We start from the raw sequence: 54,814 nt of genomic DNA, 5'->3' as shown, positions 1-54,814 counted from the left end.
CGCGCCGCACGCGCACGCGTTCCGCTACCCGATCGCGCAGCTGCTGCTGGACCTGGACGAACTGCCGCGCCTGTTCGAGCGGCGCTGGCTGTGGTCGGTGGGCCGTCGCAACGTGGTCGAGTTCCGCCGCAGCGACTATCTCGGCGCGCCGGATCAACCGCTGGCCGATGCCGTGCGCGCACGCATCACCGAGGCCTTGGGCCGCGCGCCCGCCGGGCCGATCCGCCTGCTGACGCATCCGCGTTATGCCGGCCATGTCTTCAACCCCGTGAGCTTCTATTACTGCTACGCCGCCGATGGCACCACGCTGGACAGCATCGTGGCGGAGATCACCAACACGCCCTGGAAGGAGCGCCACGCCTACGTGCTGCCGGTGGCCCAGGCCGATGCCCAGGGCCGCGCGCTGTGCTGGTCCTTCGACAAGCAGTTCCACGTTTCTCCCTTCATGCAGATGGACTGCGAGTACCGCTGGCGCTTCACCGCGCCGGGCGATGACCTGCACGTGCACATGCAGGTGTGGCGCGAGGGCGTGTGCCAGTTCGATGCCGACCTGGTGATGCAGCGCCATCCGCTCACCGGTCGTGGCCTGGCCGGCGTGCTGCTGCGTTACCCGCTGATGACCCTCAAGGTCGTTGCCGCGATCCACTGGCAGGCGCTGCGCCTGTGGCTCAAGCGCAACCCCGTTCACGACCATCCTTCTCTTGCTGGAAAATCCCCATGAACGACATGACACGCGCGGTGGCCGTGCCGCAACCGTCCGCCCTTGAAGGGTTCCTGCGCGGGCGCCTGCTGGCGCAGCTGGCACCGCTGCGCGGCGGGCAGCTGCGGCTGCGCGATGCCGTGGGCGATGTGGTGATCGGCGATCCGGACGCCACGCCCCAGGTGACGGTCTGGGTGGACGATCCCGGTTTCTACCGCGCGGTGGCCGCGCAGGGCAGCGTGGGTGCAGGCGAGGCCTACATCCGCGGCGACTGGCGCTGCGATGACCTGGTCGCGCTGGTCCAGCTGCTGGTGCGCAACCGGGATCTGCTCGATGGCATGGAGGGTGGCCCGGCGCGCATCGGCGGCTGGCTGCTGAAAGGCTGGAACCGGCTGCGCCGCAACACGCGCGAAGGCAGCCGCCGCAACATCGCCGCGCACTATGACCTTGGCAATCCGTTCTTCTCGCTGTTCCTGTCGCCGGACCTGATGTATTCCTCGGCGCTGTATGCCCGCCCGGACGACACGCTGAAGGCTGCGTCCGAGCGCAAGCTGGCCCGCATCTGCGAGCAGCTGCAGCTCACTGCGGCCGATCGCGTGGTCGAGATCGGCACCGGCTGGGGCGGCTTCGCGCTGTACGCGGCCCGCCATATCGGCTGCCACGTCACCACCACCACCATCTCGGTGGAGCAGTACACGCTGGCCAAGCAGCGGGTGGAGGCGGCCGGGCTGCAGGACAAGGTCACCCTGCTGCTCAAGGATTACCGCGATCTGGACGGCCAGTACGACAAGCTGGTGTCCATCGAGATGATCGAGGCGATCGGCGCGCAGTACCTGGACACCTACTTCGCCACGCTGACCCGCCTGCTCAAGGATGACGGCCTGGCGCTGCTGCAGGCCATCACCATCGAAGACCAGCGTTACGAGCAGGCGCGGCGAAGCGTCGATTACATCAAGCGCTTCGTGTTCCCCGGCAGCTTCATCCCCTCGATCAACGCCATCGTCGCCGCCAAGACCCGCAGCAGCGATCTGCAGCTGATCGGCCAGCATGATTTCGGCCCGTCCTATGCCCTCACCCTCCGCGCGTGGCGCCAGCGCTTCCTGGCCCAGCTGCCGGCGGTGCGTGCACAGGGCTTCGATGCGGGCTTCATCCGCATGTGGGAGTTCTACCTGGCCTACTGCGAAGGTGGCTTCCGGGAGCGCTCCATCGGTGTCTCGCACCTGCTGATGGCGCGTCCGGGCTACCGGCCCGCATTGATAGCGGGGGAGGCCTGAGGTGCCACGTTTCTGGGCCAACGTGATCGGCAACCAGCTGGTATGGCTGTGCGCGGTGATCGGGGCCGGCCATGGGCTGCGCTGGCCCGCGCTGTTGGCGGCGGCGGTTTACGTGGGCACTCAGTTGGTCTGGTCCGCGCAGCCGTCAGTGGAGATCAGATTGATGCTGGTGGCGATCGCCTGCGGGTTGGTCGTAGACGGGCTGGCCGGCGCCTCCGGGTGGGTGCTGTACGCAGCCGGCAATGAGCCCGCGTGGATCGCCCCGGTCTGGATCCTCGCGCTGTGGGCCGCGTTCGCGATGACGCTCACGGTGTCATTCGCGGTGCTGCAGCGGCATCTGGTTGCGGCAGCACTGGTTGGCCTGCTGCTGGCCCCGCTGGCGTATCTATCCGCCGCGCGCGGCTGGTCGTCGGTGGTGTTCGCCGCACCGCAGTGGCACGGCGTGCTGCTGCTCGGCCTGGGCTGGGCAATCGCATTGCCGGTACTTGCGGCGTGCGCCCGTCATTGGCACACCCGTGCGGTACCCCTCGCCACACTTGCTCCAGGAGACACACGATGAAGATGCTGTGGGTGGTGTGGCTGTACGCCGCCGTGATCATGACCTGGGGGTGGTGGTGGCAGCGCCGGCACCAGAACATCGGCGTGGTCGATGTGCTCTGGGCCAAGGGTGTGGGCGCGTCTGCGCTGTTGCTCGCACTGCTCGGCGATGGCGCGGCGATGCCGAGGATCGCGCTGGCGGTGCTGGGCGGGCTGTGGGGTTCACGACTGGCGCTGCACCTGTGGCACCGCGTGCGCAGCGAGCCCGAGGATGGTCGCTACCAGCATCTACGTAAGCATTGGAACGGCCACCAGGGAAAGATCTTCGGCTTCTTCCAGTTCCAGGCACTGCTGATCGTGCTGTTCGCGTTGCCCTTCGTGGCGGTGTCGGTGAATCCGGAACCACATGGCTGGGGTTGGGTGATCGCGGCCGTGGCGATGTGGCTGCTGAGCGTGGGTGGCGAATCGCTGGCGGATCGTCAGCTGGCGCGCTTCCGCGCCGATCCGGCCAACAAGGGCAAGACCTGCCGCGATGGGTTGTGGCGCTACTCGCGGCATCCCAACTATTTCTTCGAATGGCTGCACTGGTTCACCTACGTGCTGCTGGCCGTGCAGTCGCCGTTGTGGTGGCTGGCCTGGTCCGGCCCGCTGGTGATGTACGTGTTCCTGCGCTGGGTCAGCGGCATTCCCTTCACCGAGGCGCAGGCGCTGCGCTCGCGCGGTGAAGATTACCGCGAGTACCAACGCACCACGCCGATGCTGTTTCCGTGGTTCCCCTCCCGTTCGTCGTCTGCCCGCAAGGAATCTTCCCCATGAATGTCGCCAGTGACCGTCTTCCGCTGCCGGACTACGCACCGGGCCTGACCGGCCTGGCCGAGCGCGGGCTGCTGCCCGATACGCTGTTGCGGCTGGGCATCCGCCGCCAGTGCGAGCAGCGCCTGCGCGAAGAGCTTGCCGGTGGCCAGCAGGTCCAGTCGCAGCGCTTTGCCGCGCGCATCGCCGGGCTGGCCAGCAGCGCGGTCGCGCTGCATGTGGATGCGGCCAATCGGCAGCATTACGAAGTGCCGGCCGAATTCTTCCATCGCTGCCTGGGCAAGCGCCTGAAGTACAGCAGCTGCTACTACGCCACCGGCACTGAAACGCTGGACGAAGCCGAAGAGGCGATGCTCGCGCTGTACGGCGAGCGCGCACAGCTGGCCGATGGGCAACACATCCTGGAGCTGGGCTGCGGCTGGGGGTCGCTGACGCTGTGGATGGCCGAGCGCTACCCGAACGCGCAGATCACCGCCGTCTCCAACTCCAACAGCCAGCGCGAGTACATCCTGGGCCAGTGCCGTGCACGTGGCCTGATCAACGTCACCGTACTGACCCGTGACGTGAATCATCTGATGCTGGATGCGGAGACCTTCGATCGCTGCGTCTCGATCGAGATGTTCGAGCACATGCGCAACTACCCGCAGCTGCTGCAGCGCATCCACCGCTGGCTGCGGCCGGAGGGCAAGCTGTTCGTGCATATTTTCGTGCACCGCACGCTGATGTACCCGTTCGAGACCGAGGGCGAGGACAACTGGATGGGCCGCCACTTCTTCACCGGTGGCCTGATGCCCGCGGCCGATACGCTGCTGTTCTTCCAGCAGCACCTGCAGCTGCAGCAGCGCTGGCTGCTGGATGGCACCCACTACGAGCGCACCGCCAACCACTGGCTGGCCAACCAGGACCGCGAGAAAGAAGCCGTGATGGCTGTGCTGCGCCAGACCTACGGCGATGCCTCGGCTGCGTTGTGGCACCAGCGCTGGCGCATGTTCTGGATGGCCTGTGCAGAGTTGTTCGGCTACCAGCAGGGCCAGCAGTGGCAGGTCGCCCACTACCTGTTCAACCGCCCGTGATCACCCCACGTTACTGGAGGAAGCCGTCATGTCGATCCGTGCTCTCGTTCCTCTGCTGGTTGTCGGCATGATGCTCGGCGGCTGCAGCGGCAACACCCGCCCGATCCCGCCCGTGGCGCATGTCGATGTGCCGCGTTTCATGGGCGACTGGTATGTGATCGCGCATATCCCCAGCCGGCCCGAGCGGGAGGCGTTCGACGCGGTGGAATCCTACGCACTGCGTCCGGATGGCCGCATCCAGACCACCTTCCGTTATCGCAAGGGCAGCTTCCAGGCTCCGATCAAGACCATGCACCCGGTCGGAACAGTCAAGGACGGCACCGGCGGAGCGATCTGGGGCATGCAGTTCATCTGGCCGATCCAGGCCGAGTACGTGATCGTGGATCTGGATCCGGACTACAAGCAGACCATCGTGGGCCGCAGCAAGCGCGACTACATGTGGCTGATGGCGCGCACCCCGACCATCTCCGATGCCGACTACCAAGCGGCCATGACCCGCATCGCCGCGCTCGGTTACGACCTGTCCCAGGTGCGGCGCGTGCCGCAGTCCGGCAACGCCGAATAAGCCGTTCCGTGCCGCGCTTCTCAGGCCCTGAGAAGCGCGCAGGCGATACTGTCGTCATCGACCTCCCCGGCCCGGGCATCGTTGCAGGGACAGCGGGGGAGAGTGTGCGGATCGGCCGCGCACGGGCGGACAGAGGACGGCAACGTGGCGGACAAGTACTGCGATCTGGTCATGAAGGGCGGCATCACCAGCGGCATCGTGTATCCCAACGCGGTGCTGTCGCTGGCGCGCGAGTACCGCTTCAAGAGCATCGGCGGCACCTCGGCCGGCGCCATTGCCGCCGCCGTGGCAGCGGCGGCCGCGCTGGGCGACCGGCGCCGCCAGGCCGGTGAGCCGGTCGCGGCGGCGGTGGGCTTTCCGGGGTTGGCCGAGGTCTCGGCGCAGCTGTCCCGGCAGGGCTTCATCCACAGTCTGTTCCAGCCGGCATATGGCGCGCGTACCGCGTATCGCCTGCTGGTGATGCTCACCGGCAAGGCCGGCCTGCTGCGCAAGATCGCCTGTCTGCTCGCGGCGGTATTCGCGATCGCGCCGCTGGAGGTGCTGGTGTCGCTGGCCGGCCTGCTGGGCATCGGTTACCTGGCCGGTGGCATTGATGGCATCTGGGCGACGTTGCTGCCCTCGCTGCTGTGCGCCTACGGGGCCGGCGTGCTGGCCTCGGCGCTGCGCGTTGCCCGCGTCGCCCGCCGCAACCTGCTGGGCCTGTGCACTGGCAGCACCCAGCCGAACGCCTCCGCGCCGGCGCTGACGGATTGGCTGCATACCCAGCTGCAGGCCTTGGCCGGCAAGCCGCATGACCAGCCATTGACCTTCGGCGATCTGCATACGGCCCCACGCTATCCCGGCGAGCCCAGCGGTGCGCACGCGATCACGCTGCAAATGATCACCACCTGCGTGTCGCACAGCGAGCCGCGCACGCTGCCGTTCAACGCGGCGCACTTCTGGTTCCTCCGCGAGGAGTTCGCGCAGCTGTTCCCGGCCAGCGTGGTCGCGTGGCTGGTTGCACGGGCCGGCGCACCAGAGCGGGTCGATGGGCGCGATTACTACCGTCTGGTCGATGGCGAGGAACTGCCAGTACTGGTCGCCACGCGCATGAGCCTGAGCTTCCCGCTGCTGATCAGTGCGGTGCCGCTGCACGAGCCGGCCCGTCGCGAACGCCGCTGTGAGCCGGTGGCCGATGCCGAGCCCCCGCGCGACAACACCAACGTGGCCGACAGCATGGAAGGGCTCACCAGTGGTGGCCAGAGCTGTGGTCCGGTGATCACCGCCTTCCGCGTGTGCTGGTTCTCCGATGGCGGGATCAGCAGCAACTTCCCGATCCATCTGTTCGACGCCGCGCTGCCGCGCTGGCCGACCTTCGGCATCAATCTGGTGTATCCGCGCCACGCCGATGCGGTCAGCGTGCTGGCCCACGGCGATGCGCATGCGCGGGCGGAGCAGGCGGTCTTCCTGCCGACCGAGAACCGCCATGGCTGGCAGCGTACCTACCATTCCATCGCGCAGCCGCTGGCCGCCGCGGAGATGTCCGGCTTTCTGTTCTCGATCGTCTCGACCATGCAGAACTGGCGCGATGTGCTGCAGGCCCGCGCGCCGGGCTACCGTGACCGCATCGTGCATGTGGCGCTGGAGGGCGACGAAGGCGGCATGAACCTGGACATGCCACAGGCCGTGCTCAGCCGCATCGCCGACAAGGGCAGCATTGCCGGCGAGCGCTTCTGCGATTTCTCGTTCGCCAATCACTACTGGATCCGGTGGCGCAACCTGGCCTCGGCCTACCAGCGCTACACGCTGGATGTGGCGCGCACCGACGACCCCGCGCAGCGGGTGGCGGCATACCAAGCGGCGTATCAAAGTGTGGCCACCGGCACGCCGGTGCCGCCGTCCTACCGCCTGAGCTCGGAAGACAAACGCCGCGAATCACAGCAGTTGTGGCGGCACATGGTCGAGCAGGGCCAGACCTGGGAAGACCTCGGGCCGGACCTCACCGACGGTGCGCCACGGCCGCTGCCGCAGATGAAGGTGACGCCGATCTACTGAGGGTTTCCGCCACCGGGCCGCATCATCCCCGCCCCGGCAGCTGCGGGAACGCGCGCTGCATGCAATCCTCGCGCGGGCATACCCGGCAGCCCGGGCCGATCGAGACCGAGTTGCCCGGGCTCTGGATATCCAGCCCGCGCGTGTAGATCAACCGCTCGGCGTGCTGCAGATCGCAGCCCAGCGCCACCGCGAAGGTCTTGCGCGGCTGGCCATGCCCGATCGGGCCGCTGCTCACCTGCCGCGCCAGCCAGAAGTGGCGGCGTCCGTCAGGCATCCGCGCGGTCTGGGTCAGTACGCGCCCAGGTTGGTTGAAGGCTTCGTACACGATCCACAATGGGCATGAGCCGCCCACCTGTGAGAAGTGGAAATCGGTGGCCGAATGCCGTTTGGAGACATTGCCGGCGCGGTCCACGCGGATGAAGAAGAACGGCAGGCCGGGCGCGCTGCGTCGCGCCAGCGTGCTCAAGCGGTGGCAGACCGCCTCGAAGCCCACGCCGAAGCGATGGGCCAGGGCATCGATGTCGTACGCGCTGTGCTCGGCGGCGCGCAGGAACTGCGCATACGGCATCACCAGCGCGCCGGCGAAGTAGTTGGACATGCCGATCCGCGCCTGCGCGATCTGCTCCGCTTCGCGGAAGCCGGCGCGTGCGATCACCGCATCGATCTGCGCCGCGTAGCCGAGCAGGGCCAGCTCGGCGGCCATCTGGAACGCCTGCTGGCCCGGCTCCAGGTAGTCGGGCAGCCACAAGGTGCGGCTGCCGCCGTCGTAGACGCGCTTCTCGCGCCCGGCCTGCAGCGGCCCCACTTCCACCAGCACGCCGTGGCGGTCGGCCAGCAGCTGGCGCAGGCGCGGCGCCACATGCCCGGCCACCAGCCCCCATTCGCCGAACAACTGCTCGGCCAGGTCATCCAGCTCGGGGATGTGGTTGTGCATGCGGTTGAAGAAATCGCGGACCTGGTCGCCCGCGGGCAGCGCCTGCCCGGCGTGCACATCGCCCAGCTGGAACTCCAGCGCGGCGGCATGCTCGCGCAGCATCAGGTGGCGGCGGTGCAGGTCGAGCAGGGCACGGCTGATCTGCGGCAGGTTGCCCGCCATCGCGCGCAGCTCGGTGCTGCTGACATCGGCCAGGCCCAGGTCGCGCAGAGTCTCGCCCAGCGATTCCTGCAGCGCGCCGGGGTCATCGACCTCGAACAGCTCGCTGACGTCGCCCAGTACGTCGCGCAGCTTGCCCTGCACCGCCGGGGTCAGCGGCCGCTTGTTGCGCTCGATCTGGTTCAGGTAGCTGGCCGACAGCCCCAGTGCCTTGGCCAGCGCCAGCTGGCTGTAGCCGCGCTGCTCGCGCAGCTTGAGCAGGCGCAGGCCGATCTGGCGTTGGACGGGCTGGCTATTCACAGAATTCACAAAAATCGTAGCGGGCATTGGCCAGATTAAGCGCATACAGCCCGGAAATCGAGGATGGCACTGTGAATAATGCAAACAACTTTCAACCCGCCGGGATTGTCCATGACTGTTGCAGCGCCCCGTATCCGCATGTTGATCGATGGCCAGTTCATCGAATCGGCCAGCTCGCAGTGGCAGAACGTGGTCAATCCGGCCACCCAGGACGTCCTGGCCCAGGTTCCGTTTGCCACCCCCGGTGAAGTCGACGCGGCCGTCGCCTCGGCCAAGGAAGCCTTCAAGACCTGGCGCAAGACCCCGATCGGCACCCGCGCGCGCATCTTCCTGAAGTACCAGCAGCTGATCCGCGAGAACATGAGCGAGCTGGCCCACATCCTCAGCGCCGAGCAGGGCAAGACCGTGCCGGATGCCGAGGGCGATGTGTTCCGTGGCCTGGAAGTGGTCGAGCACGCTGCCGCGATCGGCAACCTGCAGCTCGGCGAGCTGGCCAACAACGTGGCCAACGGCGTGGACACCTACACCCTGCTGCAGCCGCTCGGCGTCTGCGCGGGCATCACCCCGTTCAACTTCCCGGCGATGATTCCGCTGTGGATGTTCCCGATGGCCATCGCCACCGGCAATACCTTCATCCTCAAGCCGTCCGAACAGGACCCGATGGTCACCATGCGCCTGGTCGAACTGGCGCTGGAAGCCGGCATTCCCAAGGGCGTGCTGAACGTCGTGCACGGTGGCGAAGACGTGGTCAACGCGATCTGCGACCACCCGGACATCAAGGCCGTTTCGTTCGTGGGTTCCACCCGCGTCGGCACCCACGTGTACAACCGCGCCTCGCTGGCCGGCAAGCGCGTGCAGTGCATGATGGGCGCCAAGAACCACGCCGTGGTGCTGCCGGACGCCAACAAGGAACAGAGCCTCAACGCGATGGTCGGTGCCGCCTTCGGTGCGGCCGGCCAGCGCTGCATGGCCGCCTCCACCCTGGTGCTGGTCGGCGAAGCGCGCGAGTGGGTACCGGACCTGGTGGCCAAGGCCAAGACGTTGAAGGTCAGCGGCGGCAGTGTCGCCGGGACCGATGTCGGCCCGGTGATCTCCTGCGCCGCGCGTGAGCGTGTCGAAGGCCTGATCGCCTCGGGCGTGGAGCAGGGCGCCAAGCTGGTGCTCGATGGCCGCAACCCGCAGGTCGATGGCTTCGAGAAGGGCAACTTCGTTGGCCCGACCATCTTCGCCGGCGTCAAGCCGGGCATGCGCGTGTACGACGAGGAAATCTTCGGGCCGGTGCTGGTGATCCTCGAAGCGGACACGCTCGAAGACGCCATCGCACTGATCAACGCCAACCCGAACGGCAACGGCACTGCACTGTTCACCCAGTCCGGTGCGGCCGCCCGCAAGTTCCAGGAAGACATCGACGTCGGCCAGGTCGGCATCAACGTGCCGATCCCGGTGCCGGTGCCGCTGTTCTCGTTCACCGGCTCGCGTGCCTCCAAGCTCGGCGACCTGGGCCCGTACGGCAAGCAGGTGGTGATGTTCTACACCCAGACCAAGACGATCACCTCGCGCTGGTTCGATGACGAGACGCTGGGTCATGGCGTCAACACCACCATCAGCCTGAAGTAAGCAACAACGGAGTTCGACCATGAGCCACTCGATGACGACGGAACTCGACGAAGCGCAGCAGGCCTATAGAGAGGCAGCGCGTGACTTCGCCCAGGCCGAACTGGCGCCGCACGCCGCGCGATGGGATGCGGAGGGCATCTTTCCGCGCGAGGCGATCGCCAAGGCAGGGGAACTCGGGTTCTGTGGGTTGTACATGGATCCCGAGGTCGGTGGCAGCGGCTTGAGCCGTCTGGACGCCGCCGTCGTCATCGAGGAGCTCGCCAATGTGGATCCGTCCACGGCGGCCTATGTCAGCATCCACAACATGGCGTCGTGGATGGTGGCCAAGTGGGGCCAGCAGAGCCTGCGTGCCGCGTGGGGCGCAGACCTCTCCTCCGGCACCAAGCTGGCCTCGTACTGCCTGACCGAGCCGGGTGCCGGCTCGGACGCGGCCTCGCTGAAAACCAGCGCGGTGCGTGACGGCGACGATTACGTACTCAATGGCTCCAAGGCCTTCATCTCCGGCGCAGGTGCCACCGAACTGCTGGTGGTGATGGCGCGTACGGGTGGCCCGGGCGCGGGCGGCATCAGCGCGATCGCGGTGCCGGCCGATCTGCCGGGCATCAGCTACGGCCGCAAGGAAGAGAAGATGGGCTGGAACAGCCAGCCGACCCGTGGCATCACGTTCGAGAACGTGCGCGTGCCGGTCAGCCATCTGCTCGGCGAGGAAGGCAGCGGTTTCAAGCTGGCCATGAAGGGCCTGGACGGCGGCCGCATCAACATCGCCGCCTGTTCGCTGGGCGCTGCCCAGGGTGCACTGGATGCCGCCCGCCGTTACATGGGCGAGCGCCGCCAGTTCGGCAAGGCGTTGTCCGAGTTCCAGGCGCTGCAGTTCAAGCTGGCCGACATGGCCACCCAACTGGTCGCCGCCCGGCAGATGGTGCACACCGCCGCGCGCAAGCTCGACGCGGGTGCCAGCGATGCCAACGTGTGGTGCGCGATGGCCAAGCGCTTCGCCACCGATGCCGGTTTCAACATCTGCAACGATGCGCTGCAGATCCACGGCGGCTACGGCTACATCCGTGAATACCCGATTGAACGGCTGCTGCGCGATTCGCGCGTGCACCAGATTCTGGAGGGCACCAACGAGATCATGCGTGTGATCGTGGCCCGCCACCTGCTCAACACTGAAGAGGAACTGCGATGATGGAGTGGCGCCAGCATGATCATGTGGGCCTGAAGGTCGAGGCCGATGGCCACGTCGCGGTCATCACCCTCAACAATCCGCCGGCGCATACCTGGACCGTGCACAGCCTGTCCGCGCTGCGCGATCTGGTCGGCGCACTCAATGCAGACCGCGATATCTACGCGCTGGTGATCACCGGCGATGGCGAGAAATTCTTCTCTGCCGGCGCCGACCTGAAGCAGTTCGCCTCCGGCGACAAGGCCGCCGCACGCGAAGCTGCACGTCGCTTCGGCGAGGCGTTCGAAGCCCTGTCCGGGTTCCGTGGTGTCTCCATCGCGGCAATCAACGGCTACGCGATGGGCGGCGGCCTGGAATGCGCGCTGGCCTGCGACCTGCGCATCATCGAAGAACACGCCCAGGTGGCGCTGCCGGAGGCCACCGTCGGCCTGCTGCCGTGCGCCGGCGGCACCCAGAACCTGCCGCGTCTGGTCGGCGAAGGCTGGGCCAAGCGCATGATCCTGCTGGGCGAGCGCATCGATGCGGATACCGCACTGCGTATCGGCCTGGTCGAAGAAAAGGTCGCCAAGGGCGAAGCCAAGGCACTGGCGCTGGCCTGGGCGCACAAGGCCGGCAAGCAGAGCCCGACCAGCATCGCCGCGTGCAAGACGCTGGTGCAGGCCACCCGCAGCGGCACCCATGCTTCGGCACTGGTCGCCGAGCGCGAGGCCTTCGTCGATCTGTTCGACAGCGCCGACCAGGCCGAGGGCGTGAACGCCTTCCTGGAAAAGCGCACTGCGCAATGGAAAAACGCATGAGCACCGCCGTCGCTCATGACGAGGCGCCGGTGCTGTTCGAAGAACGCGCTGCCGGTAATGGCACGCGCATCGGCATCGCCACGCTCAACGCCGCGCGCACCCTCAACGGGTTCTCGCTGCCGATGGCGCACCTGCTGCGTGAGCGGCTGGAGGCCTGGGCCGTTGATGACGGCATCGCGCTGGTCGTGCTGCAGGGCGCGGGCGAAAAAGCCTTCTGCGCCGGCGGCGACCTGCACAGCCTGTACCGCAGCATGGTCGACTACCGCGAGAGCGGAAAGACCGACATCCGCGACAACGCCTACGCCGCTGAATTCTTCGACGTCGAGTACCGCGTCGACTACGCGATCCACACCTATCCCAAGCCGATCCTGTGCTGGGGCCATGGCATCGTCATGGGCGGTGGCATCGGCCTGATGTCCGGCGCCAGCCACCGCGTGGTCAGCGAGCGCTCCAAGCTGGCGTTCCCGGAGATCACCGTCGGCCTGTTCCCGGACGTGGGCGGCAGCTGGCTGCTGCCGCGCGTGCCCGGCCACGGCGGCCTGTTCCTGGCCCTGACCGGCGCGCCGCTCAACGCAGGCGATGCGATCTACGCCGGCCTGGCGGATATCCACATCGCCGAGGCACAGCGCGAGACCGTGTTCAATGCGCTGGCGGACGTGCACTGGAGCCACGAGGCCAAGCGCAACCACGAACAGTTGACCGCGCTGCTGCAGCAGCACGCCAGCGATGCGGCCACCGGCCCGTTGCTGCGCAATGCCGCCACCGTGGATGCGCTGTGCGCCGGTGACGACGTCAGCGCGATCGTCGAGGCGATCCTTGCCCTGGAGACCGAGGACGCCTGGTTGAAGACCGCGCAGGCCACGCTCGCCGCCGGTGCGCCCGGCTCGGCGCGGCTCGCGTTCGAGCTGCAGCGCCTGGCCGAGGGCGCCTCGTTGGCCGAGGTCTACCGCATCGAGTACATCGCAGCACTGCATGCGGCCGCCCATGGCGATTTCGCCGAAGGCATCCGCGCGCTGCTGATCGACAAGGACCGCACCCCGAAGTGGCAGCCGCGCACGCTGGCGGACGCCACGGCCGAGTGGGCCCGCACCTTTTTCGTTTCGCCGTGGTCCGATGCTGCGCATCCGCTGGCCGACCTCGGTGCCACCGTCCCTGAAAGGAGCCACGCATGAGCCGTATTGCATTCATCGGGTTGGGCAACATGGGTGGCCCGATGGCCGCCAACCTGGCCAAAGCCGGTCACGCCGTGCGCGTGTTCGATCTGGTGCCGGCTGCCGTGCAGGCCGCCGTCGATGCCGGCGCCACCGCCGCCAGCTCCGCGCTGGATACGCTGACCGACGCCGAGATCGTCATCTCGATGCTGCCCGCCAGCCGCCACGTGGAAGGCGTTTACCTCGGTGACGATGGCCTGCTGGCCGATATCCCGGGTGGCGCGCTGATCATCGATTGCAGCACCATCGCCCCGGCCACCGCCCGCAAGGTCGCCGAAGCGGCCGCGGCGCGTGGCCTGCAGATGCTGGATGCCCCGGTGTCCGGCGGTACCGCAGGAGCACAGGCCGGCACGCTGACCTTCATCGTCGGTGGCGAAGCCGAGGCACTGGAGCGGGCGCGCCCGCTGCTGCAGGCGATGGGCAAGAACATCTTCCATGTCGGCGCCAGCGGTGCCGGCCAGGTGGCCAAGCTGTGCAACAACATGGCGCTGGGCGTGATCATGGCGGTGACCGGTGAATCGATCGCGCTGGGCGTCGCGCACGGGCTGGACCCGAAGGTGCTCTCGCAGATGATGGCGGTCAGCACCGGCCGCAGCTGGGCCACCGAAGTGTGCAACCCGTGGCCCGGCGTGCTGGAAAACGCCCCGGCCTCGCGCGGCTACAGCGGCGGTTTCGGCAGCGATTTGATGCTCAAGGACATGGGCCTGGCGGTGGAAGCAGCGATGAGTGTCGGTGCCTCGATCCCGCTGGGCGAGCTTGCCCGCAACCTGTATTCGATGAACCACCAGGCCGGTCGCGGCAAGCTGGATTTCTCCAGCGTGGTGCAGCTGATCACGCACGACGAATAAAGGCCGGATCCGGTAGTGCCGGCCGCTGGCCGGCAACGACGGTAACCCAGGTAGGCAACGACCGTTGGTCGTAGCAGCCGAACAAGATGCATCCCGTGGTCAGCCACGGGATCCACCGCGGTGGGATGGGCGGTTGCCAGACGTTCGCGTCAGGCAGCCGCCCATTTTTTTATCGGGTCACTCGGCCGTCGACGGCACGCGCGGCAAGTCCCGGCAGCGTGCCTGCATGCGCTCGCCACCGGGTGTGCCAGCGCGGATCTCCCCGTCCTGCAACCACCCGTAGATTTCGCGCCGCACGCGATACGCCGCATCCGCTGACTCGACCACGTCTGCATTGTCGCTGGCGAGCGGGGCACCCGGCAGCGCCGCCTCCGGGATCGTGCCCAGGACCGCCAGCTGCGTGCACAGACCGGCGTAGTAGGCCGTGCGCTCGTCAACTGCACCGCGATCACCGGCGGCGAAGCCCAGGGCATGGAAGGTCTCATGAGCGACCAGGTCCACGAGATTGGCCTCGGTCCGCGCGCGCGCTTCGTACACCCGCATGGCCAAGGTCAGATGCGGCACGCGGAAGCGCAGCGATCGGGTGCGCAGGTCCAGGCGTGTTCCGTGGGGCACGAGCAGCGCCGTATAGGCCGCGCGCCGGTCGGGATACCACTGCTGCGCGTGGCGTGCAGCGGCATCAATCAGGGCGCAGGCATCGGTAGCCGGCAGGGTCGCCGGCGGATAGGCCGCGATCCGGATGCGGGTTGCCGCGTCAGGACAGGCGTAGGTCTCTGGCAGCCCGGGCGCAGCCGTGCCGGGCAGATACAGATCGGTCACCACATGCACGAACCCGGCGCCGCGGACGAGAGACAGCGCGTTCATCCCGTTCGAGGCGATCGCCTCGGGTGGCGCGATGGGAGCCGTAACGCAGCCCCCCAGAGAACCGCTGAGCAACAGCGCGGCCAGAATCCTGTGCATGTCCGTTTGCCAGTGAGGATCGTCTGGCCAGTCTACCGGTGGCGACGGGGCTGTGTGCCCGTCGCCACGGCAGGTCATGCGGAGGGGATCAGACCACCGTCAGCGTCACGTCGATGTTGCCGCGGGTCGCATTCGAGTACGGGCACACGATGTGCGCCTTCTGCACGAGCTCTTCGACCTGCTCGCGCGGCAGGCCCGGGACCGAGATCTCCAGCGCCACTTCGATGCCGAAGCCGGTCGGGATCTGGCCGATGCCGACCTTGCCGGTGATCTGCGTTTCCGCCGGCAGGGCGACCTTGGCCTGGCCAGCCACGTACTTCAGCGCGCCCAGGAAGCAGGCCGAGTAGCCTGCGGCGAACAGCTGCTCCGGGTTGGTGCCCGGGCCGCCCGCACCGCCGAGCTCGCGCGGGGTGGAAAGCTGGATGTCCAGCACGTTGTCGGAGGAGACGGCGCGGCCGTCGCGGCCGCCGTTGGCAGTGGCTTGGGCGGTATACAGAACGTTGGCAATGGACATGGAAATCTCCTGCGGAGTGAAAGGGGGTGGGCCAGATGGCAGGTGTACTGTGCGCGCCCGCCTCGTACTTGTGGCAACATTTCGTCCAGAAAACTTGATCTGGAGTCCGCCATGGTCGACCGACTGCAATCCCTGCTGGACCGTTTCGCGGTGTCTGCGGAGGTCTTCCACGCTGGCGCGCTGTGCGGCATCAACGATCTGCCCGGCGATGGCGAGCGTGGCCAGCTGCATCTGATCCGCGACGGCGATGTGCGCGTCGAGCACCCGGATGGCAGCACGCTGCAGATCACCACGCCCAGCGTGCTGCTGTACCCGCGCCCGCTCGCGCACCGCTTCGTCACCGATGCCACGCCGGGCGCGGATTTCGCGTGCGCCAACCTGCAGTTCGAAGGGGGCGCCAACAACCCGGTCGCCGCTGCCCTGCCGCCGATCGTGTGCCTGCCGCTGGAGGGCTTGTACGGCGGCCAGCCGGTGCTGTCACTGCTGTTCGAAGAAGCCTTCGCACAGCGCTGCGGCCGCCAGGCGCTGCTGGATCGTCTGTTTGAAGTCGTGCTCATCCAGATCCTGCGCGCGCTGATGGAAAGCGGTCAGATCCGCGTCGGCCTGCTCGCGGGCATGGCCCATCCGCGCCTGCGTCACGCGCTGGTGGCGATGCATGAAGCGCCCGCCGACGAGTGGACGCTGGAGTCGCTCGCGCAGCGCGCCGGCATGTCACGCAGCGCCTTCGCCGACAGCTTCCGCGACACCATCGGCAGCACGCCCGGCCACTACCTGCAGGGCTGGCGCACCCGCCTGGTGCAGCAGGCGCTGCGCCGCGGCCAGCCGCTCAAGCGCATCGCCATCGACGTGGGCTACGGCAGCGAAGCAGCGTTGTCGCGCGCGTTCAAAGCGCAGACCGGGCAGTCGCCGCGGCAGTGGAAGCAGGGCAGTGTGGCCGCCGAACGATAACGCGATGCACACCGGCGTCGCTCAGATCGCCCACTCCCGATCCGTCGTGAACATGATCGTCAGCCACCGGTCCGGCGACTCCTCGCCCAGCGCCTCACCGATCTCATCGCGCAGCCGGTCCCACTCGATCAGCGCCCGCGGCGGATCATCGGCGCGCACCACGAAGAACAGCTCGATCTGCTCACCGCGCCCGACCTTGGCCACGTAGCTGCGGTATTCCAGGAAACCGTGCCTGGCCACGATATCGCGCGCCACCTCGTCCACGTGGGTCTGCAGATCCAGCGGCGTGATCAGCAGGATGTCCGACAGCGCCTGGCGCACCGTGCCCATCGGCGCGACGACCACGAACAGGCAGACCACCAGCAGGATCGCCGGATCGATGTACGGCACCAGCCACGCCCACTGCGTGCCACCCAACACATAGCCGCCGACGAAGGCGACCAGATACGCCGCCGACATGCTCGCCGCGACCACCCAGTTCTTCGCATCGAGCGCGATGAAGTCCGAGCCGATCGACCGGTTCGCCCGGCGTACGAACAGCGCCAGCCCGGTTTCGGCCACGATCGAGATCACCGCGAACAGGATCGCCGGCCCCAGCGCGATCTCGCGCCCGCCGGACATCAGCGCATCCACTGCATTGACCGCCGCATACAGCGCCGCGCCGATCATCAACGTGCCGCTGACCCCGAGCACGATCGGCTCCAGGTGCCAGAAGCCCATGGTGAAGCGCTGGTTCAAGCGTGACTGCAGGGTATCCACATGGGTCGACAGGCTGATCAGGCGCACCACCAGCAGCGACAGCCAGGTCATCACCACGTCGATCAGCCCATAGATGCCGTCGAAGATGATCAGCGAGGAGTTGGCCAGCAGGCCGAACGCCACGGCCGCGGCAGCCATCGCCAAGGAGGCGGCGATCGACAGGCGCAGGACGCCTTGTTCGGTGGTGGGGTCGAAGCTGGGAAGGCGGAGTGCGGGCATGGATGCCTGGGAGGGCGTGCAGAGATGCATTGTCTACTGCCTTATGGCAGGCGTGTACTGCCTTGACGCGATGGCCCCCCGCAGCGCTTCTAGAGCAGCTTTCATTGGAGTCTGCCAAGCAATTGATGTTACTGATAATATCAGTGAATCAGGATGTGCCCGCCGCCGCCGCGCGTTACGCCGATTACACCGCCTGGTTGTTCGCTCGCTTCGGTTTGGCGCATACATTCTGGCGACACTGCTCGTAGCCCGCTTCTGGCACCTCGTTGGGCCACGATGGGCAGGATGGCAATTAGATGTCGATCTCCAAGCAGTTGATAAGATGCTGTTTAGCAGTGCATTTGGCGGCTTCGTTCTCTCGTATCTCAAAGACACGATCAGCTCTAAGTAGTTCGATCCGCTGAGACGGTTCTTGGACGAGCTCAGTAGCAGTCACATCCCTGACAATACCTCCACGGGGGCGCCCGCTAACCGGACGAGGAAGGCTCATGTACAGAAAAACTCTTGTTGCTATCCCAGTCGGCATCACCACAGACGACGAGGTAAAGGAGTGGCTCGTGGAGAACGTGGGGGACTGGGAGGCAGCCCTCGATCTAGAAGTGGAGTACGTAGACGACCGTGCGGTGTACCAATGGCACCAGATTGACGATATCGATGTAGCAGGCGGCTGTGTGCGCATTCAATACATGGTTGAGTATGACGCCTACTATGGATGTAAGGACATGGATTCAAGCGGTGAGGATGACCGGGATATAACCGGCCAATGGCGCAATGGTGAGGTAGTTTTCCAGACTTTTGTGCAGCCAGAGCGGTCCGTTCCTGATGACGAATTGTGATCGCGATCTCATGAAAGAAGCCGCCCTCGGGCGGCTTCTTCGTTCGTCGCTCAGGCCAAGCTTGCTTGACGCTAGCCGTCCCAGCAACTGGCCACATCCCATCTGTCATTCGCCCACCCTTGGGCGCATTCCATCGCGGTGCGGGCCATGAGCAGCGCCCCGTTGTGCAGGACCAGATCGATATAGGCCTGCCGCTGGATGTCGCCATCCTTAGTGGCCTGCCGATCCTGCCGGCCTCCAGCTTCGACGCAATGATCAATGACCCGCCATATGCCAGCGGCGGCACTCACGCCTCCGCGCATAAGGCCTCGTCGACCGCCAAGTACGGTTGCCACGCGCACGAGGATTTCGCCGGCGACGAACGCGACCAGCGCTCCCATCTGGCATGGATGCGGCTGTGGCTTGCCGAATGCTCGCGCGTGCTGAAGGAGGGCGCGCCGGTGCTGTTGTTCACCGACTGGCGTCAGCTGCCGCTCACCACTGACGCCCTGCAGTGCGCCGGCTTCACGTGGCGCGGTATCGCCGTCTGGGACAAGACCGAGGGCGTCCGGCCGCAGCTGGGGCGCTTCCGCAACCAAGCCGAGTACGTGGTTTGGGGCAGCAAGGGCAGCATGCCGGTGAAGCGCCGAGCGCCAGTCCTGCCGGGCGTGATGCGGGAGAGCGTGCGCAAGGCGGACAAGCACCACCTGACCGGCAAGCCGACTGATCTCATGCGCCAGCTGGTCCGCATCTGCGAAGAGGGCGGCAATATCCTCGATCCGTTCGCCGGGTCCGGCACCACCCTGGTCGCCGCAGATCGGGAGGGATACGACTGGACCGGCATCGAGATGACCCAGCACTACTTCGACGTAGCACGGGCGAGATTGCCAACGCCCTGACCCATCCCAACGCAGACCGACGTAGCCGCCTTCGGGCGGCTTTCTTGGTTGCTGTGCTCGACATCGTTGTATGGAGAAAGCGCTGTTACTTGATCCAGAAGCCGGCGAAGACCACTCATGTGATGGTCGAACCTTCCCTCCGGAAGATAAACGATCTTCTCGAGGTCGAGTGCAGCGCGGAATAGCACCGACATCGCAACGTATGTGAAGGCGAATGTGTCATCCAGTCTAGGGGGTGACCGATGGGTCATTCCCGTCTCACCTTGATGGCGAAGGGCAAGGGCACCTAAATCGTTGTGTGCAAAGCTACAGAACAGAGTGTAAGGGCTGATCAAGTCCGTGAGCTCGGCGCGAACGAAGGCTTCAATCTGAGTCATGCGCTTTTTCTTGAACTCTTCGTGGAGCGGTGCATGCTCACGCTGCATGTCTCTCAGTGCCTCTGCCGGATCTATCTTGTGTATATCAGGTAGGAACTCTGATTCCAGCATCCTCTCGTACATTCGCTTTGCGCCGTCGAGCTGGTTATATCTCATCCGTCTTACGTGGTCATCGTCACGACCAAGCAGACGCAAGTCAGCGAACGCCTCCTGCATGCCTCGGACGTGCATTGCTGCGTGTGTCGGCATGCCTACCACAATCAAGTGCACCGTCGCCTCGTATTGCTCTGCAATCGTCAGAAAGAGGGCACATTGCGGTCGGCCAGGTGGCGATAAGGGAGGGCGCATCTCCCCGATAAAGCTATGAGCTGCACTCACTGACTGAGATGCCAAGTCGAGAACTTGCTGTTGAACGTCCATGAAGTCCACCTGATCGAATCTACCAAGCTAGAGGCAGCGGCCCATGCTTGGCAGCTGTGCAGGGATGGTATATCGGGCGTAGTTCGTCCGCGCATGGCTCATCCAAGGCGATGCACTGGCAGCCGCTGCCCCGTGCATTTGGCCTGCCCAGCGCAGCCTACCTCCTATGTCACTGCGGATGCAGTCACCGCAGTGGGTGGCCGGGCCGCCCCGAATGCCATTGTGCCCCCGGCGCGCGCACTCGTCTCCCCGCCACGCCTGCGGTCTTCGTACCTCCTTTTTTCTGCACCGCTGCGACACCACTCGCGAGGCCGCCGCAGCTGCTGCTCACGCCCATCTCAGGTGCACGTCCAACCCTGCGGAACCCTGCAGGAAGGGAGGGCTTTCCAGACCATCCAGCGACGCCCGGCAGACAGCGTGCCGACCTCTAATTATTTGGAGTCCCACCGGGAACAGGTAACGGGGTAATCGGCGTGGGAAAAAGGCCGTGAAGTGCTAGTGCCGCAAGGGTTATGGCAGGTTACCGCTACTGGTAATTTGAGTAGCGGCGCTTCCCTTGGTGAGTAATGTCATTGATTTAAAAGGACTTTTTTTAAGTCACATGTTACCTCCCCAAAAGGTAATCAGATTACTTCGACGTTACCCTAAAATTACCTTTGATATATCTATATAAGCCGTTGATTTTATAGGGTTTCTATGGAGACTCGTCTGGGTGGTTACCTAAGTTACCCGTTTCCGGTGGCCATCGAAATATTTTGCCTTATAGGGCGGAAAGCTTCGCTCCACCGTCCTGCCCGCCCGCTGCCCGTCGTCGCTGCCCGGTTCAAGCCACCGGCTGCAGGAGCCGTTCGGTGCTGTTGCGCGGCGTGTTGACGGCCCGGCTTACTCAATAGGCCTTCATCGCCGGCGTCTCGCTGGCTAGCAGCATTGCCATCGCGTCGTCAGGCACCGCTGTCATCCTTTCCTTGGCTTGGTCAGCTGCCAGCCACACGGGCATCCGGTCGTGGATGTCCGCTGATACCCCGTTGCTGTCGCCGGTAATCACGGTGAAGCTGCCCAGGTCGTCGTCGCCAAGCAGTTTGCTGGCGTCTTCCCAGAGGCCGGCAGCCCATAGCGGCTGGCGGCGATCCGGGCGCAGTGGACCGTCCGAGAGTGCACCAGTTACGCCGTGGGCGTGATTGGGGCTGAGATGTAGGTTGACCGGCACCAAGACAGGCGACGAGCAGAGGTCCACCGGCGGCATGCAGACCTAAGTGCCTCGGGTCGTGGTCGCCCGTGAGCCTAGAGGTCGTTGCGGAAGTGGAGGCGCAGTTGGTCGAAGGCCTGGACTACTTCATCGCCAAAGTCGTCTTCTTGGAAAGGATCAATTGGCTCAAAAAGCGTCGGGGCAAGCAACTTGAGTTCGTTGGCGACTAGGTCCGGGTCATAACGGGACAGAGAGAGCTTTGTCGTTTTCGCGGTTGCCGTGGACAGTGCCCTCCGCAAGCATTCGTAGAGATGGAGAACGTTCTCAAGCGAAGAGCGATAGGGAGCTCCAAACAGCACTCCTACGCGGTGAACATGGGTGCGCAATTCAGCGGCGTAATCCTTGTGCTCGAGCAACGCTGATCTCACACGGTAGGATGCTTCTGAAAGCACGAGTGGCTCACCCGCGCCCTCGAACATTTCGTATTCATCAGGCGCGCTCCGCGCGCGGCCCATCGCGTCTCTGAGCGCCTCGGTGCAGACCATCACCTTTTCAGCAAGTTCTGAATTTCTCTTGAATCGCAACTCCTGCTGCCAGCGGTTCACGCCCCAAGCAGCGACAGCGGCGGCAAGAAGAGCGGCTAGACCTTGTAAGAACGCCCCTGTAGCGCTCCAGTCGATCGCGCGAGCGCGGGCGCCGATGGCGTAGCCGGCGCCGGCACCTATTGCGAGCATGGAAAGCGCCATAGCGGCAGCGGGCAAAGAGATACGGAACGGTGGAGATGGCTTCTTCATGAAGGTTGGCCGAAATCGCATTCCTGTGCAGGTTCTAGGCGGTTGGGGTCGGTGCGCGATGCAGTGTCTCAGGCCTGAGCTGGGTGTACCGTTTCAGTTCGTTCCATGATTCATGCAGCGTAACTGCTGCCACCTCGGGGATATCGTACCCCTGCTCGAACAGGCGCGACGTGGCCTCGTGTCGAAGATCATGGGAGCACAGATCCTCGATGCGCAGCTTCGCGCAGGCGCGGGTAAAGGCTGTGCCTACTGAGCTGGGGTTGTACGGGAAGATCGGCCCGTCCACCTCCCCCTGTGGCTGTCGCTCCACGATGTCCCACGCTTCGCCCAGCAGGGGGAAGCGCTTGTGGTTCCCGAGCTTTTTGCGGGGGTGCTTGGCATCCCTCAGCAGGGCTGTGCGATTTGCCCGGTCGATGTCCGACCACAGTAGGCGCGTGATTTCGCTCTCGCGCTTCGCCGTCAGTACGGCGAAGTCGATGATATCCACCATAGGAATGGTCGAGCGCCACGCAGCCGCGAGGAAGTGTTCCCGTAGCCCCGCCAGTTCCTCGGCTGTGGGCCGCCTGTCCCGGCGCTTCGACTTCCCCACCAGGCGCAGCACCGGCGGAGCCTCGGCCACCGGGTCATGGGGCAGCTTCACGCCTTTCATGGGGCCGGCAAGCTTGAGCAGCTCGGAGAGATAGCCCAGCTCTACGTTCATGGTTGCTGGCGCGCAGGCTGGGATAATCATGCCGTTGGCCATCATGTGATCGCCGCGGATTCGCCGGCGGGTGTGCTCGATCACATCGTTGGCCGTGAGCTTCCTGGCCACGATGTCGCCCAGGCCCTCGCGGATTCTGGTCATGTTGCCGGAGTGGGTCTTGGAGATGGCCCTGATGCTGGCCAGCTCGTTGATTCGCCGGGCGATCAGTTTGCCGATGGTGATCTCTTCACCGGGTGTAGCGCCTCGGGCCTCCTGATCGGCAAGCTCGCGGTCCATGCGGTCCCCCCCAGGCCTTCGCAGCCGTCTTGGTGGGGAAGGTACGGGTTTGGGTGGGGTGGCCTTTGCGGCGCACAATAGCGCGGCAGCGGCCGTCTCGATTTTGCAGGGTTGCCATGGTGTACCAGCTCGGATGTACCACGCCCTCCGTGGTACGCCAATGGCACAGCCGGTTAGGAAAATGCGGGAAAAGTGGTGCAGATTCGGGAAATAGTGAGAAGCCTATATGCTTGATAAGTCAGTGAAAACTAAAGAAATCAAGGGTATTCGGCTCTGCGTCGCCCCCATGATGGACTGGACGGACCGCCATTGCCGGTATTTCCACCGGTTGCTGGCCCCGGGCGCACGGCTGTATACCGAAATGGTGCACGCCAACGCGGTGATCCACGGCGACCGTGAGCGCCTGCTCGGCTTCGACGGCAGCGAGCACCCGCTGGCCCTGCAGCTCGGTGGCAGCGATCCGGCCCTGCTGGCCCAGGCCGCCCGTATCGCGCAGGAATGGGGCTACGACGAGGTCAATCTCAACTGTGGCTGCCCCTCCGATCGCGTCCAGGCCGGGCGCTTCGGCGCCTGCCTGATGCGCGAGCCGGCGCTGGTGGCCGAGTGCGTAAGCGCGATGGTCGCTGCGGTGGACATCCCGGTCACGGTGAAGTGCCGCTTGGGCGTGGATGACGACAACGACTACGAAAACTTCGTCAACTTCGTCGATCAATCGACCAACGCCGGCAGCGCGATGTTCGTGGTGCATGCCCGCAACGCGTGGCTGAAGGGCCTTTCGCCGAAGGAAAACCGCGAAGTGCCGCCGCTGCGCTACGACTGGGCACATCGTCTCAAGGCCGACCGTCCGCAGCTGCAGATCGTCCTCAACGGTGGCCTGGCCACGGTCGAGGCCGCGCAGGCCCAGTTGCCGGCGCTGGATGGGGTGATGCTGGGCCGTGCCGCCTACCACGACCCCTACGTGCTGCATCAGCTGGAGGCCGCCCAGACCGGTGCCCCGCTGCAGTCGCGCGAGGCGCTGCTGCGCGCCATGCAGCCCTATATCGAAGCCCAACTGGCCCGTGGGCTGGCGCTCAAGCACATCACCCGCCACCTGCTGGGCCTGTTCCACGGCCAGCGGGGCGGCCGTGCCTTCCGCCAGATCCTGAGCGAAGGCTCGCACCGCGTCGGTGCCGACTGGAGCCTGATCGAGCAGGCGTTGGCGGTCACCCGCGCCCAGGCCGAGCGCGTCGCGGCGTGAGCCGCGTCACCTTGTCAGCTTGACAAGGACCCCGGTTTAGCCACCAATGTTCACTTAGATGAACAAAGCGGGGAGGCAGGCGGAAAAGTTCAGACCGGATTCACTGGCTAAAACCAAGAATTCGCTAAAGATTCGTAAAGCGCCGGCCCAGGCTGGCGGTTGCCGATTCACAACTTTTGAACGTTTAGCCGCGCTCCGCTAGGATCAGACCGATGTTCTCCGTGACCCGCCACCGCCGCATTGCCGCCTTCGCCCTTCTGGCGACGGGCGCCGCTGCCTCCACCGGCAGTGCGTGGGCACAGATGCCGCCGCCGGAAGCGGCCCGTGCCGAGATGATGCGCACGGCCGAACGCGGTGGCCCTCAGGAGCGCTCGCTGTCCGATGCGGTGCGCCGTGTGCAGCGGACTACCGGTGGACACATCCTCGGCGCCGAGCGCGTGCCCTTCGATGGGCGCGATATCAACCGGGTGAAGTACATGGATGACCGCGGTCGCGTCCGCTATATGGACGATCCCGCGACATCGCGTTCACAGCCCCGCACGCCGCGCTCGGATATGTCATCACTACGCGGCGATAACCCCTGAACAGGGATAGTTGTCCGCAGTCATCTGCATTACCCACTGGCCCCATGGGGCCATACCCAGGACACTAGGGAGAGTTCATGCGTATCCTTCTGGTCGAAGACGAAGCCCCGCTGCGGGAAACACTGGCAGCCCGGCTCAAGCGCGAAGGCTTTGCCGTCGATGCTGCGCAGGACGGTGAGGAAGGTCTGTACATGGGCCGCGAAGTTCCGTTCGACGTCGGCATCATCGATCTGGGCCTGCCCAAGATGTCGGGCATGGAACTGATCAAGGCGCTGCGCGACGAGGGCAAGAAGTTCCCGGTGCTCATCCTGACCGCGCGTTCGAGCTGGCAGGACAAGGTCGAGGGCCTCAAGCAGGGCGCCGACGATTACCTCGTCAAGCCGTTCCACGTGGAAGAGCTGCTGGCCCGCGTCAATGCGCTGCTGCGCCGTGCCGCCGGCTGGAGCAAGCCGACGCTGGAGTGCGGCCCGGTCGCGCTGGATCTTGCCGCGCAGACGGTCAGCGTCAACGGCAGCAACGTGGATCTCACCAGCTACGAGTACAAAGTGCTCGAGTACCTGATGATGCATGCCGGTGAACTGGTCTCCAAGGCCGACCTCACCGAGCACATCTATCAGCAGGACTTCGACCGCGACTCGAACGTGCTGGAGGTCTTCATCGGCCGCCTGCGCAAGAAGCTCGATGCCGACGGCGAACTCAAGCCGATCGAAACCGTGCGTGGCCGCGGTTACCGCTTCGCCATTCCGCGCAACGAAGGCTGAGCTGCGGCTGGCGATAGATGATGTCCGGCCGTCTGTGGTTCTTTAAACGCTGGCGGCCGCGCTCACTGCAGGCGCGCCAGCTGTTGGCCGCCTCGGTGGGCCTGGTGGCCTTCCTGGCCCTGGCCGGCTACGCGCTGGACGCGGCCTTCGCCGATACCGCGAAGGCCAACCTGCGCGAGCGGCTGAAGAACTACGCCACGGCCTACGCGGCCGGCATCGACTTCACCCGCGACCGCTCGCTGTACATCCGCGAGCAGCCACCGGATCCGCGCTTTGACGTCCCGGGCAGCGGCCTTTATCTGCAGGTCGTGATGCCGGACGGCAAGGGCAACTCCATGTCTGCCGAAGGCCCGATGCTGCCCACCGTGGGCGGCGGCATGCTGGCCCCGCGCCAGGAAGTCTTCGAAGGCCCGTTGCCGATGATCCAGATCGACGGCAGCGAGGGCTCGGCCTACCGCTATGGCATGGGCCTGGTCTGGGACGCCGACGCCGACCCGGCCACCGAATTCCCGTACACCATCTACGTGCTCGAAGACTCGCGCGCGCTCGGTGCACAGCTGCGCGTGTTCCGCGGGCGCGTGTGGTTCTACCTCGGCGGCATCGGCCTGATCCTGCTGCTGCTGCAGACGGTCATTCTGCAGTGGAGCCTGCGCCCGATGCGGCGCGTGATCAACGAACTGACCAAGGTCCAGCGCGGTGAAACCGAGCGCATGAGCGAACGCCATCCGCGCGAGCTGGAGCCACTGACCGACAGCATCAACGCCTTCATCGAGAGCGAGCGCGAAAACCTCGAACGCCAGCGCAACACCCTGGCCGATCTCGCGCACAGCCTGAAGACGCCGCTGGCGGTGCTGCGCACGCAACTCGACAGCGGCGCACGCGATGAGGATCTGCGCGAAGAGTTCGACGTGCAGCTGCGGCGCATGAACAACCTGGTGTCCTACCAGCTGGCGCGCGCGGCTTCGTCCGGTCACAAGCTGTTCTCCGCCCCGTTGCCGATCGAGTCCAACGCCGAGGAAATCGTGCGGGGCCTGGAGAAGGTCTACGCCTCCAAGGGTGTGCTGTGCGAATTCGACATCGACCCGGCCGCGCGTTTCCACGGCGAGCCTGGCGATCTGCAGGAACTGCTCGGCAACCTGCTGGAGAACGCCTTCAAGTGGGCCAAGCGCCGTGTGCTGCTGACCGCGCATCCGTTGCCGGCCCCCGGTGCGCGACGCGCGGGGCTGGTGCTGTCGGTGGATGACGATGGCCCGGGCATCGCACCGGAAGACGTCGCCAAGGTGCTGCAGCGTGGTGTGCGTGGCGATGAGCGCGTGCAGGGCCACGGCATCGGCCTGTCGATCGTGCAGGACCTGATCAAGGATTACCGCGGCGAACTGCAGGTGAAGCGTTCGCCCGAATTGGGTGGCGCACGCTTTGAAGTGAAGTTGCCGCCGGGGCCGTAATGCGTCACCGCATCAGCGGTGACGGACCATAGAACCGCTGCAGATGCCCGGCGACCGCCGGCATCTCGCGCGCCAGCAGCGCCGGTGCGGAGAAGTGGTACTCGCTGACCACCGCGAAGAATTCTTCCGGCGCCTCGGACGCATACGGATCGATCAGCGTCTCGCGGCCCTGGTCCACCTCGGCGCAGAACGCATCATAGGCCTGCTGGAAATCCGCCGCCCACTGTTTCTGCCACGCCCGCGGCAACGGCGGCGTGCCGTCGATCGCCCCGTCCAGCGCATCGATCTTGTGCGCCATCTCATGCACCGCCACGCAGAACCCGGCTTCGGGGTCGGCGATGTCGGCCTGGATGTCGGCCCACGACAGAATCAGTGGACCGCTGTCCCACGATTCGCCGATCAACGCATCGTCCCATTCGTGCAGCACGCCGGCCGCATCCACCTGGCTGCGGTGCACGCGGAACGCGTTGGGATACACGATCAGCTGCGACCAGCCACGCAGGCCGATCTCGCCCAGTTCCAGCAACGGCAGGCAGCACAGCGCGGCCAGCAACACGCCATCGGCGTCCTCCAGCTGCAGTTCGGCGGCGGGGCTGATGGTTTTCTCGTGCAGGAAGCGGGCCGCCAGGGCACGCAGGCGTTCGCGGCGGGCAGGATCCAGATGCTGCAGCCAGACGGCGCGGCGGCAGGTGGTGTCCCAAAGGGTAGGGTCGATCTCGCGTGGCGTGCGGCGCAGCCAGCCCAACAGTCGTTCGATCAGCGGAACATACCCGGCAGGAAGCTGTGCCACTTCGGTGCGCGCAGGCGCGGCAGCACGTCGTCATCGCCGCCGCCACCCGTGCTGGTACCGCTGCTGGCGCTGGGTTTGACCGTGGCCGGTGCCGCGGCGGCCGAGGCCGAGGCCGGCGCGCTGCGCTCGTTCTCGCCTGCCGAATAGACACACGCGCCGCGACCCGCCGTGGTGAGCGCATCGGAAGCATGCGCGGCCAGCGGGGCCATCAGGAGGAGCAGGCAATGGGCGAACGGGCGCATCGTCAACATCCAGCGGCGGGTCAAGTTCTCGATTCTAGCCCGATTCGGCCGGGGGATTGGAAGGCCCCCGGGCGGGCGCTGGCGGCGGCTTTCCCGCATACTTTTCCCGTTTACCCGATGGAAGCTGCCGTGGACGACCGCCAACTGCTGGCCAAACTGGGCGCCGGGCGCCTGTCCGGCGACGCGCTGGCGCGCGAACTGGGCCAGACCCGCGCCGCGATTTGGAAGCGGATTCAAGGACTTAGAGCCGCCGGGCTCGATATCGACGGCCGCGCCGGTGACGGTTACCAGTTGCAGCAGCCGCTGGACCTGCTGGACGCCGAGGCCATCCAGGCCGCGCTGCCGGCCGCCACCGGCGACCTGCTGACCTCCCTGCGGGTGGCGTGGTCGGTCGCGTCAACGAACAGTGAATTGCTGCGCTGCAGCGCGCCGGAGCGCGGGGCGATGGCTCTGCTTGCCGAGCGCCAGACCCGTGGCCGCGGTCGCCGCGGGCGGGTCTGGGCCTCGCCGCTGGCGGCGCATGTCTACCTTTCGGTGCTGCGCGGGTTTGCCGGTGGTCTCTCGCGGCTGGGCGGGCTGAGCCTGGTCGCCGGGGTCGCCGTGGCCGAAGCACTGCGTGAGGCCGGCTATGCGGGCGTCGCCCTGAAATGGCCCAATGACCTTGTCGTCGACGGGCATAAGCTCGGCGGCCTGCTGATCGAAGGCGGCGGTGAATTCGCCGGCCCCGCACGCGCGGTGATCGGCCTGGGCGTCAACGTGCGCATGCCCGCTGCGTTCGCGGCGGAGATCACCCAGCCCTGGACCGATCTGGACACGTTGTCCGGCGCACAGACGTCGCGCAATGCGGTGGTCGCGCGCATCCTGGCCAGCCTGCTGCCGGCGCTGGATGCCTTCGAGCAGGACGGCCTGGGACCGTTCCTCGCGCGCTATGCCGCGCTGGACAGCCTGGCCGGGCGCGAGGTGCAGGTGGAAGAAGGCGGCGTGCTGTTTGCCGGCACGGCGCTGGGTCTGGCCGACGATGGGGCGCTGCGTGTGCGCATCGACGGCAGTGAACGGGTTTTCCATGCGGGCGAAGTCAGCGTGAGGGCGCAATGAGCGACTGGTTGTTTGATCTGGGCAATTCGCGCTTCAAGTTCGCGCCGCTGCAGGGCGTGCGCGCGGGCGACGTGCAGGCGTGGCCGCATGGTGCTGAAGCGATGCCGGCCGCGGCACTGGATGCGCTGCCGTCAGGCGACACCGCCTACGTTGCCAGCGTCGCCGCACCCTCGTTGACCGCCGCCATGCTGGATGTATTGCAGGCGCGCTTCCGCCAGGTCCGCGTGGCGCGTACCGAAGGCGAGTACGCCGGTGTGCGGATCGCCTATGCCGACCCCGCCCGCTTCGGCGTGGACCGTTATCTGGCGCTGTTGGCGGTGGCTGCACGTGGCCAGGCGGTGCTGATCGCCGGCGTCGGCACCGCGCTCACCATCGATCTACTCGACGCCGAGGGCCAGCACCACGGCGGGCGCATCTCGGCCTCGCCGACCACCATGCGCGAAGCGCTGCACGCGCGTGCCGTGCAGTTGCCGGCGGCGGGCGGTGAGTACAGTGAGTTCGCCAACGACACCGCCGATGCGCTGGCCTCCGGCTGCGACGGGGCCGCGGTGGCGCTGATCGAACGCAGCCGCGTGCAGGGCGGCGAACGGCTCGGCGCGTTGCCACATCTGCTGGTGCACGGCGGCGGTGCGCCCGCGTTGCTGCCGCTGCTGGGCGATGCCGAATTCCAGCCGTCGCTGGTGCTGGATGGGCTGGCACGCTGGGCCGTGCATCAACCGCCATCGGCAGGCTAGGATCAGCCGATGCTTACCCGTGCCCTGATCGTCGTCCTGGTCATTCTCAATCTCGGTGTCGCGCTGTGGTGGCTGTTGCGTGGCGAACCGGCCAGCGCACCGCCGGCCTCGCCGGCCGGTGTGGCGCAGCTGGAAGTGCTGCCGAGCACGCAGGCGCCGACGACGTCTGTGGCTCCCCCGGATGCCACGCCAGCCCTGCAGGACGTGACGCCCGCCTCCGCGCCAGTGGCCCAGCCGCCGGTGCCCGTCTCCGTGCCGGCGACCGCCGTGGCTGACACGCCCGCGCCAAGGCCCGCCGCCAGCGTGCCGGCGCCCGCTCCGGTGGCCGATGCACCCGCACCGGCCGTCGCACCCGCACCCGTACCCGTCACCGCGACGCCCGCACCCGCACAGTGCGTGAGCCTGGGGCCGTTCGCCGACCGCGCTGCCGCCCAGGCCGCCCAGTCGCGCGCCGCCGGTGCCCTGGGTGGGGCCAAGCTGCGTGAGGTGGCCGATGCCGGTGCGACCCGTTACCGCGTGCTGCTGCCGCCTGCCGCCAGCCGGGAGGCGGCGCAGGCCATGGTCAAGCGCATCGTCGCAGCGGGCGTGAGCGACTACTACATCATTGCCCAAGGCGAGGACACCAACGCCATCGCGCTGGGCCAGTACCGCAATCGCGAAGGCGCGGATCGCCGCCTGGCGGCCCTGAGTGCGGCTGGTTTCAAGGCGACCATGGTCGCCAGCGGGGGCGATGGCAGCGCGCAGTGGTGGCTGGATGCGACCCTGGCCGAGGGCACCGACCCCGCCGTGGCCCGCCAGCGCAGCGGCGCGGCCCAGCACCGCTCGCTGGAATGCGCACGCTTGCGCTAGAATCCCGGCTCCGCGACGGGTCGTCCCGCTGCGATGCCCATGCCGGCATAGCTCAGTTGGTAGAGCAACCGCCTTGTAAGCGGTAGGTCCCCAGTTCGAATCCGGGTGCCGGCACCATTGATACCAGGTCGGTAACGACTGCTGCAGCGCCGCGAGTCGTATCACGCCGCGCTGGCTATGCTGGTCCTCTTTGCAACGGAGGCAACAGCGATGGCGATGTATTCCCCGGTTTCCCTGATTGGCGTGCCCACCGATATCGGGGCGGGCCACCGTGGCGCGGGTCTGGGACCGGACGCCCTGCGCATCGCCGGGCTGGGTGACGCGCTCACCGCGCGTGGCGTGGAGGTACGCGATCTTGGCAACCTGGCCGGTCCGCGCAACCCGTGGACGGCACCGGTGCAGGGCTACCGCCATCTTGACGAAGTCGTGGCCTGGAACCGCGCGCTGATGGACGCGACCTACGGCGAACTCCAGGCCGGGCGCATGCCGATCATGCTCGGCGGCGACCACTGCCTGGGCATCGGCTCGATCACCGCGGTCGCGCGCTGGTGCCGCGAGCAGGGCAAGGACCTGCGCGTGCTCTGGCTGGATGCGCATTCGGATTTCAACACCAGCGAGGTCACCCCGTCGGGCAACGTGCACGGCATGCCGGTGGCCTGCCTGTGCGGGCTCGGCCCGGACGCGCTGACCCGCCTCGGCGGTGACGCACCGGCGATCCGCCCGCAGCAGGTGCACCAGATCGGCATCCGCTCGGTGGACCAGGAAGAGAAGCGCCTGATCAAGCAGCACCAGGTGGATGTCTATGACATGCGCTACATCGACGAAGCCGGCATGAAGCGCACGATGGAGGCTGCGCTGGCCGGCATCGATGCCAACACGCACCTGCACGTCAGCTTCGACGTGGATTTCCTGGACCCCAGCATTGCACCCGGCGTCGGCACCACGGTGCCTGGCGGGGTGAACTACCGCGAAGCGCAGCTGGTGATGGAGATGATCGCCGACACCGGGCGCATGGGCTCGCTGGACATCGTCGAGCTGAATCCGTTGCTGGACAACCGCAATGCCACCGCGGAACTGGCGGTGGATCTGGTCGAAAGCCTGTTCGGAAAATCGACGCTGATGCGCGATTGAGAACTTCTGGCTGAACAGCGTTTTCCTGCATTCACATCCGCTGCACGCCTCTCCCGCCAGATTGCACGTCACGCGGCGCCGTGTGTTTCGACCCACGGCGCGGCAGGTCAGGAAGAGGAGTTGCGCTGGCGTGCTCATCTGACAGGCGGGACCGGATTCCGGTATTGAATTTGATCAACCAGGAGAACCCTATGAAGCGTGTTATCGCACTGATGCTGTTGTCGATGTTCTCGGTCGCCATGCTGTCCGGCTGCAACACCGTTGCTGGTGCTGGCAAGGACGTGCAGAAGGCCGGTGAAACGGTCGAAGGCGCTGCCAAGGGCAACTGATCCACGGATCAGGCGTCAACGAAAAAGGCCGGGGATTCCCGGCCTTTTTCATGTCCAACAATGACTGTGCAACGTGCGCGGTGGTGAATCCATTCAAGCTCGTGAGTGTGCGCTTCATCGCCGCTTGACCGCACGCCAACGCGGGCGGGCGCATTCTGATCCCACGGCGAGATGGCCGTTGCAATCGAGGAAGCGAACCCATGAACAAAGACATCATTTCCGGCAAGTGGACGCAGCTCAAGGGCAAGGCGCAGGCCAAGTGGGGCGACCTGACCGACGACGATTTCAAGGTGGCCGAAGGCAACGCCGAGTACCTCGCAGGCCGCCTGCAGGAACGCTATGGCTGGGCACGCGACCGTGCTGAAACCGAAGTCCGCGACTTCGAAGCGGCCATGCGCAAGGATTATCCGGATTACCACTGAGGGTGATCCGTGACGACGGCGCCGCCGTCGGGGTTGAAACCGGAACGGGCCGCGAGAGCGGCCCGTTTTTGTTGGGGTGCGTTGGCGATCAGCGGCGGCGATGCAGCGGCGGATCGGGCACGTATTGGCCGGGGAAGGCCTGCGGCTCGTCACGCACTGGCGCGTTCACCCGCGCAATGATGCCGCGTGCCACCAGATTGCGTTCGCTGTCGTAGCGCACCTGCACCTGTTGCGCCGGATAAGCGGTATCGCGCTCGAACGCGGTGTTGCGCACCCGCGACTGCTCGCGCTGTCCATGCCCGGTGCCCAGTTGCGGTGCCGGCGCGGTGGTGGAACCGGTCACGCGGGCGCTCTCAATGGTAGATGACCGCGCCTGGGGGCGCGCCTTGGCATCGGCCGGGCCCGCCACGGCGGGGGCGGCTTCCCAGGACACGCGTCCGGCTTCGTGGAAGACCGCCACGCCGATCACGCCGATGTTGGCCGGGCGCCCGGTGCGGCCGGCGTAGCTGCGGTCCGGATCGGTGAACACGAACTGCGCGACTTCGTCGGCGGATTTGCGCCAGCCGTGGATATCGGTGGTCTGCCACGGGTTGAGCACGTAACCGGTCTGGTGGGGCGCGGCCACCTCGCCGCTGATGGCATTCAGACCATCCACCGAGAGCACCACCAGCACACGCTCGGCGCTGCCGTTGCGCAGGCGCACGCTGTAACGGTGGCCCTGCTGCCCCGCGATCCAGCGCTGGCCGTCCTGGCGGTACTGGGTCAGGGCCTGGCCGCTGTCGCGGTCGATCACCGTCAGGTGGACCGGACCGGTGTCATGACGCAGCGGGAGCGCCGGTTTGAAGCCGCACAGGGCCAACACGGCAAGCATGGGCAGGATCAGGTCTTTCATGGGAAGGCTCCGCAGGGCAGGTGCAGGATCAAACGGACGGCCTGGGCCAACGGGGTCGAGCGCGGGCAGGTAAACTGGGGCGGTTCACTTGTCAGCACTGATTCCCCCATGACGACCCGCGTTCTTACCGGCATCACCCCCTCCGGCACGCCCCACCTGGGCAACTATGTCGGCGCCATCCGCCCGGCGATCACCGCCAGCCAGGCCTCGGATATCGAGAGCTTCTTCTTCCTGGCCGACCTGCACAGCCTGATCAAGGCGCAGGAGCCCGAGCGCACCCAGCGCTCCACGCTGGAGATCGCGGCAAGCTGGCTGGCGTGCGGGCTGGATCCGGACAAGGTGTGGTTCTACCGGCAGAGCGACATCCCGGAAACCACCGAGCTGATGTGGTTCCTGACCGTGATCGCCAGCAAGGGCATCCTCAACCGCGCGCACGCCTACAAGGCCGCCGTGGACAAGAACCGCGAGGAGCAGCTGGATGACGACGCCGGGGTCAGCGCGGGGTTGTTCATGTACCCGGTGCTGATGGCCGCCGACATCCTGATCTTCAAGGCCAACCGGGTGCCGGTCGGCCGCGACCAGATCCAGCACATCGAGATGGCGCGCGATTTCGCGCAGCGCTTCAACCATGTCTACGGCCAGGCGTTCTTCCCGCTGCCGGAGGTGGTGATCGATGAGCAGGTCGCCACGCTGGCGGGCCTGGACGGCCGCAAGATGAGCAAGAGCTACCACAACACCATTCCGCTGTTCGCCCCGCGCGCGGAGCTGAAGAAGCTGGTGTCCTCGATCCTCACCGATTCGCGCGCACCCGGCGAGCCCAAGAGCACCGAAGGCTCGGCGCTGTTCCAGATGTACCAGGCGTTCGCCACCCCGGAGCAGACTGCGGCGTTCGCGCAGGCCTTCGCCGAGGGCATCAGCTGGGGCGATGCCAAGCAGCAGCTGTTCGAGCGCATCGACAGCGAGATCACCCCGCTGCGCGAGCGCTATGACGCGCTGATGGCCGAGCCGGAAAAAATCGAGGCGCTGCTGCGTCGTGGTGGCCAGCAGTTGCGCGAGCAGTTCGCCGTGCCGTTGCTCAAGGAGCTGCGTCATGCGGTCGGCCTGCGCGATCTCTCCACCGCCGGTGACGTGCCCAGTGAAGAAAGCGGGGCCGCACGCGCTGCACCGCCGCTGTTCAAGCAGTACCGCGAACAGGATGGCCGTTTCTACTTCAAGCTGCAGGCCAGTGATGGCACGCTGCTGATCCAGAGCGAGGGCTTCGATTCGCCGCGTGACGCCGGCCAGCTGATCGGCGTGCTCAAGCAGACCGAACATGGCGACGGCCTGCAGAGTGAGCTGTTCAAGCTCGAGGCCGAAGTGGACGTAGTGCTGGCCGCCTTGCAGGCGCTGCGCGAGTAACGCCAGCGGCGGGCCGGCAACCGGGCTGTGGCATGATGCCCCTGCACGCCGCAGGGGCGTGTTCCTGCACGGGAGACTGCGATGGCCTGGTTGTCGTTGTTGTTGTTCCTGCCCTGGTTCGTGTTGTTGGGCACGCTGTACTGGCTGTTTCCGCGCCAGCCGCGTGGCACCGCGCGCCGCCTGTTCGATGGTGCCGCGCTGGTGCTGGCCTTCGTGCTGAGCATCCTGGCGATGCTGTGGGGCCATCACATCGGCGTGGTCCAGAACGATGCCGGACCGATCTGGCGACAGGTGCTGGCGGTGCTCTATGCCTACGGTGCGTTCCTGGCGGTGATGGTGGCCGCGGTGCTGCTGCGTGGGCCACTGCTGAGCGCGACTGCGACCAAAGCCGCATCGAAGCCGCTGCACTGATGGACGTAAGATGGAGGCGTTTCGTGCCAGGGATGTGTTGATGCACTCCGAGCCCAGCATTCATACGATCGACACCGCGTTCCAGCGCGATGATTTCGACGCCGCCTACCTGATCGTCGAGAATGGCCGGGCGGCCTTCATCGATTGCGGTACCGGCCTGGCCGTGCCGGCGATGTTCGCCGCGTTGGCGCGCGCCGGCTGCACGCCCGAGCAGGTCGAGTGGCTGATCCTCACCCACGTGCACCTGGATCATGCCGGCGGCGCAGGCCTGCTGATGCAGCAGCTGCCCAACGCCACACTGGTGGTGCATCCGCGCGGTGCGCCGCACATGATCGACCCGGCCCGCCTGATCGCCGGGGCCACCGAGGTCTATGGCGAAGCGGAGATCGCGCGCAGCTATGGGCCGATCCTGGCGGTGGCTGCCGACCGGGTGGTGATTGCCGAGGATGGCCACACCGTGGATCTGGCCGGCCGCCCGCTGCTGTGCGTGGATACGCCCGGGCACGCGCGTCATCACCTGTGCGTGTGGGATGTGCGCAGCCGCAGCTGGTTCACCGGCGATACCTTCGGGCTGTCCTACCGCGAGCTGGACAGCGTGCAGGGGGCCTTCATCGTGCCGACATCATCGCCGGTGCAATTCGATCCCGAGCCGCTGAAGCAGTCGATCGCGAAGATGCTGGCCTACGATCCACAGGCCATGTACCTGACCCACTACGGGCGCGTGGCGCCGCCCCGGAAACTGGCGGCGGATCTTGTCGAGCAGATCGATGCGATGGTCGAGATCGGTCGCCAATGCGATGGTCGGCCGGATCGGCATCGCTGCCTGGTCGCGGCGCTGACCGCGCTGTACCTGGAACGCGCGCAGGCGCATGGCTGCCCGCTCGATGATGAGGCGGTGACCCGGGTGCTGGCGATGGACATCGAACTCAACGCGCAGGGCTTGGCCTGCTGGCTGGATCGCGATCGGCGCTAGTGCACGGTCACGGAGGTGTCACGTTACACTCCGGTGTCCTGTTTTCCGTCCTGGTGTCTGCCGTGAATCCGATGCGCATGCTGCTGCTGTCGTCCTGCATGTTCGTGGGCGGCCTGGCCCACGCCGCCAATGACCTGCCTGGTGGCGGCATCGATCCACAGGCCCTGTCGCGGCATGTCCGCATCCTGGCCTCGGACGCGTTCGAAGGCCGCGCGCCGGCCACGCCGGGGGAAGAGCGCACGGTCCAGTACCTGATCGAGGAATTCAAGACGTACGGCCTGCAGCCCGGCGGCGTCGACGGCAGCTGGGTGCAGCCGGTGCCGATGGTGCGCGCGCAGGTCGATGGCCCGGTGCGCGCGCAGCTGCGCCAGAAGGGCAAGCAGCGCGCCCTGGCCAATGGCGAGGACGTGACCCTGCAGAGCCTGCGTCCGCAGGATGCGGTGGCGATCAAGAACGCACCGCTGGTGTTCGTCGGCTACGGCATCGATGCGCCCGAGCGCCATTGGAACGATTACAAGGACGTCGATCTGCACGGCAAGATCGCCGTGGTGCTGATCAATGACGCCGATTTCGAGGCCGACCAGCCGGGCGCGTTCGATGGCAAGGCCGTGACCTACTACGGCCGCTGGACGTACAAATTCGAAGAAGCCGCCCGCCGCGGTGCGCAGGGCGTGCTGATCGTGCACGAGACCGCGCCGGCCGCGTATGGCTGGGCCACGGTGAAGAGCTCGGGCACCTCGCCGCTGTTCGATATCGAACGCACCCGCGAGCAGGCGCTGGCCCAGCACGTGCCGGTGCGCGGCTGGATGCAGCGCAGCCTGGCCGAGCAGTTGTTCCGCGACGCGGGCCTGGATTTCGAGGCCGAGAAGCGCCGCGCGATGACCCCGGCCTTCAAGCCGGTTGCGCTGGGCGATGCGCAGCTCTCGGTGGACTTCAAGCTCAAGCGCGAGCAGGTGATCACCCGCAACGTGGTGGCCAAGCTGCCCGGCGGCGCACATGCCGATGAAGCGGTGATCTTCTCCGCGCATTGGGATGCCTTCGGTATCGGCCAGCCCGATGCCAAGGGTGACCGCATCCGTCGCGGTGCGATCGACAACGCCACCGGCGTGGCCACCGTGCTGGAGCTGGGCCGTGTCTTCGCCGCCGGCCCGCAGCCGCAGCGCACGCTGTACTTCGTGGCGCTGACCGCCGAAGAGAAAGGCCTGCTTGGCGCCAGCTACTACGCCGCGCACCCGCTGGCCCCGCTGGACAAGACCGCCGCCGTGTTGAACATCGAGATGTTCAGCCCGGATGGCCCGACCCGCGACATCGCCTCATGGGGCAAGGGCCGGGTCTCGCTGGAAGGGGACCTGGAGCGTGTGGCCAAGGCCCGTGGCCGGACCTATTCGCCGGATCCGAACCTGGAAGCGGGCTTCTTCTACCGCGCCGACCACTTCGCCTTCGCCCGCCTCGGCGTGCCGGCGATCACCATCGGCCCGGGGCTGGACATGCGTGAGGGCGGGATCGAGAAGGGCCGTGAGCTGCGTGATGCCTACTTCGCTGCCTGCTATCACCAGGCCTGCGATGCATGGATCCCGAGCTGGGATCCGAGCGGCCACGCCGCCGATACCCTGCTGGTCTACGACCTGGGCGCAGAGCTGGCCAACAGCCGTCGCTGGCCGCAGTGGGAAGAAGGGTCCGAGTTCCGCGCCGAGCGCGAGAAGAGTGAATCGGCGCGCCGTTGAGGCGACCGTCGGCGGCGCTCAGCGCCGCCGCAACAGGCGCCAGGCGCCCCAGCCGCTGGCCGCGAGCGCGGCCAGGTAACAGGCGATCATCCAGCCGAACCGCGTCGGCTGGGTGTCGGCACTGGCGGCATGCCGGCCGAAACGCAGCTGCAGCGCGCTGTGACCGCTGCCGAGGTCGGCCGCCAGTTGCAGTGCCAGGACGACCATCACCGCCAGCAGCGCCAGGCCGAAACCGATCCGCGGCCAGCGGGCCTGCGCCGATGGCCGCCCCAGCACCCACGCCACGGTCGTGCCGGCGGCGAGCAGGGCAGCCCCCCAAAACAATGCAGCGCCCGCAGGGGCGCTGATTGCATGAGCCGCGGTGCTGGCCTGGGCGAACCCCGGGACCAGCATCGCGAGCATCCCCCCACCCCGCGCGATCGCGGGGTGGGGGGTGCGGCGGTTACTTGCGCGTGCCATCAAGCCAGTTCGGGCCCTTGTTGGTCAGGAAGAACATATAGACCACCAGCGATACGGCGATGATCGCCGTGACGTACACCGCGAACATGCCGACCTGGCCGGTTTTCAGCGCGCCCTGGTACAGCAGCGGCGCGGTACCACCGAACAGCGAGTTGGCCATCGCATACCCAAAGCCCACGCCCAGTGCGCGCACATGGGTCGGGAACAGTTCGGCTTTGACCACTGCGTTGATGGAGGTGTAACCAGTCAGGATCACGAAGCCGATGCCCAGCACCAGGAAGGCCATGAACGGATCGTGCTGGTTGGGCAGTTCAGTGATCAGGTACCAGCTGTACAGCACACCGCCGATGCCGAAGAACACCAGCAGGCTCTTGCGCCCGACCATGTCCGACAGCCAGCCGCCGATCGGCTGCAGCACCATCAGGAAGGTCAGCACGCCCAGGTTGATCATCGTCCCGGTCATGACGTCATCGCCCGCGAATGCGCTCTGGATCATCTTCGGCCCATTGACCGAATAGGTATAGAACGCGACGGTGCCGCCGGCGGTGATCAGGAAGCACAGCAGCAGCGGACGCCACTGGTTGACGAACAGCTCACGCATCGAGCCGGAGGCCTTGGCGCGGCCATCGCGTGCGGCCTCGATGGAATCGGATTGCAACGATTCGTCCATGCTGCGGCGCAGCCAGAACACCACGATCGCCGCGACACCGCCGATGCCGAACGCCACGCGCCAGCCCCAGGCGGAGATCTCGGGCTTCTCCCAGAAGGTCAGCATGCCCAGCAGGGTCAGCTGCGCCAGCACGTGGCCACCGACCAGCGTGACGTAGTGGAACGAGGACAGGAAGCCGCGGCGGCCGGGAAGGGCGGCCTCGGACATGTACGTCGCACTGGTGCCGTATTCACCCCCGGTCGCGAAGCCCTGCAGCAGGCGCGCGAACAGCAGGATGACTGCCGCCCAGATGCCGATCTGCGAGGCGGTCGGGGTGATCGCGATCAGGAACGAACAGGCGGCCATCATCGTGACCGACACCGTCAGCGCCAGCCGGCGGCCGTAGCGGTCGGCGAAGCGGCCGAAGTACCACGCGCCGATCGGGCGCATCAGGAAGGTGGCGGCGAAGATCGCCCACACGTACATCGTGGAGTTCTTGTCGGCGGCCGAGAAGAACTGGGATTCGAAGTAGACCGCGAAGACCGAGTAGACGTAGACGTCATACCACTCGACCAGATTGCCGGCCGAGCCTTTGAGGGTATTGGAGATGGAACGCCGCAGGGCGGCCCGGTCAGAAGGTGCCGCGGTGGCGGGGACGGATGTACTCATACAGGGTAGGGGGTCCTGGCGGGGAAGCGTGGATTGCTCTTGTTACCTTACCGCACGTCAAAAACGGGTGCGTGTCAGGCATCACGATGCGGCCCGGTGAAATCAGCGTGCCAGCACAATGGGTGCCGCGCCATCGGCAACGGCCTAGAATTCGTGTTCCCCCGCACCGTGGTGGCCCATGGCCGTCCTACCCGAATCCCCGTCGGCCGCTCCCCGCAGCGGCCTGGTCGTCCTGGCGCTGCTGCTGGTGTACGTGGTCTGGGGGTCCACCTATCTCGGGATCCGGCTGGCGCTGGAGGGCGGCGCGCTGCCGCTGACGATGGTTTCCGGGGGCCGGTTCATCATCGCCGGTTCGCTGATGTACCTCGTGCTGCGGTGGCGTGGCTCGCCTGCCCCGACCAAGCGCCAGTGGCGCAACCTGGCGATCATGGGCCTGACCATGCTGGTGCTGGGCAATGGCATGGTGGTACTGGCCGAGCGCACGGTGTCCTCGGGCCTGGCCGCGACCGCGGTGGCCTCGGTGCCGCTGTGGATGGCCCTGTTCGGCGCGATGCGCGGGCAGAACGCCAGCCGTGGCGAGTGGCTGGGCATCGCGATCGGCTTCCTCGGCGTCGTCTGGCTCAACGCCGGCAGCAGCCTGACCGCTACGCCGCAGGGCCTGATCCTGCTGCTGATCGCCCCGATCGGCTGGGCCTTCGGCTCGATCTGGGCGCGCGGCCTGGATCTGCCCAGCCCGTTCATGACCGCCGCCGGGCAGATGCTCTGCGGTGGCGCGATGCTGATCGTGCTCGGCCTGCTCAGTGGCGAACGTCCGACTACCTTGCCCAGCATGAATGGGCTGCTGGCGGTGGCCTACCTGTGCATGTTCGGTTCGATCGTCGCCTTCACCGCCTACGTGTGGCTGCTGCACAACGTGCGCCCGGCGCTGGTGGCCAGCTACGCCTACGTCAATCCGGTGATCGCGGTGATCCTGGGCGTGATCATCGGCAACGAGCATTTTGGCGGCCGCGACTTCCTCGCGATGGCGGTGATCCTGGCCGGCGTGGTGGTGCTGACCCTGGCCCGGACGCGCGCGAAGTGAGCCTGCCCACCCACCACAGCGTGCAGGAACAACGCCGCGGGTTCGCGATCACTGCCTTCACCTTCACCCTGTGGGGCCTGGTGCCGGTCTACTGGCACCTGCTCAAGGCCGTGCCGTCGCAGCAGATCATCGCGCACCGCATCATCTGGAGCACGGTGCTGGTGGTGGCCTGGCTGCTGCTGAGCAACGGATTGGGCTGGTGGAAGGCCATCGCCGCGCAGCCGCGCGCGCTGCCGACGCTGGCACTGAGCAGCGTGGCGATCGCGTTCAACTGGGGCCTGTACATCTGGGCGATCAACGCCGGGCACGTGATCGAGACCAGCCTGGGATATTTCATCAACCCGCTGGTCAGCGTGGTACTCGGTGTGGTGGTGCTCAAAGAGCGCCTGCGCCGCCTGCAGTGGCTCGCGGTGGGCTGCGCGGCCCTCGGGGTGGCATGGCTGACCTTCGATGCCGGAACGCCGCCCTGGATCGCGCTGGGGCTGGCCTGTTCGTTCGGCCTGTACGGGCTGCTGCGCAAGATGATTTCGGTGGACCCGGTGGCGGGGCTCGGGATGGAGAGTCTGTATCTGTTCCTGCCAGCGATCGGGTTTGCGCTGTGGAGCGAGAACGGGCACGGCGGCGGGTTCTTCAGTGGCTGGGGCTGGCGCACCGATGCGTTGTTGATCTTCGGTGGTGCGGTGACGGCGTTGCCGTTGATCGGGTTTGCGTACGGGGTGAAGCGGATTCCGTTGTCGCTGGTGGGGATTCTGCAGTACATCGCGCCGAGTATCGGGTTGTTGTTGGGCGTGTTCTTTTTCCGCGAGCCATTCGATACGGCCAAGGCGGTGGGTTTCGCGGCGATCTGGACCGGGCTGCTGCTGTTCATCGGCGACGGTGTGTGGCGGTCGCGGGCGGTTGGTGCGTTGAATCGCTGAAGGCTGAAAAGCCTGAAGGCCGGAGCCTTGGTTTGCTGGGCTGCTTGGCCAGGCGGGGTGTGGGTGGGTGCGCAGGACCCGCCGTGAACCCATCCATGGGGGCTCATATGCCGCCATCCATGGCGGCATATGGTCCCGCACACCCACCCACACCCCGCCTCCGACAGTGGGCTGGTGGCCAAGGTCAAAGCGGCGGGCGGCCGGGCACTGCGGCGCTATTTCTGCAGCGCCGAGCGTACTGATCTGGTGGAAGCCACGCCGGTCGAAGCGTAGCCAAGACAGAGCGCAAGACAGAGGATATCCAAGCAGGTCGAGCGAACTGGAGCGGAGTCTGTGAGGCAGAGCAAAGTAACCCCTGAGCCTGCCCATCAAGCTGGGCGGATCAACGCCGAGCAGATCAACGCCGGGCAGATCAAAAGCCGAGCAGGTCAAAAGCCGAGCAGGTCAAAAGCCGAGCAGGTCAAAAGCCGCAGCCGGGATGCCGCTTTTCCATTGCGCACCAGCCCACTGTCAAAGGGTGGGCACGGGTGGGTTGGCGGGACCATATGCCGCCATGGATGGCGGCATATGAGCTTACATGGACGTACTTGCAGCGGGTCCCGACAACCCACCCGTGCCCGCCCAAGCCAGGGCTGGCCCAGCACTGAAGGCTGTTGCTCTAAAGGCTGTTGCTCTAAAGGCTGTTGCTCTAAAAGCCATCGCTCCAGAAGCCATCGCTCAAAAAACGTCAGCGCAAAAAAAAGACGGCGCCCGAAGGCGCCGTCTTACTTCCACTCAGCGGCTTGGAGAGAGTAAGCCGCAGATCAGAAAAGGTTGATCAGGCGAACCCGATCAGAAACGCTGCTGATACTTCATGTACATGTAGCGGCCGATATCGAACCCACCGTAGTACGTGAAACTGCTGTTCGGCTGGCTGTACATGATCGGGCCCTGATGGTCGAACACATTGTTCACGCCCATCGAGACCGTGCCATTCCACGGCAGCACATAACGCACCTGGATATCGTGGAACGTGTTCGAACCCACCTTGTTGACGCCCTGGCGGCCCGTGTACGCCGAACTGAAGCCCGGATTGCTGCACTCGGTCGTGTAGGCACAGTTCTCCTTCATGCTGGAGTAGTAACGCGCCGTCCAGCCGAGGCCGAAGTTGCCGTACTGATAGTCCAGGTTGAGGTTCGAACGCACGCGGAAGTTGCCTTCCCAGCCCGTGTACTGACGCACCGGCGTGGTGTCGACGTTGTCGTTCTTGCGCTCCAGGTAATCCACGTACGTGGTGTTCCAGGAGACCGCGAACTTGCCGATCGCCAGCTCCGGCAGACGGTAACGGACCGACAGGTCATAGCCGGCCGTTTCCTGATAGCCCGCGTTCAACAGCGTGCGGTCCAGACCGTTGACCTGGCCGATGGTGCGGCCCGACTTGGCACGGGTGAAGCGGTCGCATGCGGCATCCACACCCAGCACGTAGCACTGGTTGAGCATGTCCGTGGCCGACTCACCGACGATCACGTCATTGATGCGGATCTTCCACCAGTCCAGGCTCAGGTCCAGGCCCGAGACGAACTCCGGGCTGTAGACCACGCCCACGGTCCAGGTCTTGGCGGTTTCCGGCTTCAGTGCGGCGTTGGAGCCCGAGCTGAAGTCCGTGCCACCCTGCTGGCCCGGTACCGTCGCGGCGGTGCCGTCAGCGGCGAGCTGGCGGAAGTTGGCCGGGACACCGTTGGCCAGGCAGCGCGCCAGGACCTGCGGATTGTTGGCGGCCGCGCCGAAGCTGGTGTCGCACGGATCGGTGTACGAATCGCGCGTGCTGGTGGTGCCCCCGTACAGATCTTCCACGGTCGGCGCACGGAAGCCGGTGCCGTAGGTGGCGCGCACCAGCAGGCTGTCGATCGGCTTCCACTTCAGGCCGAACTTGGTGTTCGTGGTCGAGCCGAAGTTGTTGTAGTCCGAATAGCGACCGGCCATGTCCAGCGACAGTTCACGCGCGAAGGCCATGTCGGCCAGCAGCGGGACCTGCAGTTCCAGGTAGACCTCGTTGAGCGAGTAATCGCCCTGGGTCGGCTGGCCGGTGGTGCCGGCGATCAGGCCCTTCTGGACCATCAGGTCCGGCGAGTAGCTGGCTTCTTCACTGCGGTGCTCCACACCCAGTGCACCCAGGATGTCACCGGCCGGCAGGCTGAACAGCGAGCCGGAGATGTTCGCGCTGGCCACCTTGGTGGTGCTCTGCATCGTGTCGGTGAAGCGGGTGAACAGGAAGTCCTGCACGTCCTGGTTGCTCAGCGAGCCCGGGCCGTTATAGCCCATCGGGGCCAGCGGGTTCCACGGGGTGCAGCCGGCGATCACGTTGCCGACGCTGCCGCAATGGGCGACGTTGTTGGCATCCAGGAACGACGGGCCGACCGACTGGTTCACGTTCGGCTGGTACATGCTGCCCGTGCCGATGCGCTCGCCTTCGTTGCGGTTGTACATGTAGCTGACGTTCCAGTCCCAGTACCGCGAACCGGTCTCGAAGCTGCCTTCCAGGCCCAGGCTGGCGCGCTTGGTGGTCAGGTTGTTCTCGGTACCGCGCGGCAGCTCTTCGGTGCGGTGCGCGAAGGCAACGTCGCGGCCGAACGGGTTGAACGCGCTGTCCTTGGAGAGCAGCGCACGCGAACCGGTGCTCTGGTACGGGTAGCCGGCCAGCTGCTTGCTGGACTCGCGCTCGCTGTACAGCGCATCGGCGACCAGGCGCAGGTCATCGGTGATCGAGAAGCCACCGTTGGCGAACACCGACTTGCGCTGCAGCCCGGTGACCAGGCTCATGTTGGTCTTGGTGTTGGCGTCGTTGGCCTTGTCCGCCGGCTTGAAATTGCCCAGCTGGGTCGGATCGCCGCCCGGGCCCACGCTGAGGTTCTTGCCATCCACGGTCGCGTAGCCCCACGGCGTGACGCCGCTCAGGCCGTCGCCGGTGTGGCGCGGGCCATTCGGGTACGCGGTGAACTCACGTGCGCCGCCCAGGACCGGATCTTCGTCGGTGTACTCGCCGCCCACCGTGACCCAGCCACGCTCGAAGGTCTTGCCGAAGGTCGCGCTGTAGGCGGTCTTCTGGCCGTCGCCTTCGCTGTACTGGCCGACGTAGGCGCTGACTTCGGCACCGTCGAAGTTCTTGCGGGTGATGATGTTGACCACGCCGGCGATGGCGTCCGAGCCGTACAGGGCCGAGGCACCGTCGGTCAGCACTTCCACGCGCTCCACGATCGAGGACGGGATCGAGGCCAGATCGGAGTAACCGCCGGCGCTGACGCCCATGCGGCGGCCGTCGATCAGCACCAGGCTGCGTTCCGGGCCCAGGTTGCGCAGGCTCACGTACATGCCGCCGAAGTCGCGACCCGATTCCAGCGAGGAGGCACGGCTCATGCTCGGCGAGCCGGCGGCGGTGACGTCCTGCAGGATGTCGGCGACGTTGACGTAGCCCTTCTTCTCGATCTCGGCGCGGTTCAGCGCGACGACCGGCTGGGCCGATTCGACACTGGCCTGGCGGATGCGCGAGCCGGTGATCTCGATGCGATCCAGGTTGGTGGTGCCGTCATCGGCACTTTGTGCGAAGGCGGGGGCACTGCAGCTGGCGACAAGCGCGATGGCGATCGCGTTGCGCAGCGGATTGGTCTTCAAATACATCCGTGCGTTTCTCTTTCTCTGTAAAAACATTCGCCCGTTGGGGCGGCGTGGGGAACAACACACCACGACGTGGGGGGCGGGAGTCTAATGACTTTTCAAATTTTTTACTTTCATTTGAAAGCGTAAAAAGCGCTTTAAATGAACGATGGCTGACAAAACCACGCATTCAGACGAAACCTTTTTCACATCGTCGTGAGGTGCACATCAAACAGCACGCTCGCGTGGGGCCGAGGCAGCAATAGCGGCGAGGTGCGAAGCAACTTGAGTGGATACGACCTGCCGTCGCAGCGTGCGTACAGCTGCGCGCTCCGCAGCTAAACGTGCAGTGAACACGCAGGCACAAAAAAAGAACCGCACTCTTGCAAGTGCGGTTCCGAAGTTGCTATTTCGCGTGCGCGATCACGCGCAGGCGCGTTGTTCAAACGTATCGCTCAGGTCTCACGCAACGCCGTGGTGATCGGCAGCCGCGCTGCGCGCAGGGCCGGGAACAGGCCGCCGACCAAGCCGATGCCGAGCGCCCACTTCAAGCCTGTCCACAGCAGCTGCGGCGAGACCTGGAACTGGAACACCACCTGGCTGAAGTTGTTGCCCAGCGTGGAGACGGTGTAGTTGTTGAACACCAGCCACGCCACCAGCCCACCGAGCAGGCCGCCGAGCAGGGCCAGCAGCATCGTCTCCAGCATCACTGCGGTCACCACCGGCACGCCGCGGAAACCGATTGCCCGCATCGTTGCGATCTCACGCGCCCGTGTCGCCACGGCCGCATACATGGTGTTGAGTGCACCGAACACCGCGCCGATCGCCATGATCGCGCCGATCACCGTGCCCAGGATGCTGATCAGCTTGCTCAGGCCGCCGGACTGCTTGCGGTAGTAGTCGCGGGTGGTCTCCACATCCAGCTTCAGGCGCGGGTCGGCCTCCATGGCGTCCTTGAACTGCTTGAAGCCCGCCGCCCCTTCGGTGCGCACGTTGACCGACTGATACGCACTGCGGTTGTACGTGGTGGACAACGTCTGCGTGTCCGACCACAGCTCCGACTCATGCACATCGTTGGAGGCGAACACGCCCACCACCTTCCATTCCTGCTTGCCCAGCTGCAGGGTCTTGCCAATCTCCAGGCCCTCGAACTGCGCCTGCGCGCCCTTGCCGACCACGATCTCGCGCAGGCCCGGCTTGAACCTGCGTCCCGCGATGATGCGCACGTTGTCGCGCACGGCCCATGCCTGCTCGCCGACGCCGCGGAACTGCACGTTGGTATCGCTGTGGTCGCTGCGCGAGAGCAGGCTGATCACCTGCGACAGCTCGGCGGAGATCAGCGGTTTGCCGTCGCTGCCGCGGGCCACACCGGGCAGGTTCTCGATCAGCGGGACCTGGTCGCGCATGATCACCGAGTTGGTTTCCGCCTGCGAGCCGCCGCGCAGCACGATCGCCACGTCATCGCTGCCGCTGCGCTCCAGGGTGGCCTTGAAGCCATCGCCCATGGCCAGCATCGCCACCAGCACCCCGACCACGCCGGCGATGCCGACCACGATCACCGAGGAGGCACCCCAGCGCTGCGGCAGGCTGGCAATGCCGATCCGTGCAGCCGCCAGCGACAAGCGGCCACTGCGGGTAAGCACCAGCCATGCGGCCAGCAGCACGGCGATCGCCAGCACCATCCACCACGGCAGCACGATCCACACCACCAGGGCGACCAGCAGCGCCACCACGGTCAATACGTTCCACATCCAGTGCGTTTTCATGGTGGTCTCCTCAGCGCCCGGCCAGTGCATCGACGATCTTCAACCGCTGCGCGCGCAATGCCGGCAGCAGGCCCACCACGATCCCGATCACCGCCATCAGGCACAGCGCCACCACCCACGTCTGCGCCGGCACGCCGGGCAGACTGATCATGCCCTGGCTGCTGGCGCTGATCACCGGCATCACGATCGAGGCCAGGCCCATGCCGATCAGCCCGCCGAGCACGATCAGCAGCACCGACTCGACCATCACCAGCACCAGCACGGTGCCGTCCTTGAAGCCCAGCGTCTTGAGGATCGCCAGCTCCGGGACGCGCTCGCGCACGGCCTGGGCCATGGTGTTGCCGGTCAGCAGCACGAGGGTGAAGAACACCGCGGCCATGATCCCGGTGACGATCAAACCGATATCGGCGAACTGCTTGGCAAACGCCTGCGAGAACGAGGCCTCGGTCTGCGACTTGGTTTCGTGATCGGAGTTCAGCGACAGCGCATCGATCGCCTGCGCCACGCGTGAGGCATGGGCGGGGTTCTCCAGCTGCACGGTGTAGAAGCTGACCTGGTTCTTGATGTAGTCGTTGGATTCATCGAAGTAGCTCCAGTGCAGCATCATCTGGTTCTCCGCACCGGCGTTGTTGCGGTCCTTGGCCCGGTAGATGCCGCTCAATACCAGCGGCCAGTCGTTGCTGCCCTTGCGCGGGAAGATCGTGGCCTGCATTGGAATGGTGTCACCCACCTTCCAGCCGAAGCGCTTGGCCAGGGCTTCACCGACCAGTGCACCGGTGCGGGTGTTCTTGAATGCCTCGGCCTGCTCGGGCGGCAGCTCGAACTCCGGGTACAGGTCCATGTAGTTGTCCGAGACCGAGAAGCTCGGGAAGAAGTTCTTCTGGTCCTGGTAGATGCCGCCGAACCACATGGCATAGTTGACCTTGCGCACGCCCGGGGTGGCTTCGATGTCGCGCAGCAGCCGCAGCGGCAGGCTCTGGGTGATCGAGAGCTTGGAGGAGACCACCAGCCGCTTGGCGCCTTCGATGGTGTCACCGCCGGAGTTGAACGCTACCCGGACCGAATCGAGCATGCCGAACAGCAGGAAAGCCGCCACCACCGACAACAACGTCAGCAGGGTGCGGGTCTTGCTGCGGAACAGCTGTGCCCAGACCAGCGAGAAGTATTTCATCGCCGCATCCTCCGTCAGTGGGCCGCTGGCGCGTCGGCCAGTTCGCCCTTGTCCAGGTGCACCGTGTGCGTGGCGTACTCGGCGGCCTTGGGATCATGGGTGACCATGATGATGGTCTTGCCGTGTTCGCGGTTGAGCTGCTGCAGCAGCCCCAGGATCTCCTCGGCGGACTGGCGGTCCAGGTCACCGGTGGGCTCATCGCAGATCAGGAAGGTCGGGTCGGAAACGATCGCACGGGCAATCGCCACGCGCTGCTGCTGGCCACCGGAGAGTTCATTCGGGCGGTGGCTGCGGCGGTCGGCCAGGCCGACCAGGGTCAGCGCGATCTCGGCGTTGCGCTTGCGCTGCGCGGCGCCCAGGTGCGTGAGCAGGAGTGGCAGCTCCACGTTCTTCTGGGCGGTCAGCATCGGCATCAGGTTGTAGAACTGGAACACGAAGCCGACGTGGTGGCTGCGCCAGGTCGAGAGCTGGCCGCCGCTCATGCGGTCGATGCGCTCGCCTTCGATCTCGATCTCGCCGGCGGTGGGCGTATCCAACCCACCGATCAGATTCAGCAGGGTCGTCTTGCCCGAGCCGGACGGGCCCATCAACGCGACGAAATCGCCGGCCTGGATGTCCAGGTCGATGCCGTGCAGCACCTGCACTTTCTCGGGGCCGCGCTGGTAGGTCTTGGTGATGTTGCGGAGCGAAACCAGGGTGGACATGGGTGGTTCTCCGTGGATCGGGAAGAAAGGGCATTCGGCGCGTCCGGGCGAGGGCCGCCGGGTTCCACAGTGACGGGCAGCCGCCACCGTGCGCGCCGTGACGGCACGAGGGAATCGCACTTGCCGCGAGCGTGAGAGTGGCTCGCGTGACGCAGCTGCTGACCCGTCAGGGGGTTTCGGTGACCTTGCTGCCGTCGTGCAGCTCGGCCGGTGGTGTGGTCACCACGACCTCGCCGGCGCTCAGGCCCCGGGTGACCTGGCGGTCGTTGTTGAGCGTGGTGCCCACGGTGATCGCGCGCTGTTCCACCCGCGCGTCGTCCTTGACCACGAAGGCGACCGTCTTCTGCTCGCGCTCCACGATCGCCGAGGCCGGGACGCGCACGCCCTGCGGTTTGGCGGCTTCGGCAGGCTGGGCGCTCTCCAGGAAGCTGACCCGCACGCCCATCTCGGGAACGATGCGTGGGTCCTTTGTCTTCAGCGCCACGCGCACTTTCACGGTGGCCTTGCCGCGGTCGGCGGTGGGGATGATCGCGATCACCTCGGCCGGAATTTTCCAGTCCGGGTAGGCATTGAGCGTGGCCTCGACCGGCATCTTCGGCTGCACGCGGCCGATGAAGGATTCGCCGACCTCGACTTCGATCTCCAGCGAATCCATGTCCACGATGGTGCCGATGCCGGTGCGGGTGAAGCCGCCGCCCGCCGACAGCGGCGAGACGATCTCGCCCGGCTGGGCAGCCTTGGCGGTGACCACGCCGGAGAACGGCGCGCGCACGATGTTGTTGTCCACGCCGAGGTCGGCGATCGCCAGCGAATCGCTGGCCACGGTGGTGTTGCGCTGGGCGGTTCTGAGCTGGGCGCGGAGGTTGTCGCGCTGGGCGATGGCCAGGTCGTACTGCGAGCGCGAGACCAGCTGCTGGCCAACCAGTGCCTGCAGGCGGCCCGCTTCGGCGTCGGCCTGGGCCACCTGGGCCTGCAGCCCGGCCAACTGGCTGCGTGCGGCTTCAAGCTGCGAGGCGGAGAGGCTGCGCTGGGCGTTGGCATCGATCGGGTCGAGTGTGGCCATCACCTGGCCCTCTTCCACGCGCATGCCTTCCTCGATCATCACCTCCCGGACCTTGCCGGTGATCTTGGCCGAGACGGTGGCCATGCGCCGGGCGACCACGTAGCCGCTGGCGTCGAGCACCGAGCTGCTGGCGCCGCCCTGCTGGATCGCCACCACGGGCGCGGTGGTCACAGCGATCGGGCGCTCGCGGCCGAGCACGAACCAGGCCAGGCCGGCCAGCACAATGAGAAGGACGATCGCCAGCACGATCCAGCGGCCACGTCGCGAGGGCGACGGGGGCGGCGAACCGGCCTTGCGGTCGATGCGGAGTTCCTTGAGCAGTTCAGCGGATGCGTTCATCGTGAGTCTGGACGGGGAATCGGGCCGAGTGTGACCGCATCGGCGGCCGGGGGGCAAACCGGCACGGTGGCCGGGGTGGTGCACAGCATGCCCGGCAGCCTGCGGCGCCGGCAGTGACAGCTGTCACCCGCATGGGCTGACGACGGCCACTGCGGTGGGCCGCGCCGATGAGGGACGCTGTGGCTGTCCTCTTCGGGAGTCCGCCATGACTGAATCCATTGCCTCGCCAGTGGCCTGCCTTCGCTGGCACCGCTGTGGCCGACCTGGCATCTGGCCCAGCTGGCATTGCCGGCGGTCGGCCAGCCGGCGCAGGGCAGTGCTTGGGTGCATGTGGCCGTGCTGCTCTGCATTACCGTCATGGCGCTTGGGCTGGCACGGCGCCGCCTGCGGCGCATCGGCTGAAGTGGCATGATCGCGCCTGATCGTTCTGCCCTGGAATCGTCCGTGTCCTTCAGTCGGCTCGCCTCCCTGTTGCGCCCTGCGCCGGATTCGGCCGTGGCCGAGAACCTGCGGCGCGGCAGATCGCCGTGGGTCGATGCGATCCACCTGCTGTGGACGCTGTGGGTGTTCCTGACGCCGTTGTTCGGCGGTGGTTACACGTGGCGCTGGGCGGCGCTGACCCTGCTGACCTACCCGGTGTTCCTGGTCCTGTACGCCGCTGTGCTGCTCGCACCGCGTTGCCACGCACCGCGCTATGCGCTGTCGATGGTGGTGCTGGGGCTGGTGCCGCTGGCGTGGTACCCCTCGGCGGTGAGCTACTTCATTTTCGGCTGTGTCACCCTGCGCGTCTCGCGCCGCAGTGGCTACGGGCGCTATCTGCTGCAGCTGGTGGGCTTGAACGCGTTGTTCGTGGTGGTGGGTCTGTTGGCCCACTATCCGTGGCAGGCGCTGATCTGGATCCCGAGCATGGCAATGATCATCAGCCTGGTGGTCAATTTCGAAACCGCGAGCCACGAACAGGATGCAGCGCTGCAGCTGTCCCAGGATGAAGTGCGCCGGCTGGCGGCGACTGCCGAACGCGAGCGCATCGGCCGCGATCTGCACGATCTGCTGGGGCATACGCTGTCCTTGATCACCTTGAAGCTGGAGCTCTCGCGCAAGCTGGCCGACCGCGATCCGGTGGGCTCGCGCCGCGAAGTGGACGAGGCTGAAACGATCGCGCGGCAGGCGCTGGCCGAAGTGCGCAGCGCGGTGACCGGTATCCGCGCCAGCGATCTGGCCGCCGAACTGGCTTCGGCCCGATTGCTGCTGGAGTACCAGCATGTGCATCTGCACTACGCGCCGCCGCCGCCGATGCCGGTCGATACCGAGCGTGCGCTGTCGCTGGTGCTGCGCGAGGCGGTGACGAATGTCGCCCGCCATGCGCAGGCGCGGCAGGCGTGGATCACCTTCGAACAGGACGGGCGCAGTCTGTTGATGCAGATCCGTGATGACGGGCGCGGCGGCGTCCACGTTGATGGGAACGGGCTGACCGGGATGCGCGAACGCGTCGCTGCACTGCGTGGCACCCTGGCGGTGCAGTCGGCAAAAGGGGAGGGCACCTGCGTGACGGTGCGGGTCACCTTGCCGGCCGCGACCACCGCCGTGGTGGCGCCGGTGGAGGTGCCGACCGCGCCGTCGCTGCCTGCCGGGGGCGCATCATGATCCGCATCGTGCTCGCCGAAGACCAGGCGATGGTGCGTGGCGCCTTGTCCGCGCTGCTCGGGCTGGAGCCGGACATCGAGGTGCTCGGCAGTGCGGCCGACGGCGAGGCCGCGTGGCGGATGCTGCAGCAGCTCAAACCGGACATCCTGGTCACCGACATCGAAATGCCCGGGCTGTCCGGGCTGGAGCTGGCGCAGCGGATCGCCCGCCAGGGGCTGCCGATCAAGGTGGTGATCGTCACCACCTTCGCGCGTTCGGGTTTCCTGCGCCGCGCGCTGGATGCCGGCGTCTGCGGCTACCTGCTCAAGGACGCCCCGGCCGAGCGCCTGGCCGATGCGCTGCGCCAGGTGCAGCACGGCGGCCGCGCGATCGACCCGCAGCTGGCATTGGATGCATGGTCGCAGGCCGATCCACTCAACGACCGCGAGCGTCAGGTGCTGCGCCTGTCCGGCGACGGCCGCTCGGCCAGCGAGATCGCCACCCAGCTCGGCCTCTCGCACGGCACGGTGCGCAACTACTTGTCCGAGTGCATCGGCAAGCTCGGCGTCGCCAACCGCATCGAAGCGTATCGGCTGGCGCGGCAGAAAGGCTGGCTGTAACGCGGTCGGTGGCTACCAGGATGCCAGGCAGCCTGATTTATCCGGCATCATCGTTGCGCTCTTTCTCCGGCCCCTTCGCCATCGCCTGGAACACGCCATCGCGGCGCACCCACAGGTGGAACAGCGCCGCTGACAGGTGCATCACCACCGTGGCGAACAGCACATAGGCGAGCAGGCTGTGTGCGTTGCGCAGGGCGGCGTACAGCGCCGGGTTGTGTGGCAGGATCGCCGGCAGGTGGACGCCTCCTCCCATCACGATCGGGTAGCCGCCGGCAGAGAGCATGCCCCAGCCGACCAGCGGCATCGCCAGCATCAGTCCGTACAGCACCCAGTGCGAGGCATGCGCGGCCGCGGCCTGCCAGGCGGGCAGATCGGCTGGCAGCGGCGGTGGGCGATGCCGCAGGCGGTTGTACAGGCGCACCAGCACCAGCAGCAGGATCGCGATGCCGAGTGGTCGATGCAGATCGATCAGCATCGGCCGCCAGTGCAGCGAAGCGACCATGGTCACACCGACGAACAGCATGGTCAGGATCATCGCCGCCATCAGCCAGTGCAGGACGCGTGCGAGGAGATTGAAATGGCCGGCATCACGGTTCATCGCGCACCTTCCTTGCCCGTCGCAACGGGTGCTTTGCCGCTGGCGATTTCGCGCTCGCGGCGATTGAACGATTGCGAATACACCGCCGAGCGTGCGGCCAGGATGGGATCATCCGTGCCCGCTACACCACTGGGCAGGATCAGCGGATCGTAATTGAGATCGCGGCACGCGCCGGTGGCCTGCGGCTGCATGCTGCTCAGGGTGAGTGTGCCGGCCTTCACCTGGCGGCGGTCCTCCGGCCAGACCTGCGAGGGATCATTGACCGGGTCGCCATCGTTGGCGAGGGTCACCCACATATCCCAGCGCACCGGGCCCTGCGCCAGCCGCTGCGCGAACTCATCACTGAGGAAATCATCGTCGGACTGCGCGCGCTGCTCCGGCGTCATGTCCTCGAAGGGCGCCTGCGGGCGCATGCTCCAGCGCACGAAGCGGTGGCTGCCATCGGTGGCGGTGAAGCGGAAACTGTTGACGCCGTTGTAGGTGGTGTTGGCCCAGCTGTTCGACCACGGGGCAGTCTTGGCCCACTGCTGGAAGGCACGCGCGGAGGGGTACTTCTCCAGCACGGCGGCCATCTTTGCCGGGTCTGGTTTACCGGTGGCCGGGTCCGGGATGCCGGCCCGGGTCTGTTCCAGGAAGGCCTCGGCAGTGGGCACCGCGAAGAACGGGAAGCTGTTCATTGCCATGCGCCATTCCTGGCCGTCGTCGCTGACCAGCTGCAGCGCCATGCTGCGCACGCGGGCCTTGTTGTCGGCGCCATGCGGGTCACCGCCGCCGATCGAGAGGCGGCCCAGTACCGGTACCTGGCGCTGGCGGAACACGCGTGCCGAACTCAGCGCCGCGCCCTCCGGTGTGCCCTGGAACACGCCGCTGACGCAGACACCTTTGGTATGCGCGCGGCGGAAGCCGGGCTGCGGGGGGCCGGTCGCCTCGATGGCATCGGTGAAGGTCTGCGCGGTGACGCGGTCGCGGCCGATCCAGCCGGCCAGCCAGGCAAAGGCCAGCACCAGGCCGCCGGCGATCAGGGCGATCAGGGCGATCCACAGCAACGGTGAGGGAGGGCGTGGGGCGCCCGGTTCGCGACCAGCGCGGGTATAGCCGAAGAGCGACATGTCCGGATTCCTGCCTTCACGATGCGTGTGGGTGGGCGACAGGAGCATGGTGTCAGAACCCGGCGCAGGCCGATATTCACATTTTCGACAACGTTTCAAAAACGACGATCCCCGCCGGGGCGGGGATCGTGTGGTTCAGCGCGTGCCGGGCATCACCCGGCCGTGCCTCAGGCGTAGCGCGTCTTGAGCATCGCCCACGCCGAACGCAGCGCCAGCGCCTCGCCACCGGCCGGGCGGCCCGGGCGTTCGCCATCGTTCCAGGCGTATACATCCAGGTGCGCCCAGGTCTGGCCTTCCGCGATGAAGCGCTCCAGGTACAGCGCGGCGGTGACCGAGCCGGCCATGCGTGAACCGGCGTTGGCCAGATCCGCGATGTTGCTGTGCAGGTAGCGCAGGTACGGGCGCCACAGCGGCATGCGCCAGACCGGATCGCGCACCGATTCACCGGCCTGCAGCCACTGCTGGGCCAGGGTGTCGTCGTTGC

General features: G+C 66.4%; 55 protein-coding genes and 1 tRNA gene (2 of these 56 only partly in view). 35 read left to right on the top strand and 21 right to left on the bottom strand.

Going from position 1 to position 54,814, the window contains the following annotated elements; all coding sequences use genetic code 11:
* The 7 genes from ACW6W5_RS11630 to ACW6W5_RS11600 all read left to right on the top strand — a co-directional run.
* Positions 1-721 carry the 3' portion of a DUF1365 domain-containing protein gene (locus tag ACW6W5_RS11630; protein ID WP_152152939.1) on the top strand. The gene continues 47 nt to the left of window position 1, outside the view, so 721 of the gene's 768 nt are visible here — the last part of the coding sequence; the start codon falls outside the window, past its left edge; the stop codon is at positions 719-721.
* The gene (locus ACW6W5_RS11625; protein ID WP_152152937.1) at positions 718-1,974 is read left to right on the top strand and encodes an SAM-dependent methyltransferase; all 1,257 of its coding nucleotides are present in this window, start codon (positions 718-720) and stop codon (positions 1,972-1,974) included. The genes ACW6W5_RS11630 and ACW6W5_RS11625 overlap by 4 nt, the downstream gene beginning before the upstream one ends.
* Position 1,975: 1 nt before the next feature.
* Positions 1,976-2,533 carry a DUF2878 domain-containing protein gene (locus ACW6W5_RS11620; RefSeq protein WP_152152935.1) on the top strand — a complete coding sequence of 186 codons (558 nt, stop codon included), beginning with the start codon at positions 1,976-1,978 and terminating at the stop codon, positions 2,531-2,533.
* Positions 2,530-3,327 (top strand): DUF1295 domain-containing protein, encoded by a 798-nt coding sequence (locus ACW6W5_RS11615; protein WP_152152933.1) that lies wholly within the window; start codon positions 2,530-2,532, stop codon positions 3,325-3,327. Before ACW6W5_RS11620 ends, ACW6W5_RS11615 begins: the two co-directional genes overlap by 4 nt.
* A complete protein-coding gene (locus ACW6W5_RS11610) occupies positions 3,324-4,397 on the top strand; it encodes a class I SAM-dependent methyltransferase (RefSeq protein WP_121044276.1) in 1,074 nt (357 codons plus the stop codon). Before ACW6W5_RS11615 ends, ACW6W5_RS11610 begins: the two co-directional genes overlap by 4 nt.
* 28 nt (positions 4,398-4,425) lie before the next feature.
* A complete protein-coding gene (locus tag ACW6W5_RS11605; RefSeq protein ID WP_152152931.1) occupies positions 4,426-4,962 on the top strand; it encodes a lipocalin family protein in 537 nt (178 codons plus the stop codon).
* A 144-nt stretch (positions 4,963-5,106) separates the two neighbouring features.
* Complete coding sequence (locus tag ACW6W5_RS11600; RefSeq protein ID WP_152152929.1) at positions 5,107-6,996, top strand: patatin-like phospholipase family protein; 1,890 nt, start codon at positions 5,107-5,109, stop codon at positions 6,994-6,996.
* A 22-nt stretch (positions 6,997-7,018) separates the two neighbouring features.
* Here ACW6W5_RS11600 and ACW6W5_RS11595 read toward each other — a convergent pair whose 3' ends face one another.
* Positions 7,019-8,416 carry a helix-turn-helix domain-containing protein gene (locus ACW6W5_RS11595; RefSeq protein ID WP_152152927.1) on the bottom strand — a complete coding sequence of 466 codons (1,398 nt, stop codon included), beginning with the start codon at positions 8,414-8,416 and terminating at the stop codon, positions 7,019-7,021.
* A gap of 84 nt (positions 8,417-8,500) precedes the next feature.
* Between ACW6W5_RS11595 and ACW6W5_RS11590 the strand changes: the two genes are divergently transcribed.
* From ACW6W5_RS11590 to mmsB, 5 genes are read left to right on the top strand one after another with little or no spacing between them, the layout of a single operon-like run.
* Entirely contained in the window at positions 8,501-10,006 is a 1,506-nt protein-coding gene (locus ACW6W5_RS11590) for a CoA-acylating methylmalonate-semialdehyde dehydrogenase (RefSeq protein WP_121044264.1), read from the top strand.
* A 19-nt stretch (positions 10,007-10,025) separates the two neighbouring features.
* Entirely contained in the window at positions 10,026-11,192 is a 1,167-nt protein-coding gene (locus ACW6W5_RS11585; protein WP_121044261.1) for an acyl-CoA dehydrogenase family protein, read from the top strand.
* On the top strand, positions 11,189-11,986 hold the full coding sequence (locus tag ACW6W5_RS11580; RefSeq protein WP_121044258.1) for an enoyl-CoA hydratase: 798 nt from the start codon (positions 11,189-11,191) through the stop codon (positions 11,984-11,986). Before ACW6W5_RS11585 ends, ACW6W5_RS11580 begins: the two co-directional genes overlap by 4 nt.
* Complete coding sequence (locus ACW6W5_RS11575) at positions 11,983-13,158, top strand: enoyl-CoA hydratase/isomerase family protein (protein ID WP_152152925.1); 1,176 nt, start codon at positions 11,983-11,985, stop codon at positions 13,156-13,158. Before ACW6W5_RS11580 ends, ACW6W5_RS11575 begins: the two co-directional genes overlap by 4 nt.
* Positions 13,155-14,045, top strand: coding sequence for a 3-hydroxyisobutyrate dehydrogenase (mmsB, locus tag ACW6W5_RS11570; protein ID WP_152152923.1), 891 nt, complete (start codon positions 13,155-13,157; stop codon positions 14,043-14,045). The genes ACW6W5_RS11575 and mmsB overlap by 4 nt, the downstream gene beginning before the upstream one ends.
* Positions 14,046-14,222: 177 nt before the next feature.
* Here mmsB and ACW6W5_RS11565 read toward each other — a convergent pair whose 3' ends face one another.
* The gene (locus ACW6W5_RS11565) at positions 14,223-15,005 is read right to left on the bottom strand and encodes a hypothetical protein (protein WP_152152921.1); all 783 of its coding nucleotides are present in this window, start codon (positions 15,003-15,005) and stop codon (positions 14,223-14,225) included.
* An 88-nt stretch (positions 15,006-15,093) separates the two neighbouring features.
* Complete coding sequence (locus ACW6W5_RS11560; RefSeq protein WP_019185509.1) at positions 15,094-15,519, bottom strand: organic hydroperoxide resistance protein; 426 nt, start codon at positions 15,517-15,519, stop codon at positions 15,094-15,096.
* Positions 15,520-15,630: 111 nt separating this feature from the next.
* Here ACW6W5_RS11560 and ACW6W5_RS11555 point away from each other — a divergent pair, with 111 nt between their 5' ends.
* Positions 15,631-16,467, top strand: a complete 837-nt coding sequence (locus ACW6W5_RS11555) for an AraC family transcriptional regulator (RefSeq protein WP_152152919.1) — start codon at positions 15,631-15,633, stop codon at positions 16,465-16,467.
* A gap of 21 nt (positions 16,468-16,488) precedes the next feature.
* On the opposite strand, the gene ACW6W5_RS11550 is transcribed toward ACW6W5_RS11555, so the two are convergent.
* Positions 16,489-17,445: a cation diffusion facilitator family transporter gene (locus ACW6W5_RS11550; protein WP_102788854.1), complete on the bottom strand. Its 957-nt coding sequence runs from the start codon at positions 17,443-17,445 to the stop codon at positions 16,489-16,491.
* Between the two features lie 488 nt (positions 17,446-17,933).
* Between ACW6W5_RS11550 and ACW6W5_RS11545 the strand changes: the two genes are divergently transcribed.
* Positions 17,934-18,281 carry a hypothetical protein gene (locus ACW6W5_RS11545; protein ID WP_152152917.1) on the top strand — a complete coding sequence of 116 codons (348 nt, stop codon included), beginning with the start codon at positions 17,934-17,936 and terminating at the stop codon, positions 18,279-18,281.
* A gap of 164 nt (positions 18,282-18,445) precedes the next feature.
* On the top strand, positions 18,446-19,159 hold the full coding sequence (locus ACW6W5_RS11540; protein ID WP_226956647.1) for a DNA-methyltransferase: 714 nt from the start codon (positions 18,446-18,448) through the stop codon (positions 19,157-19,159).
* On the opposite strand, the gene ACW6W5_RS11535 is transcribed toward ACW6W5_RS11540, so the two are convergent.
* The 4 genes from ACW6W5_RS11535 to ACW6W5_RS11520 all read right to left on the bottom strand — a co-directional run bounded on the left by ACW6W5_RS11535 (position 19,120) and on the right by ACW6W5_RS11520 (position 22,915).
* Entirely contained in the window at positions 19,120-19,956 is an 837-nt protein-coding gene (locus ACW6W5_RS11535; protein ID WP_152152915.1) for a DUF5677 domain-containing protein, read from the bottom strand. The genes ACW6W5_RS11540 and ACW6W5_RS11535 overlap by 40 nt on opposite strands.
* 886 nt (positions 19,957-20,842) lie before the next feature.
* Positions 20,843-21,199, bottom strand: a complete 357-nt coding sequence (locus tag ACW6W5_RS11530; RefSeq protein ID WP_193222804.1) for an SOS response-associated peptidase family protein — start codon at positions 21,197-21,199, stop codon at positions 20,843-20,845.
* Between the two features lie 38 nt (positions 21,200-21,237).
* A complete protein-coding gene (locus ACW6W5_RS11525; RefSeq protein WP_152152913.1) occupies positions 21,238-21,936 on the bottom strand; it encodes a hypothetical protein in 699 nt (232 codons plus the stop codon).
* Between the two features lie 34 nt (positions 21,937-21,970).
* On the bottom strand, positions 21,971-22,915 hold the full coding sequence (locus tag ACW6W5_RS11520; RefSeq protein WP_152152911.1) for a site-specific integrase: 945 nt from the start codon (positions 22,913-22,915) through the stop codon (positions 21,971-21,973).
* A 226-nt stretch (positions 22,916-23,141) separates the two neighbouring features.
* Here ACW6W5_RS11520 and dusA point away from each other — a divergent pair, with 226 nt between their 5' ends.
* The 4 genes from dusA (at position 23,142) to ACW6W5_RS11500 (ending at position 26,942) form a co-directional block, all read left to right on the top strand.
* Positions 23,142-24,152 (top strand): tRNA dihydrouridine(20/20a) synthase DusA, encoded by a 1,011-nt coding sequence (gene dusA, locus ACW6W5_RS11515; RefSeq protein WP_152152908.1) that lies wholly within the window; start codon positions 23,142-23,144, stop codon positions 24,150-24,152.
* Positions 24,153-24,364: 212 nt separating this feature from the next.
* Positions 24,365-24,736 carry a hypothetical protein gene (locus ACW6W5_RS11510; protein ID WP_121044243.1) on the top strand — a complete coding sequence of 124 codons (372 nt, stop codon included), beginning with the start codon at positions 24,365-24,367 and terminating at the stop codon, positions 24,734-24,736.
* Between the two features lie 77 nt (positions 24,737-24,813).
* Positions 24,814-25,497, top strand: a complete 684-nt coding sequence (locus ACW6W5_RS11505) for a response regulator transcription factor (protein ID WP_019185514.1) — start codon at positions 24,814-24,816, stop codon at positions 25,495-25,497.
* Between the two features lie 20 nt (positions 25,498-25,517).
* A complete protein-coding gene (locus ACW6W5_RS11500; protein ID WP_121044240.1) occupies positions 25,518-26,942 on the top strand; it encodes an ATP-binding protein in 1,425 nt (474 codons plus the stop codon).
* Between the two features lie 4 nt (positions 26,943-26,946).
* On the opposite strand, the gene ACW6W5_RS11495 is transcribed toward ACW6W5_RS11500, so the two are convergent.
* Together ACW6W5_RS11495 and ACW6W5_RS11490 are read right to left on the bottom strand one after the other, a co-directional pair.
* Entirely contained in the window at positions 26,947-27,732 is a 786-nt protein-coding gene (locus ACW6W5_RS11495; RefSeq protein WP_152152906.1) for a M90 family metallopeptidase, read from the bottom strand.
* Positions 27,699-27,974, bottom strand: a complete 276-nt coding sequence (locus ACW6W5_RS11490; protein ID WP_121044234.1) for a hypothetical protein — start codon at positions 27,972-27,974, stop codon at positions 27,699-27,701. Before ACW6W5_RS11490 ends, ACW6W5_RS11495 begins: the two co-directional genes overlap by 34 nt.
* 129 nt (positions 27,975-28,103) lie before the next feature.
* On the opposite strand from ACW6W5_RS11490, the gene birA reads away from it, so the two are divergent.
* The 7 genes from birA to ACW6W5_RS11455 all read left to right on the top strand — a co-directional run bounded on the left by birA (position 28,104) and on the right by ACW6W5_RS11455 (position 32,534).
* Complete coding sequence (gene birA, locus ACW6W5_RS11485; protein ID WP_193222803.1) at positions 28,104-29,069, top strand: bifunctional biotin--[acetyl-CoA-carboxylase] ligase/biotin operon repressor BirA; 966 nt, start codon at positions 28,104-28,106, stop codon at positions 29,067-29,069.
* On the top strand, positions 29,066-29,803 hold the full coding sequence (locus ACW6W5_RS11480) for a type III pantothenate kinase (protein WP_121044231.1): 738 nt from the start codon (positions 29,066-29,068) through the stop codon (positions 29,801-29,803). Before birA ends, ACW6W5_RS11480 begins: the two co-directional genes overlap by 4 nt.
* 9 nt (positions 29,804-29,812) lie before the next feature.
* Positions 29,813-30,652: an SPOR domain-containing protein gene (locus ACW6W5_RS11475; RefSeq protein WP_152152902.1), complete on the top strand. Its 840-nt coding sequence runs from the start codon at positions 29,813-29,815 to the stop codon at positions 30,650-30,652.
* Between the two features lie 41 nt (positions 30,653-30,693).
* Positions 30,694-30,769: transfer RNA gene (locus ACW6W5_RS11470), tRNA-Thr, on the top strand.
* Between the two features lie 93 nt (positions 30,770-30,862).
* Complete coding sequence (gene rocF / locus ACW6W5_RS11465; RefSeq protein WP_121044225.1) at positions 30,863-31,783, top strand: arginase; 921 nt, start codon at positions 30,863-30,865, stop codon at positions 31,781-31,783.
* Between the two features lie 191 nt (positions 31,784-31,974).
* Entirely contained in the window at positions 31,975-32,112 is a 138-nt protein-coding gene (locus tag ACW6W5_RS11460; RefSeq protein ID WP_019185522.1) for an entericidin A/B family lipoprotein, read from the top strand.
* Between the two features lie 200 nt (positions 32,113-32,312).
* Entirely contained in the window at positions 32,313-32,534 is a 222-nt protein-coding gene (locus tag ACW6W5_RS11455; RefSeq protein WP_019185523.1) for a CsbD family protein, read from the top strand.
* 88 nt (positions 32,535-32,622) lie between these two features.
* Here ACW6W5_RS11455 and ACW6W5_RS11450 read toward each other — a convergent pair whose 3' ends face one another.
* A complete protein-coding gene (locus tag ACW6W5_RS11450) occupies positions 32,623-33,426 on the bottom strand; it encodes a hypothetical protein (RefSeq protein WP_152152900.1) in 804 nt (267 codons plus the stop codon).
* 108 nt (positions 33,427-33,534) lie between these two features.
* Between ACW6W5_RS11450 and ACW6W5_RS11445 the strand changes: the two genes are divergently transcribed.
* From ACW6W5_RS11445 to ACW6W5_RS11430, 4 genes are all read left to right on the top strand, one after another.
* The gene (locus tag ACW6W5_RS11445) at positions 33,535-34,824 is read left to right on the top strand and encodes a tryptophan--tRNA ligase (RefSeq protein ID WP_152152898.1); all 1,290 of its coding nucleotides are present in this window, start codon (positions 33,535-33,537) and stop codon (positions 34,822-34,824) included.
* Positions 34,825-34,905: 81 nt separating this feature from the next.
* The gene (locus tag ACW6W5_RS11440; protein ID WP_121044217.1) at positions 34,906-35,235 is read left to right on the top strand and encodes a hypothetical protein; all 330 of its coding nucleotides are present in this window, start codon (positions 34,906-34,908) and stop codon (positions 35,233-35,235) included.
* Between the two features lie 40 nt (positions 35,236-35,275).
* Positions 35,276-36,208, top strand: a complete 933-nt coding sequence (locus ACW6W5_RS11435; protein WP_152152896.1) for an MBL fold metallo-hydrolase — start codon at positions 35,276-35,278, stop codon at positions 36,206-36,208.
* A gap of 71 nt (positions 36,209-36,279) precedes the next feature.
* The gene (locus ACW6W5_RS11430) at positions 36,280-37,932 is read left to right on the top strand and encodes a M28 family metallopeptidase (protein ID WP_152152967.1); all 1,653 of its coding nucleotides are present in this window, start codon (positions 36,280-36,282) and stop codon (positions 37,930-37,932) included.
* Positions 37,933-37,950: 18 nt separating this feature from the next.
* Here ACW6W5_RS11430 and ACW6W5_RS11425 read toward each other — a convergent pair whose 3' ends face one another.
* Both ACW6W5_RS11425 and ACW6W5_RS11420 read right to left on the bottom strand, forming a co-directional pair.
* Positions 37,951-38,334, bottom strand: coding sequence for a hypothetical protein (locus tag ACW6W5_RS11425; protein WP_226956645.1), 384 nt, complete (start codon positions 38,332-38,334; stop codon positions 37,951-37,953).
* Positions 38,335-38,374: 40 nt separating this feature from the next.
* Positions 38,375-39,709, bottom strand: coding sequence for an MFS transporter (locus ACW6W5_RS11420; protein WP_152152894.1), 1,335 nt, complete (start codon positions 39,707-39,709; stop codon positions 38,375-38,377).
* 178 nt (positions 39,710-39,887) lie between these two features.
* Here ACW6W5_RS11420 and yedA point away from each other — a divergent pair, with 178 nt between their 5' ends.
* The 3 genes from yedA to ACW6W5_RS11405 all read left to right on the top strand — a co-directional run bounded on the left by yedA (position 39,888) and on the right by ACW6W5_RS11405 (position 41,980).
* A complete protein-coding gene (gene yedA, locus ACW6W5_RS11415) occupies positions 39,888-40,790 on the top strand; it encodes a drug/metabolite exporter YedA (RefSeq protein WP_121044205.1) in 903 nt (300 codons plus the stop codon).
* Positions 40,787-41,707, top strand: coding sequence for an EamA family transporter RarD (rarD, locus tag ACW6W5_RS11410; protein WP_152152893.1), 921 nt, complete (start codon positions 40,787-40,789; stop codon positions 41,705-41,707). The genes yedA and rarD overlap by 4 nt, the downstream gene beginning before the upstream one ends.
* A gap of 129 nt (positions 41,708-41,836) precedes the next feature.
* Entirely contained in the window at positions 41,837-41,980 is a 144-nt protein-coding gene (locus ACW6W5_RS11405) for a hypothetical protein (RefSeq protein ID WP_193222802.1), read from the top strand.
* Between the two features lie 558 nt (positions 41,981-42,538).
* Here ACW6W5_RS11405 and ACW6W5_RS11400 read toward each other — a convergent pair.
* The 5 genes from ACW6W5_RS11400 to ACW6W5_RS11380 all read right to left on the bottom strand — a co-directional run bounded on the left by ACW6W5_RS11400 (position 42,539) and on the right by ACW6W5_RS11380 (position 50,380).
* Positions 42,539-45,361, bottom strand: coding sequence for a TonB-dependent receptor plug domain-containing protein (locus ACW6W5_RS11400; protein ID WP_152152891.1), 2,823 nt, complete (start codon positions 45,359-45,361; stop codon positions 42,539-42,541).
* Between the two features lie 431 nt (positions 45,362-45,792).
* On the bottom strand, positions 45,793-47,103 hold the full coding sequence (locus ACW6W5_RS11395) for an ABC transporter permease (protein WP_152152889.1): 1,311 nt from the start codon (positions 47,101-47,103) through the stop codon (positions 45,793-45,795).
* Between the two features lie 10 nt (positions 47,104-47,113).
* Positions 47,114-48,274, bottom strand: a complete 1,161-nt coding sequence (locus ACW6W5_RS11390; RefSeq protein ID WP_152152887.1) for an ABC transporter permease — start codon at positions 48,272-48,274, stop codon at positions 47,114-47,116.
* A gap of 14 nt (positions 48,275-48,288) precedes the next feature.
* On the bottom strand, positions 48,289-48,978 hold the full coding sequence (locus ACW6W5_RS11385; RefSeq protein ID WP_102788867.1) for an ABC transporter ATP-binding protein: 690 nt from the start codon (positions 48,976-48,978) through the stop codon (positions 48,289-48,291).
* Between the two features lie 166 nt (positions 48,979-49,144).
* Positions 49,145-50,380, bottom strand: a complete 1,236-nt coding sequence (locus ACW6W5_RS11380) for an efflux RND transporter periplasmic adaptor subunit (protein ID WP_121044189.1) — start codon at positions 50,378-50,380, stop codon at positions 49,145-49,147.
* Between the two features lie 408 nt (positions 50,381-50,788).
* Here ACW6W5_RS11380 and ACW6W5_RS11375 point away from each other — a divergent pair, with 408 nt between their 5' ends.
* Positions 50,789-52,024, top strand: a complete 1,236-nt coding sequence (locus ACW6W5_RS11375; protein WP_152152885.1) for a sensor histidine kinase — start codon at positions 50,789-50,791, stop codon at positions 52,022-52,024.
* The gene (locus ACW6W5_RS11370) at positions 52,021-52,623 is read left to right on the top strand and encodes a response regulator transcription factor (RefSeq protein WP_046274363.1); all 603 of its coding nucleotides are present in this window, start codon (positions 52,021-52,023) and stop codon (positions 52,621-52,623) included. The genes ACW6W5_RS11375 and ACW6W5_RS11370 overlap by 4 nt, the downstream gene beginning before the upstream one ends.
* A gap of 37 nt (positions 52,624-52,660) precedes the next feature.
* On the opposite strand, the gene ACW6W5_RS11365 is transcribed toward ACW6W5_RS11370, so the two are convergent.
* The 3 genes from ACW6W5_RS11365 to ACW6W5_RS11355 form a co-directional block, all read right to left on the bottom strand.
* A complete protein-coding gene (locus ACW6W5_RS11365) occupies positions 52,661-53,221 on the bottom strand; it encodes a cytochrome b (protein ID WP_121044183.1) in 561 nt (186 codons plus the stop codon).
* Entirely contained in the window at positions 53,218-54,330 is a 1,113-nt protein-coding gene (locus ACW6W5_RS11360; RefSeq protein ID WP_152152884.1) for a catalase family peroxidase, read from the bottom strand. The genes ACW6W5_RS11365 and ACW6W5_RS11360 overlap by 4 nt, the downstream gene beginning before the upstream one ends.
* 167 nt (positions 54,331-54,497) lie before the next feature.
* Positions 54,498-54,814: the 3' portion of a leucyl aminopeptidase family protein gene (locus ACW6W5_RS11355; protein WP_152152882.1), read on the bottom strand. It continues 1,051 nt past the right edge of the window; only the last 317 of its 1,368 coding nucleotides appear in the window; the start codon falls outside the window, past its right edge; the stop codon is at positions 54,498-54,500.

The organism is Stenotrophomonas sp. IS26, assembly GCF_054188265.1.
This window is presented reverse-complemented; position numbering and strand designations above follow the sequence as displayed.

What these genes read in the sequence shown, in the direction of transcription:
- ACW6W5_RS11625 (WP_152152937.1), top strand. Translation starts at nt 718, where the DNA reads ATGAACGACATGACACGCGCGGTGGCCGTGCCGCAACCGTCCGCCCTT.
- ACW6W5_RS11615 (WP_152152933.1), top strand. Translation starts at nt 2,530, where the DNA reads ATGAAGATGCTGTGGGTGGTGTGGCTGTACGCCGCCGTGATCATGACC.
- ACW6W5_RS11610 (WP_121044276.1), top strand. Translation starts at nt 3,324, where the DNA reads ATGAATGTCGCCAGTGACCGTCTTCCGCTGCCGGACTACGCACCGGGC.
- ACW6W5_RS11605 (WP_152152931.1), top strand. Translation starts at nt 4,426, where the DNA reads ATGTCGATCCGTGCTCTCGTTCCTCTGCTGGTTGTCGGCATGATGCTC.
- ACW6W5_RS11595 (WP_152152927.1), bottom strand. Translation starts at nt 8,416, where the DNA reads ATGCCCGCTACGATTTTTGTGAATTCTGTGAATAGCCAGCCCGTCCAA.
- ACW6W5_RS11590 (WP_121044264.1), top strand. Translation starts at nt 8,501, where the DNA reads ATGACTGTTGCAGCGCCCCGTATCCGCATGTTGATCGATGGCCAGTTC.
- ACW6W5_RS11585 (WP_121044261.1), top strand. Translation starts at nt 10,026, where the DNA reads ATGAGCCACTCGATGACGACGGAACTCGACGAAGCGCAGCAGGCCTAT.
- ACW6W5_RS11580 (WP_121044258.1), top strand. Translation starts at nt 11,189, where the DNA reads ATGATGGAGTGGCGCCAGCATGATCATGTGGGCCTGAAGGTCGAGGCC.
- ACW6W5_RS11575 (WP_152152925.1), top strand. Translation starts at nt 11,983, where the DNA reads ATGAGCACCGCCGTCGCTCATGACGAGGCGCCGGTGCTGTTCGAAGAA.
- mmsB (WP_152152923.1), top strand. Translation starts at nt 13,155, where the DNA reads ATGAGCCGTATTGCATTCATCGGGTTGGGCAACATGGGTGGCCCGATG.
- ACW6W5_RS11565 (WP_152152921.1), bottom strand. Translation starts at nt 15,005, where the DNA reads ATGCACAGGATTCTGGCCGCGCTGTTGCTCAGCGGTTCTCTGGGGGGC.
- ACW6W5_RS11560 (WP_019185509.1), bottom strand. Translation starts at nt 15,519, where the DNA reads ATGTCCATTGCCAACGTTCTGTATACCGCCCAAGCCACTGCCAACGGC.
- ACW6W5_RS11555 (WP_152152919.1), top strand. Translation starts at nt 15,631, where the DNA reads ATGGTCGACCGACTGCAATCCCTGCTGGACCGTTTCGCGGTGTCTGCG.
- ACW6W5_RS11550 (WP_102788854.1), bottom strand. Translation starts at nt 17,445, where the DNA reads ATGCCCGCACTCCGCCTTCCCAGCTTCGACCCCACCACCGAACAAGGC.
- ACW6W5_RS11545 (WP_152152917.1), top strand. Translation starts at nt 17,934, where the DNA reads ATGTACAGAAAAACTCTTGTTGCTATCCCAGTCGGCATCACCACAGAC.
- ACW6W5_RS11535 (WP_152152915.1), bottom strand. Translation starts at nt 19,956, where the DNA reads ATGGACGTTCAACAGCAAGTTCTCGACTTGGCATCTCAGTCAGTGAGT.
- ACW6W5_RS11530 (WP_193222804.1), bottom strand. Translation starts at nt 21,199, where the DNA reads ATGCCGCCGGTGGACCTCTGCTCGTCGCCTGTCTTGGTGCCGGTCAAC.
- ACW6W5_RS11525 (WP_152152913.1), bottom strand. Translation starts at nt 21,936, where the DNA reads ATGAAGAAGCCATCTCCACCGTTCCGTATCTCTTTGCCCGCTGCCGCT.
- ACW6W5_RS11520 (WP_152152911.1), bottom strand. Translation starts at nt 22,915, where the DNA reads ATGGACCGCGAGCTTGCCGATCAGGAGGCCCGAGGCGCTACACCCGGT.
- dusA (WP_152152908.1), top strand. Translation starts at nt 23,142, where the DNA reads ATGCTTGATAAGTCAGTGAAAACTAAAGAAATCAAGGGTATTCGGCTC.
- ACW6W5_RS11510 (WP_121044243.1), top strand. Translation starts at nt 24,365, where the DNA reads ATGTTCTCCGTGACCCGCCACCGCCGCATTGCCGCCTTCGCCCTTCTG.
- ACW6W5_RS11505 (WP_019185514.1), top strand. Translation starts at nt 24,814, where the DNA reads ATGCGTATCCTTCTGGTCGAAGACGAAGCCCCGCTGCGGGAAACACTG.
- ACW6W5_RS11500 (WP_121044240.1), top strand. Translation starts at nt 25,518, where the DNA reads ATGTCCGGCCGTCTGTGGTTCTTTAAACGCTGGCGGCCGCGCTCACTG.
- ACW6W5_RS11490 (WP_121044234.1), bottom strand. Translation starts at nt 27,974, where the DNA reads ATGCGCCCGTTCGCCCATTGCCTGCTCCTCCTGATGGCCCCGCTGGCC.
- ACW6W5_RS11480 (WP_121044231.1), top strand. Translation starts at nt 29,066, where the DNA reads ATGAGCGACTGGTTGTTTGATCTGGGCAATTCGCGCTTCAAGTTCGCG.
- ACW6W5_RS11475 (WP_152152902.1), top strand. Translation starts at nt 29,813, where the DNA reads ATGCTTACCCGTGCCCTGATCGTCGTCCTGGTCATTCTCAATCTCGGT.
- rocF (WP_121044225.1), top strand. Translation starts at nt 30,863, where the DNA reads ATGGCGATGTATTCCCCGGTTTCCCTGATTGGCGTGCCCACCGATATC.
- ACW6W5_RS11460 (WP_019185522.1), top strand. Translation starts at nt 31,975, where the DNA reads ATGAAGCGTGTTATCGCACTGATGCTGTTGTCGATGTTCTCGGTCGCC.
- ACW6W5_RS11455 (WP_019185523.1), top strand. Translation starts at nt 32,313, where the DNA reads ATGAACAAAGACATCATTTCCGGCAAGTGGACGCAGCTCAAGGGCAAG.
- ACW6W5_RS11450 (WP_152152900.1), bottom strand. Translation starts at nt 33,426, where the DNA reads ATGAAAGACCTGATCCTGCCCATGCTTGCCGTGTTGGCCCTGTGCGGC.
- ACW6W5_RS11445 (WP_152152898.1), top strand. Translation starts at nt 33,535, where the DNA reads ATGACGACCCGCGTTCTTACCGGCATCACCCCCTCCGGCACGCCCCAC.
- ACW6W5_RS11440 (WP_121044217.1), top strand. Translation starts at nt 34,906, where the DNA reads ATGGCCTGGTTGTCGTTGTTGTTGTTCCTGCCCTGGTTCGTGTTGTTG.
- ACW6W5_RS11435 (WP_152152896.1), top strand. Translation starts at nt 35,276, where the DNA reads ATGCACTCCGAGCCCAGCATTCATACGATCGACACCGCGTTCCAGCGC.
- ACW6W5_RS11430 (WP_152152967.1), top strand. Translation starts at nt 36,280, where the DNA reads ATGCGCATGCTGCTGCTGTCGTCCTGCATGTTCGTGGGCGGCCTGGCC.
- ACW6W5_RS11425 (WP_226956645.1), bottom strand. Translation starts at nt 38,334, where the DNA reads ATGCTCGCGATGCTGGTCCCGGGGTTCGCCCAGGCCAGCACCGCGGCT.
- ACW6W5_RS11420 (WP_152152894.1), bottom strand. Translation starts at nt 39,709, where the DNA reads ATGAGTACATCCGTCCCCGCCACCGCGGCACCTTCTGACCGGGCCGCC.
- yedA (WP_121044205.1), top strand. Translation starts at nt 39,888, where the DNA reads ATGGCCGTCCTACCCGAATCCCCGTCGGCCGCTCCCCGCAGCGGCCTG.
- ACW6W5_RS11405 (WP_193222802.1), top strand. Translation starts at nt 41,837, where the DNA reads ATGGTCCCGCACACCCACCCACACCCCGCCTCCGACAGTGGGCTGGTG.
- ACW6W5_RS11400 (WP_152152891.1), bottom strand. Translation starts at nt 45,361, where the DNA reads ATGTATTTGAAGACCAATCCGCTGCGCAACGCGATCGCCATCGCGCTT.
- ACW6W5_RS11395 (WP_152152889.1), bottom strand. Translation starts at nt 47,103, where the DNA reads ATGAAAACGCACTGGATGTGGAACGTATTGACCGTGGTGGCGCTGCTG.
- ACW6W5_RS11390 (WP_152152887.1), bottom strand. Translation starts at nt 48,274, where the DNA reads ATGAAATACTTCTCGCTGGTCTGGGCACAGCTGTTCCGCAGCAAGACC.
- ACW6W5_RS11385 (WP_102788867.1), bottom strand. Translation starts at nt 48,978, where the DNA reads ATGTCCACCCTGGTTTCGCTCCGCAACATCACCAAGACCTACCAGCGC.
- ACW6W5_RS11380 (WP_121044189.1), bottom strand. Translation starts at nt 50,380, where the DNA reads ATGAACGCATCCGCTGAACTGCTCAAGGAACTCCGCATCGACCGCAAG.
- ACW6W5_RS11375 (WP_152152885.1), top strand. Translation starts at nt 50,789, where the DNA reads ATGATCGCGCCTGATCGTTCTGCCCTGGAATCGTCCGTGTCCTTCAGT.
- ACW6W5_RS11370 (WP_046274363.1), top strand. Translation starts at nt 52,021, where the DNA reads ATGATCCGCATCGTGCTCGCCGAAGACCAGGCGATGGTGCGTGGCGCC.
- ACW6W5_RS11365 (WP_121044183.1), bottom strand. Translation starts at nt 53,221, where the DNA reads ATGAACCGTGATGCCGGCCATTTCAATCTCCTCGCACGCGTCCTGCAC.
- ACW6W5_RS11360 (WP_152152884.1), bottom strand. Translation starts at nt 54,330, where the DNA reads ATGTCGCTCTTCGGCTATACCCGCGCTGGTCGCGAACCGGGCGCCCCA.